General features: G+C 32.7%; 42 protein-coding genes. 21 read left to right on the top strand and 21 right to left on the bottom strand.

Annotation, left to right across the window (positions count from 1 at the left end; genetic code table 11):
• Positions 1–69: 69 nt before the first annotated feature.
• The 8 genes from HPY79_00210 (at position 70) to rimO (ending at position 5993) form a co-directional block, all read left to right on the top strand.
• Complete coding sequence (locus HPY79_00210; protein NSW44242.1) at positions 70–1131, top strand: bifunctional 3-deoxy-7-phosphoheptulonate synthase/chorismate mutase type II; 1062 nt, start codon at positions 70–72, stop codon at positions 1129–1131.
• Between the two features lie 184 nt (positions 1132–1315).
• Positions 1316–1939, top strand: a complete 624-nt coding sequence (locus tag HPY79_00205; GenBank protein ID NSW44241.1) for a riboflavin synthase — start codon at positions 1316–1318, stop codon at positions 1937–1939.
• A complete protein-coding gene (locus HPY79_00200; protein ID NSW44240.1) occupies positions 1936–2811 on the top strand; it encodes an FKBP-type peptidyl-prolyl cis-trans isomerase in 876 nt (291 codons plus the stop codon). The genes HPY79_00205 and HPY79_00200 overlap by 4 nt, the downstream gene beginning before the upstream one ends.
• A gap of 250 nt (positions 2812–3061) precedes the next feature.
• Positions 3062–3304, top strand: coding sequence for a 50S ribosomal protein L28 (locus HPY79_00195; GenBank protein NSW44239.1), 243 nt, complete (start codon positions 3062–3064; stop codon positions 3302–3304).
• Between the two features lie 13 nt (positions 3305–3317).
• Positions 3318–3506: a 50S ribosomal protein L33 gene (gene rpmG, locus HPY79_00190; protein NSW44238.1), complete on the top strand. Its 189-nt coding sequence runs from the start codon at positions 3318–3320 to the stop codon at positions 3504–3506.
• An 11-nt stretch (positions 3507–3517) separates the two neighbouring features.
• Complete coding sequence (locus HPY79_00185; GenBank protein NSW44237.1) at positions 3518–3676, top strand: DUF4295 domain-containing protein; 159 nt, start codon at positions 3518–3520, stop codon at positions 3674–3676.
• Between the two features lie 77 nt (positions 3677–3753).
• Positions 3754–4698, top strand: a complete 945-nt coding sequence (ftsY, locus tag HPY79_00180; GenBank protein NSW44236.1) for a signal recognition particle-docking protein FtsY — start codon at positions 3754–3756, stop codon at positions 4696–4698.
• Positions 4699–4703: 5 nt separating this feature from the next.
• Positions 4704–5993 (top strand): 30S ribosomal protein S12 methylthiotransferase RimO, encoded by a 1290-nt coding sequence (rimO, locus tag HPY79_00175; GenBank protein ID NSW44235.1) that lies wholly within the window; start codon positions 4704–4706, stop codon positions 5991–5993.
• Positions 5994–6004: 11 nt separating this feature from the next.
• Here rimO and HPY79_00170 read toward each other — a convergent pair whose 3' ends face one another.
• Positions 6005–8488: a PAS domain S-box protein gene (locus tag HPY79_00170; GenBank protein ID NSW44234.1), complete on the bottom strand. Its 2484-nt coding sequence runs from the start codon at positions 8486–8488 to the stop codon at positions 6005–6007.
• A 115-nt stretch (positions 8489–8603) separates the two neighbouring features.
• Here HPY79_00170 and HPY79_00165 point away from each other — a divergent pair, with 115 nt between their 5' ends.
• The 8 genes from HPY79_00165 (at position 8604) to HPY79_00130 (ending at position 20907) form a co-directional block, all read left to right on the top strand.
• Positions 8604–9875: a replication-associated recombination protein A gene (locus HPY79_00165; GenBank protein ID NSW44233.1), complete on the top strand. Its 1272-nt coding sequence runs from the start codon at positions 8604–8606 to the stop codon at positions 9873–9875.
• 165 nt (positions 9876–10040) lie between these two features.
• The gene (locus HPY79_00160) at positions 10041–12737 is read left to right on the top strand and encodes a hypothetical protein (GenBank protein ID NSW44232.1); all 2697 of its coding nucleotides are present in this window, start codon (positions 10041–10043) and stop codon (positions 12735–12737) included.
• A gap of 242 nt (positions 12738–12979) precedes the next feature.
• The gene (locus tag HPY79_00155; protein NSW44231.1) at positions 12980–15400 is read left to right on the top strand and encodes a sodium-translocating pyrophosphatase; all 2421 of its coding nucleotides are present in this window, start codon (positions 12980–12982) and stop codon (positions 15398–15400) included.
• Positions 15401–15643: 243 nt separating this feature from the next.
• Positions 15644–15985: a hypothetical protein gene (locus tag HPY79_00150; GenBank protein ID NSW44230.1), complete on the top strand. Its 342-nt coding sequence runs from the start codon at positions 15644–15646 to the stop codon at positions 15983–15985.
• 64 nt (positions 15986–16049) lie between these two features.
• Positions 16050–16931: a GTPase Era gene (era, locus tag HPY79_00145; protein ID NSW44229.1), complete on the top strand. Its 882-nt coding sequence runs from the start codon at positions 16050–16052 to the stop codon at positions 16929–16931.
• Positions 16932–16943: 12 nt separating this feature from the next.
• Positions 16944–18251: a ribosome biogenesis GTPase Der gene (gene der / locus HPY79_00140; protein ID NSW44228.1), complete on the top strand. Its 1308-nt coding sequence runs from the start codon at positions 16944–16946 to the stop codon at positions 18249–18251.
• A 1-nt stretch (position 18252) separates the two neighbouring features.
• Positions 18253–18759, top strand: coding sequence for a hypothetical protein (locus HPY79_00135; protein ID NSW44227.1), 507 nt, complete (start codon positions 18253–18255; stop codon positions 18757–18759).
• Positions 18760–18765: 6 nt separating this feature from the next.
• Complete coding sequence (locus tag HPY79_00130; protein NSW44226.1) at positions 18766–20907, top strand: ComEC/Rec2 family competence protein; 2142 nt, start codon at positions 18766–18768, stop codon at positions 20905–20907.
• A 125-nt stretch (positions 20908–21032) separates the two neighbouring features.
• Here HPY79_00130 and HPY79_00125 read toward each other — a convergent pair whose 3' ends face one another.
• Genes HPY79_00125 through nuoE form a run of 3 tightly spaced genes read right to left on the bottom strand, consistent with a single transcriptional unit; the run spans position 21033 to position 24505 of the window.
• Positions 21033–22823 (bottom strand): iron hydrogenase small subunit, encoded by a 1791-nt coding sequence (locus HPY79_00125; protein ID NSW44225.1) that lies wholly within the window; start codon positions 22821–22823, stop codon positions 21033–21035.
• 24 nt (positions 22824–22847) lie between these two features.
• Positions 22848–24014 (bottom strand): NADH-quinone oxidoreductase subunit E, encoded by a 1167-nt coding sequence (locus HPY79_00120; protein NSW44224.1) that lies wholly within the window; start codon positions 24012–24014, stop codon positions 22848–22850.
• Between the two features lie 26 nt (positions 24015–24040).
• Positions 24041–24505, bottom strand: coding sequence for an NADH-quinone oxidoreductase subunit NuoE (gene nuoE, locus HPY79_00115; GenBank protein ID NSW44223.1), 465 nt, complete (start codon positions 24503–24505; stop codon positions 24041–24043).
• A gap of 313 nt (positions 24506–24818) precedes the next feature.
• Here nuoE and HPY79_00110 point away from each other — a divergent pair, with 313 nt between their 5' ends.
• From HPY79_00110 to HPY79_00090, 5 genes are all read left to right on the top strand, one after another.
• Entirely contained in the window at positions 24819–26006 is a 1188-nt protein-coding gene (locus tag HPY79_00110; GenBank protein NSW44222.1) for a site-specific DNA-methyltransferase, read from the top strand.
• On the top strand, positions 25987–26850 hold the full coding sequence (locus tag HPY79_00105; GenBank protein NSW44221.1) for a restriction endonuclease: 864 nt from the start codon (positions 25987–25989) through the stop codon (positions 26848–26850). The genes HPY79_00110 and HPY79_00105 overlap by 20 nt, the downstream gene beginning before the upstream one ends.
• Positions 26851–27204: 354 nt before the next feature.
• Positions 27205–28179, top strand: coding sequence for a 4Fe-4S binding protein (locus tag HPY79_00100; GenBank protein NSW44220.1), 975 nt, complete (start codon positions 27205–27207; stop codon positions 28177–28179).
• Between the two features lie 40 nt (positions 28180–28219).
• On the top strand, positions 28220–28684 hold the full coding sequence (locus HPY79_00095; GenBank protein ID NSW44219.1) for a GatB/YqeY domain-containing protein: 465 nt from the start codon (positions 28220–28222) through the stop codon (positions 28682–28684).
• 11 nt (positions 28685–28695) lie between these two features.
• Positions 28696–29823, top strand: coding sequence for a pyridoxal phosphate-dependent aminotransferase (locus tag HPY79_00090; protein NSW44218.1), 1128 nt, complete (start codon positions 28696–28698; stop codon positions 29821–29823).
• A gap of 152 nt (positions 29824–29975) precedes the next feature.
• Here the strand turns inward: HPY79_00090 and HPY79_00085 are convergent, their stop codons facing one another.
• The 17 genes from HPY79_00085 to HPY79_00005 all read right to left on the bottom strand — a co-directional run bounded on the left by HPY79_00085 (position 29976) and on the right by HPY79_00005 (position 57499).
• Positions 29976–30185: a hypothetical protein gene (locus HPY79_00085; protein ID NSW44217.1), complete on the bottom strand. Its 210-nt coding sequence runs from the start codon at positions 30183–30185 to the stop codon at positions 29976–29978.
• 6 nt (positions 30186–30191) lie between these two features.
• Positions 30192–34670: a gliding motility-associated C-terminal domain-containing protein gene (locus HPY79_00080; protein NSW44216.1), complete on the bottom strand. Its 4479-nt coding sequence runs from the start codon at positions 34668–34670 to the stop codon at positions 30192–30194.
• Between the two features lie 19 nt (positions 34671–34689).
• Positions 34690–35607 (bottom strand): type IX secretion system membrane protein PorP/SprF, encoded by a 918-nt coding sequence (locus tag HPY79_00075; GenBank protein ID NSW44215.1) that lies wholly within the window; start codon positions 35605–35607, stop codon positions 34690–34692.
• Between the two features lie 53 nt (positions 35608–35660).
• Positions 35661–40373 carry a gliding motility-associated C-terminal domain-containing protein gene (locus tag HPY79_00070; protein ID NSW44214.1) on the bottom strand — a complete coding sequence of 1571 codons (4713 nt, stop codon included), beginning with the start codon at positions 40371–40373 and terminating at the stop codon, positions 35661–35663.
• Between the two features lie 19 nt (positions 40374–40392).
• Positions 40393–40722: a hypothetical protein gene (locus HPY79_00065; GenBank protein NSW44213.1), complete on the bottom strand. Its 330-nt coding sequence runs from the start codon at positions 40720–40722 to the stop codon at positions 40393–40395.
• Between the two features lie 100 nt (positions 40723–40822).
• The gene (locus HPY79_00060) at positions 40823–41716 is read right to left on the bottom strand and encodes a hypothetical protein (protein NSW44212.1); all 894 of its coding nucleotides are present in this window, start codon (positions 41714–41716) and stop codon (positions 40823–40825) included.
• Positions 41717–41822: 106 nt separating this feature from the next.
• Positions 41823–42701 (bottom strand): serine acetyltransferase, encoded by an 879-nt coding sequence (locus HPY79_00055; GenBank protein ID NSW44211.1) that lies wholly within the window; start codon positions 42699–42701, stop codon positions 41823–41825.
• Entirely contained in the window at positions 42691–42957 is a 267-nt protein-coding gene (locus tag HPY79_00050; GenBank protein ID NSW44210.1) for a DNA-binding protein, read from the bottom strand. Before HPY79_00050 ends, HPY79_00055 begins: the two co-directional genes overlap by 11 nt.
• 69 nt (positions 42958–43026) lie before the next feature.
• Positions 43027–44775 (bottom strand): two pore domain potassium channel family protein, encoded by a 1749-nt coding sequence (locus HPY79_00045; protein ID NSW44209.1) that lies wholly within the window; start codon positions 44773–44775, stop codon positions 43027–43029.
• Positions 44776–44778: 3 nt separating this feature from the next.
• Positions 44779–47634 carry a PD-(D/E)XK nuclease family protein gene (locus HPY79_00040; GenBank protein NSW44208.1) on the bottom strand — a complete coding sequence of 952 codons (2856 nt, stop codon included), beginning with the start codon at positions 47632–47634 and terminating at the stop codon, positions 44779–44781.
• Positions 47631–49061: a carbon starvation protein A gene (locus HPY79_00035; protein ID NSW44207.1), complete on the bottom strand. Its 1431-nt coding sequence runs from the start codon at positions 49059–49061 to the stop codon at positions 47631–47633. Before HPY79_00035 ends, HPY79_00040 begins: the two co-directional genes overlap by 4 nt.
• A gap of 13 nt (positions 49062–49074) precedes the next feature.
• Entirely contained in the window at positions 49075–52251 is a 3177-nt protein-coding gene (locus HPY79_00030; protein ID NSW44206.1) for a UvrD-helicase domain-containing protein, read from the bottom strand.
• A 99-nt stretch (positions 52252–52350) separates the two neighbouring features.
• Positions 52351–53019: a hypothetical protein gene (locus tag HPY79_00025; protein NSW44205.1), complete on the bottom strand. Its 669-nt coding sequence runs from the start codon at positions 53017–53019 to the stop codon at positions 52351–52353.
• Positions 53020–53078: 59 nt separating this feature from the next.
• Positions 53079–53741 carry a hypothetical protein gene (locus HPY79_00020; protein ID NSW44204.1) on the bottom strand — a complete coding sequence of 221 codons (663 nt, stop codon included), beginning with the start codon at positions 53739–53741 and terminating at the stop codon, positions 53079–53081.
• Complete coding sequence (locus tag HPY79_00015; protein ID NSW44203.1) at positions 53738–54685, bottom strand: isoaspartyl peptidase/L-asparaginase; 948 nt, start codon at positions 54683–54685, stop codon at positions 53738–53740. Before HPY79_00015 ends, HPY79_00020 begins: the two co-directional genes overlap by 4 nt.
• A gap of 2 nt (positions 54686–54687) precedes the next feature.
• Complete coding sequence (locus tag HPY79_00010) at positions 54688–55179, bottom strand: PAS domain-containing protein (protein ID NSW44202.1); 492 nt, start codon at positions 55177–55179, stop codon at positions 54688–54690.
• Positions 55160–57499 carry a PAS domain S-box protein gene (locus tag HPY79_00005; protein ID NSW44201.1) on the bottom strand — a complete coding sequence of 780 codons (2340 nt, stop codon included), beginning with the start codon at positions 57497–57499 and terminating at the stop codon, positions 55160–55162. Before HPY79_00005 ends, HPY79_00010 begins: the two co-directional genes overlap by 20 nt.
• Between the last annotated feature and the right edge of the window lie 172 nt (positions 57500–57671).

Raw genomic sequence — 57671 nt, 5'->3', positions numbered from 1 at the left:
AAAAAATAATGCCAATAACCAGATTAAGGTATAATATCATATCTTTGTAGCGTGAAAAAATCGTTTAACATAGTTCCAATAACCCAATGGTTTGATGGCGATGTACCTTTTCCGATAATCATTGCAGGACCATGTAGTGCCGAAAACCGCAATCAGGTTTACCAAACAGCACAAGCATTAAAAAACGACCCTCGCATACGCATTTTCAGAGCTGGTGTTTGGAAACCTCGCACAAGTCCCAACGATTTTGAAGGCATGGGCGAACCTGCATTTGAATGGTTGCAAGAAATTAAACGCGATTTCGGTTTGAAGCTGGCCGTAGAGGTAATGAGCCCCTCTCATGTTGAATTGTGTTTAAAAAATAATATTGACGTTGTTTGGCTTGGCACTCGAACTGTTTCAAACCCTTATTCTGTCCAACAAATTGCCAGTTCACTCAAAGGCACTTCCAGTATTGTGCTTATTAAAAATCCGATGAATCCCGACCTAAAACTTTGGTTAGGTGCGATAGAACGTATCTACAAAAGTGGAATAAAAAAAATAGCCGCCGTTCATCGAGGTTTTTATCCATTTGAATACACACATCTTCGCAATATTCCCAAATGGGAGCTAGTAATCGATTTAAAAACTCAATATCCCGAAATTCCCATCCTTGCCGACCCCAGTCATATTGCCGGGAACACCAAATACATTTACAAAATTGCTCAAAAAGCCTTAGACCTCTGCTACGATGGTTTAATGCTCGAAACTCATATCAATCCATCAGAAGCTCTGAGCGATGCCCAACAACAACTCCCCCCCGCTAAACTTATACAATTACTCGATAAATTAAACTTTTGCAACGTCAAAAACGAAATTGAGCATTTAGAACTTATTCGACTTCGCGAAAAAATCGACTCTATCGATAATCAACTTATAGAATTATTATCGCAACGAATGGAGGTCGTTCGACAAATGGCTCAATATAAAAAAGACCATCAAATCTCCATTTTACAATTAAAACGTTGGCGTGAAATTATTGAAAGCCGACTACAAAAAGCCGATGATCTTGGACTTAACAAAGAATTCATTAAATTAATGCTCGAAGCTATTCACCTCGAAGCTATTAGAATACAATCTGAAAATAAATAGCCATTTATTTTGATATCCACGAATATAATATATTTTTTATTGATCATAATTGCTTTGTTCATTTACTTACTAAACAAAGAGAAAATAAAATTACCAACCTTTAAAGCTTTTAAACATAACTTTATGATTTTTTTAAGTGTCGATTTATAATTTTATCACTACTTTTGTAAAAAAATAATAAAATATGTTTTCAGGTATTGTCGAAGAAGCTGCTCCAGTCGTAAAACTCGAAAAAGATGGAGGCAATTTGCATATAACAATGCAATGTTCGTTTGTAAAAGACTTAAAAATAGACCAAAGTATAGCTCATAATGGAGTTTGTTTAACCGTCGTAAAAAAAACAGAAGAAACATATACCGTAACTGCTATCCAAGAGACACTCGACAAAACCAATTTAGGTTTGTTAAAAGTGGGCGATAAAGTGAACCTCGAACGTAGCATGACGATGGATAAACTCCTTGATGGTCATTTAGTACAAGGACATGTTGATCAAACAGCTATTTGTACAGATATAAAAGAAGTTGATGGTAGTTGGTATTTTACTTTCGAATACGACCCTAGTACTGGCAATATCAATGTCGAAAAGGGATCCATTGCCGTCAATGGAGTAAGCCTTACAGTAGTAAACGCTCAAACGGGTAAATTTAGCGTTGCTATAATTCCTTTCACATATCAAGTTACTAATTTTCATCAAATAAAAGTAGGCACCGTTGTAAACTTAGAATTTGATATAATAGGTAAATATATACGACGCATCTTACAAGCTCAGATCGAAAATTGGAAGAGTCAAATAATGGACTTAAAATGATTCGTTATTATATTTCGATCATCGTAACACTACTTTTTTTTATAAGTTGTAACGAATCGAAAATCACTGGTTACAAATTAACCGACAAAGGTATTTACTTTAAATTATTAGGTATAGGCGAAGCCAACAAGTATGTTCAAGAAGGCAATTATGTAACTTTTCATATTCAATACGCTACTGCCGACGATTCTATTTTTTTCGATGCCATACGTACAGCCAAAATAGAAAAACCCCTTTATGAAGGTGCTATCGAAGACTGCTTTTATATGCTAAGTGAAGGCGATAGTGCTGCTTTTTTTATCAAAGCCGATCCTTTTTTTGAAAAGACACTCGAAAGTCCACTACCTTTATTTATTCCACCCGAAAGTTATCTTAAAATTATTTTAAAAATTGAAACAGTAAAAACAGCCGAAGAATTTAAAAAAGATAAAGAAGAATTTTTAGCTTGGGTCGAAGATTTTGGAGAATACGAAAAAAAAGTTCTAAAAAATTATCTTGAAAAACGAAACATAAACTACATGCCCAACGATACCGTCATTTATAAAATTCCCATCAATAAAGGTAATTCCAAAACAGTAAACTATGGCGATACCATAACTGTCCATTTTGAAGGTTATTTTTTAAATGGAAAACTTTTTGATAGCACACGCAAACGAAATGAACCTTTTAGTTTTGTTTATGGCTCCGAATGGCAAGTAATAAAAGGCCTCGAAAAAGCCATAGGGATGATGCATGAAGGCGAAAAATCCATTTTCGTTATCCCCTCTTTTATGGCTTTTGGTAAAGAAGGCTCTTCTACAGGTATTATTCCACCATATAGTTCCGTTGTATTCGAAATAGAATTATTAAAAATAGGTAAAAAAAACGAATAATCACGCTCGTCATTTTTTCCTTTTATCGAAAAATATCATTTCATATTTTTACTAGCTCAATCATAAATTGAGTCTAATTTAGCAATAATTGTTCATAAAAAGAAAATCCTATTCTACTATTCTAATAAAAATCAAAATATTATTAACCACTTTGTGTTCAGAAAAAAATCTTATAAATATTTGTTTATTTAAATAAAAATTAGTTACTTTGCAGTCCAAAAAAAAGGGAAATTAGGTTAAACATAAGCGTATGTCAAGAGTTTGTCAAATTACAGGAAAAAAAGCGATGACAGGAAACAATGTTTCTCATGCCAACAATCGCACTAAACGTAAGTTCAACCCAAACTTACAAACCAAAAAATTTTATTTAGAAGACGAAGGTCGTTGGATTGAATTAAAAGTATCTGCACATGGTCTTCGTATTATTTCCAAAAAAGGTTTAAAAAAAGCTTTAGAAGAAGCAATTGATAAAGGTTATATTAAAAACTATTAAGATTCGATAGGTTATGGCAAAAGCAAAAAAAGGTAATCGAGTTCAAGTAATTCTCGAATGTACCGAACAAAAAGCAAGCGGCGTTCCAGGTATGTCACGCTATATCACAACCAAAAACAAAAAAAACACACCCGAACGTCTCGAATTAAAAAAATACAATCCTTATTTAAAAAAAGTAACTGTTCATAAAGAAATTAAATAAAATTATAGACTATGGCAAAGAAAGCTGTTGCATCGTTTAAGTCAGGCGGACAAAATAAAAATTTTGTAAAAGTTATTCGCATGGTAAAATCTGAAAAAACCGGAGCATACGAATTTAAAGAAGAAATGGTAGGCACTGAATTTGTTAAAGATTACCTAGCTAAAAAGTAAAACAAAAATAAAATTATGCATAAGGCTTTCTTCTGTTTAAGGAGAAAGCTTTTTGTGTTTAATAAATATATAACTCAATGGCATTTTTTGGACTATTTTCTAAAGAAAAAAAAGAAAACCTCGATAAAGGTTTAGAAAAAACCAAAGAAGGATTTTTTAAGCGTATTACACGCATGATTGTTGGTAAAACAACCATTGATAATGATACCCTCGACCAACTCGAAGAAATTTTAATTAGTGCCGACGTAGGCGTTGATACTACCATTACCATTATTAAAAAAATTGAAGAACGAGCATCCAAACAAAAATTTATCAGTAGCAACGAGCTCAACGAAGCTATTAAAGAAGAAATTGCAAAACTAATGAAAGATGCCGGCGAAGTTCAAGATTTTAATTTTGTAGATGCTAAAAAGCCTTATGTCATTATGGTTGTGGGCGTTAATGGAGTTGGCAAAACCACTACCATTGCCAAGTTAGCCCATCAAATGAAAAAAGCTGGTAAAAATGTTTACCTTGGAGCTGCTGATACTTTTCGTGCTGCCGCTGTTGAACAACTTACTATCTGGGCAGAACGTATTGGAGTCCCAATTATCAAACAACAAATGGGAGCCGACCCAGCATCGGTAGCTTTTGACACACTCTCTTCTGCCGTTAAAAACAACGCCGATGTAGTTATTATCGATACTGCCGGTCGTTTGCACAATAAAATCAACTTAATGAACGAACTCTCAAAAATTAAAAGAGTCATGCAAAAGGTGATTCCCGATGCCCCTCACGAAATTTTACTTATTCTCGATGCCACTACCGGGCAAAATGCTTTCGAACAAGCGAAACAATTTACCAAAGCTACTGACGTTAATGCAATTTGCGTTACCAAACTCGATGGCACTGCCAAAGGCGGAGTTGTTATAGGTATTTCACACGAATTCAATGTTCCCATTAAATACATCGGCATTGGCGAAAAAATGGACGATTTACAACTCTTTAATAAATATGCTTTTGTAGAATCACTCTTTAGTTAAGACTCATGCATCGTAAAGTTAAAATCATTACCCTTGGTTGTGCAAAAAATACCGTTGATTCAGAAAAAATTGCTGCTAATATACAAAACCTACATATACCGGTTCAGTTTTGCGATAGTCCTCAAGAAGCCGATACGCTTATTATTAATACGTGTGGCTTTATTTTAGATGCTAAACAAGAATCGATCGATACCATACTCGAAGCCATTGAACTTAAGAAAAAACAGCTTATCAAAAATATCTTTGTTACCGGTTGCCTTTCAACACGTTATTTTAACGAACTTCGTAAAGAAATACCCGAAGTTGACGCATATTTTACCGTCCATAACTTTTCAACCATCATAGAAAAATTTAAAAAAAACTATGCTTTTGATTTTAACCAACAAGCTCGAATGATATCTACTCCCCCACACTATGCCTATTTAAAGATTGCCGAAGGCTGCAACCGAAAATGTTCGTTTTGCGCTATACCTGCCATTCGCGGCAAATACCAATCAGAAACCATCGAGCACTTGGTTAGCGAAGCTACCAACTTAGCAAAATCAGGAGTAAAAGAGCTTATACTCATTGCTCAAGATTTAACTTATTATGGAAAAGATATTTATAAAAAAAGTAGCTTAGCTACTTTAATCAACGAATTAAGCAACATCGAAGGCATCGAATGGATTCGTCTTCATTATACCTACCCACAATTTTTTACTCAGGAACTGATTGAAACCATTGCCCACAATCCAAAAGTATGCAAATATATTGATATTCCTATTCAGCATATCAGCGATAATATGCTTAAGCTTATGCAACGAAACACCACCGCAACCCAACTAAAGCAATTATTATATAAATTGCGAAAACAAGTACCAGGCATTCATCTACGCACAACAGTTTTAGTTGGTCATCCGGGTGAAACAAAAAAAGATTTTGACGAGCTTATTGCATTTATAAAAGATTTTCGCTTTGAAAAATTAGGTGCATTTGCATACTCTCACGAAGAAAATACCTATGCTGATAAACATTACAAAAATTCTATAACCAGCAAAATTAAGCAACAACGCTTATCTACCATAATGCAAATTCAGCAAGAAATTACAAGCAATATCAATAGCAGTTTTGTTGGTACATACCAAAAGGTTATCATAGACAGAAAAGAAAACGGTTATATGATTGGTCGTACACAATACGATTCGCCTGAAATTGACAACGAAGTGCTTATTAAAGATACGAATAAATATCGAATTGGAAGATTTTACAATGTTAAAATAACCGATTCATATGAATTTGATTTGATTGGAGAATAAATATACAAAAACTAACTATGGTTTAAATATTTCTCTAAAATAGATAAAAGCTGTATAGCATTCACGGGTTTAGTTAAGTAAGTTTCCATTCCACATTTATTCATTTTTTCATATTCTTGTTCGTTGGCATAAGCGGTTAAACCTATTATAGGCACTTTATCAGATAATATTTTTTTTATTTCTTCGCAAGCTTGATAACCATCCATCCTAGGCATTTTAATATCCATTAGAATAAGAGCGATGTCTGGGTTTTCTTTCAATTTTTGAATGGCTTCAATACCATCCATTGCAATAATCAACGAAACCGGAAAAGGAGCAAGGATTTCTTTTATCAAATCAATGTTAGTCTGCGTATCTTCGGCAAGAAGGATTTTTTTATTTGGGAGATTAAAAATTTTGTTGTTTATTATTTGTTCTTCTTTATTGTCAATAGGTAAGTAAGGTAAAACTATATTAAATTCACTTCCAACTCCAACTTTAGAATTGAGCGAAATGGTTCCACCCATGATCGTCACATACGACTTTACAAGCGATAAGCCTAAGCCCATACCACTGTGCGGATGTTTTTTGGCAATCTCTTCCACTTGCATAAAACGTTCAAATATATAAGGTTGTAGCGACTCATCAATGCCTATTCCAGTATCTTTTACATTTAAAATAAGTTGTTGATCTTGTTGCTTTACTTTTATATGAATATACCCTTCTTCGGTAAATTTAATAGCATTAGTTAACAAATTAGATACTATTTGCTGAAGCTTAGTTTCGTCGGTTAAAATCCACTTTTTATCATCTGGCAACCATTCCGTTAACTGAATATTGATTTTTTTATTTGTAATTAATGGACTTAAAGATTGAATAATATGTTGAATAAGTTGGTTAATATTAGTTTTTTGGTAATATATTTTTTCTTCGCCGGCTTCTATTGTTGCAACGTTAATAATGTTGGTAATAACATTTAATAAATGATTTCCACTGGCTTTGATAATACTTAAATATTGAGCTGATTTTTCGGCACTTACATTTCTTTTACTTAATAAATCCGTGAAACCTAAAATAGCATTAAGTGGAGTTCGAATTTCGTGTGAGATATTATTTAAAAAAGAAGTTTTTAAGCGATCGCTTGCTTCTGCTTTGTTTTTAGCTTTTATAAGTTCTTCATTTAGTTTTAAAATATGTTGATTGTTTTGACTTAGCTCTTCGTTGAGCGATTGGTATTCTTCGTTTTGTTGCTTTAATAAACGTTCTCCTTCTTCGAGTTGAGCTATCGTTTCTTGTAACTTGCTTTGAATATCGATTAAATCGGTAATATCTATAGCTGTTCCTATTGCTGCAGGTTTGCCTTTATAGTTGGTCAAATATCCTGCACTAAATTTTATCCATCGTTCTTCGCCGTTTTTACGAACAATTTTAAAATCGTAGTTAGGCGGTTGTGGTATGCCCTTTAACCGCATTCTTCCTCTTTCTTTAACCAATTCTTTGTAATCAGGATGAACAACATCCCAAAAATTGATATTTAATAATTCTTCGGTAGTATATCCGGTTAAATCAGATGTAGCTGGGTTACAATATATAAACTTGTCATTTTGATATATAAAAATGGAAGCTGTAGTTGAATCAGAGAGCGCTTTAAATTTTTCTTCGCTTTCCTGAAGGGCATTAAATATTATATTTTTATCGGTAATATCGGTAATAAAGCCTTCTAAAAACAAAAGGTTACCTTTTTCGTCGAAAACTCCTTGTCCACGCTCCCAAACCCATCGGCGTTCACCCGATTTTTTAACTATTTCGTACTCACCTTCAAAATATTCTCTTTGGGCTAATTTTTTTTGCCACCTTTCCCACAAAAAATCCCTATATTCTTCGGCTATTACGTCATTAAACGATAACGTTTTATTGTTTATAAAATCATCTGATGTATAGCCAGTTATTGCATAACAACCTTCGCTTATATAAGCCATGGTCCAATCTTTATCGTTAGCACATCGGTAAACAAATCCTGGTAAATTATTTACGAGTGTCTCAAATTTGCGTTTTTCTTCTTCCATTTCAATTTTTAATTTATTTAAATGGGTAATATCTTTAATAATATGAACAAATCGTGATATTTTATTGTGGTTAAAAATAGGGTCAACAGAAACCAAATAAACTTTGTTTTTTATTTTTAACTCCGTTTCTTCCCTTTGGTGTGATTTTTTAGAACGAACTAACGGGCAACCTTCAATGTGATCTTTTGTATGATGCATTAACTCAAAACAATAATGACCAACTATTTCATTTTGAAAATTAGATTTAAAAACTTCCATTGCTTTATTAGCTTGCAAAATCTTACCATCAATATCTAATATTGCAATAGGGTCGCTAATGGCATCAAAGGTTTCTTGCCAATTTTGTAATTCTTGTTTTGGACATTTTCTTTTTTTATAGTAGTAAAATATAATACCAGCACCCAATAATAATCCTATAATAAATGAAAGAACGAGAAAAAAGTAGTTCATAATCATATTATTATTAATATTCAAAGATACACTTTTTTTTAAATACAAATATCATATAATGCAAGTAATTTTAATTAATTAATGTAACGTATATTTGTAAATTAAAAAAATTACAATGGAACCTTTAGCAGAACGTATGCGTCCAAAGAATTTTGACGATTTTATTGGGCAAGAACATTTAGTTGGAAAGAACGGAGTAATCCGAAAAATGGTCGAAAACAATAACCTACAGTCTATCATTCTTTGGGGACCTCCAGGTGTTGGAAAAACTACACTTGCTCTTATAATTGCTCAATTATTGCAACGACCTTTTTTTCATTTAAGTGCCACGCATTCCACAGTTAAAGATGTACGTGAGGTAATTGATAAAATCGAGAAAAGTCCCCTTTTTCATCAGCAAACTCCTATTGTTTTTTTAGACGAAATTCATCGTTTTTCAAAATCACAACAAGATTCTTTGCTTCATGCAGTTGAGAAAGGCTTGTTTATTTTAATAGGTGCTACAACCGAAAATCCTTCGTTTGAAGTAATTACTCCTTTGTTATCACGATGCCAGGTTTATATATTAAAATCACTGACAGAAAACGATTTAAAAAAATTGGTCAATAGGGCTATCGAAAACGATAAAGAACTTAAACGAAAAAAAATTGAAGTCAAAGAATACGAAGCCCTTATTCATTTTAGCGGAGGCGATGCTCGCAAGTTACTCAATATTATTGAATTATTATTTACATCAGAAAACACAGACACTCTAGTCATTACTAACAATTACGTTCAACTTATTTTGCAAGAAAAACTTGCCATTTACGACAAAAATGGCGAAATGCACTACGATGTTATTTCAGCCTTTATAAAATCGATTCGTGGGAGCGACCCGAATGCGGCTATTTACTATCTGGCTCGCATGCTGGCTGGTGGCGAGGATGTAAAATTTATTGCCCGTCGCATGGTTATACTAGCTGCCGAAGATATTGGTTTAGCTAATCCTAACGCATTATTGTTAGCAACTTCTACCTTCGATGCCGTACATCAAATCGGTATGCCCGAAGCTCGCATTGTTTTAGCTGAGACCGCTATTTATTTAGCCTCGTCGCCTAAGAGTAATTCGGCATATATGGCTATCGAAAAAGCGTTTGAAGAAGTTCGTAAGTCAGGCGATTTGTCGGTTCCTCTGCATTTACGCAATGCTCCCACCAAGTTGATGAAAGAGGTAGGCTACGGTAAAAATTATCAATACGCTCATAGTTTTGACGGGCATTTTGTAAATCAAGAATTTTTACCAGAAAAAATTGTAGGTACTATTTTTTATACCCCATCTAATAACCCCCGTGAAAATGAATTGAAAAAATATTTATCGAAATGCTGGAAAGGTAAATATGGATACTAAAATTTTACTTTTACACTTCAAGCACTATGTACACTGATTTTGTTTACGAGATAAAATAAAAAAAACTAAAAAGGCTGTTGATATATAGATAAAAAAAATTAACATTCTCATAATGAAATAAAAAAAAGTTTCTTATATTTGTATAAAATATAAACTATTCATGCTATGAAAAAAATTTTTATTCTTTTTACATTTTTATTATCGTTGGGCACCATTCATGCTCAATTTTCAATTACCTACGAAACAATTGATCCAACTTGTTATGGTCAATGTAACGGTAAAATAAAAATTACCAGTGCAACAGGTGGTGTTGCACCCTATACATTAAATTTAGTAGGTTACTCGATGACAATAAACAATTATAATGGAACCGATACGGTTTATTTTCAAGATTTATGCTCAGGAACCTACACAGTTCAAATTACGGATGCCAATGCACAAACCATATCTTATCAAAACAATATTATCATAAACGACCCTCAACCAATAACATTTAATGTTACAACTACTGATGTAACATGTCCTGGATTATGCAACGGCACTGCACAAGTAACTATTTTAAATGGAACTCCACCATATCAAATAGAATATAATGGTCAATACTACAACAATGGTTTATTTTCTGATTTATGTAGCGGTAATTATTATTTATACATCAACGATGCCAATGGATGTCAATTAACAGATGTTTCATTTGAAATATACGAACCTCAACCTATAAATGTATTTTTCGACTCAATAATACATCCTAGCAATTGTACTTCATTAGATGGACAATTATATGCAAACGTTACTGGAGGCACTTCTCCTTATACCTTCAACTGGTCAACAGGTAACACTTCACAAACTATAATAGAAATTGGTACAGGCATTTATCATTTAACAGTAACAGATGCTAACGGTTGCTCCAAGATTGCTCATTATGCATTAAATGAAACAACATCAAATCTGAATTTAATGGGCTTTAATCCGACATGCTATGGTTATAGTAATGGTAAAATTTATATGTATCACCCCATGCTTTCAACTACTTATCCGGCTTATATTACCTGGAGCAATGGTTCTACCAATATTTTATTAGATACATTATATAACACAAATTCAATCGCTGATACGTTGTTTAATCTTACTGCAGGGCATTATTTTGTTACTATTACCGATGGATCATGTTCCAATTATGGTTATTATGAACTTACTCATCCCGATTCCATTAAAATCGAAACTTATGTTAATGATGTATCATGCTATGGGCAGAACTCTGGTAGTATAAATTTATATGTATCGGGCGGTAATGGTCAAAATGGATACATTTTTAATTGGAGTAATGGTTCAACAGCCGCATATTACATGTACAATTTAGCAGCTGGTAATTATTCGGTAACCGTATCGGATATGATCGGTTGTTCCAATACTCAAAATTTTACTATTCATCAACCCGATTCATTTATAGTAAATATTATACCTGTAAACGTAAGTTGTAATGGTGCTAACGACGCTTATATTATAATTCATCCTCAAGGTGGAACACAACCATATTTTTATACATTAGATAGTGCCAATAGTTATTCTTACATTGAATTAACCGATACTATTATTTGGTTAGATTATGCGGGCAATTATCAATTGCATATTAAAGATGCAAATTATTGCGACACCATTAGTTTTACAAATATACTCATAACAGAGCCTAGTAAACTTTTAATAGATACCATTCAGTTAACTCCCCCCACCTGCTTAAATAACGATGGTACCATATACTTTGAAGGAATGGGTGGTACAGGCACTTATACATACTGGATTAACGGTGTAAATTATGCTAATAACATTGTATATAATTTAAGCGAAGGTAATTATTTACTTGCCATCGAAGATCAAAATGGCTGTTATGTAGATTCTTCGATATACGTTACTAAACAAAGTGAACTACCTGTTATTAAAGGCTATGTAAGCTATAATCAAAATCCTATCGATAGTGCTAAGGTATTGTTGTTACAAGTAGGTCAATTTGGTGCTGCTATTATGGATACCATACGTGTACAAGGTCCAAATTTTGATTTTTACGACATATACCCTGGCAGTTATTATTTAAAAGCCAATTATACAGGTACAAATTTAAATGTTTGGAATACTTACTATCAGCACTCTCCCTATTGGACCGATGCCACAATGCTACAAGTTTCTTGTAACGATACCCTTCAACTTAATATTGAACTCATTCAAGCTCCAAGTATAACCAATGGATTATGCAGTATGTCAGGCTATGTTCATTTTTTAAATAGTAAAAACGGTAAAGCAGCAAGTGAACCCGTACCAGGTGCCGAAATTACAGTTGAACAAGTTCCTGGTCCAACTATCATAAAAATGGCTTTAACTGACACTACCGGATTTTATAATCTGAATAACTTACCTGACCTTTCCAACTGTAATTTACGCGTTGATATTCCCGGACTTCCACTTTTGAGCACTTATACCGGATTATCAGTTAGCAGTAACGGTAATGCCAACCTTACTAATTTAAATTTTATTGTCGATACTACTACCAATGGCGGTATTATGAAAGATTCATCACTATGGGCAAACATTCAATATTCCGATATTGCTTCTATTCAAATAGTTCCTAACCCTGTCATCAATCAAGCAAATGCGGAAATAACTATTCAGTCCAATCAAGAAATTAATATTTATATAATGAACTCAAAGGGTCAATTGATTGATAATTTAGGTAAATTTAAACTAAAAATCGGTAATAATCCAATTGCCATTTCTACACATTTACTTACAGGTAATGAAACCTATTATTTAGTTGCACAATCGGATCATAACACTTATATTAAAAAGTTCATTAAACTATCACAAAAATAAACTTTCAAGCCTATAAAATCTTTAATATAAAGCCGTCTAAAACAAAATAGACGGCTTTTATTGATATAAATGATTATATAGAACATACTTTTTAAATTTAGAGTTATTAATTACTTAGAGTAAAAATATTTTTTAGAATATTGAATTTATATTCAAAAAAGTATTACTTTTGCCAAAAATTATGTTTTACAACATATTTTTGAACAATTTTGTAAATTATTCAATTTAAAACTAAATAATCTATGAAACGAAAACTGTTAGTATTAGGAGCTTTGTTAAGTCCTTTTTTCATGTCTGGAAGCGAAGCTGATTTAAAAATTCCCGAATTAGCAGAACGTCAGAACAGCCTGCTATATTATGGTCTTATAGTTACTGTGTTAGGTATGCTATTTGGGCTTTATCAATTTATGAAAGTTAAAAAGATTAAAGCACACAAATCGATGTTAGATGTTGCCCATATTATTTTCCAAACATGTCGAACATATTTATTCCAACAAGGTAAATTTTTAGCTGTACTTTTCCTTATCGTTGCAGCTATTATTACTTTCTATTTTGGTTATTTACAACATAGTTCCTTTGGTGGTGTTTTACTTATTTTATTCTGGACCATCATCGGTATTTTAGGCTCTTATGGTGTAGCTTGGTTTGGTATTCGCATGAACACCCTTGCTAACAGCCGTATGGCTTTTGCTTCGTTAGAACGTAAACCACTTAAATTATTAAATATCCCCCTCGATGCAGGTATGAGTATTGGTGTTATGCTCATTTCAGTTGAATTAATTATGATGTTGATTATTTTATTGTTTGTACCTCGCGAATTAGCCGGTGCTAGTTTTGTAGGATTTGCTATTGGCGAATCGCTCGGTGCAAGTGCTTTGCGTATAGCCGGTGGTATTTTTACAAAAATTGCCGATATTGGTAGCGACTTAATGAAAATCGTTTTCAACATTAAAGAAGACGACCCACGTAATCCTGGTGTTATTGCCGATTGTACCGGCGATAATGCAGGCGACAGTGTAGGACCAACCGCCGATGGTTTTGAAACCTATGGTGTAACCGGCGTTGCTTTAATATCGTTCATTGTTTTAGCTATAACCAATGTTGACTATCAAACTGAGTTATTAACATGGATATTTGTAATGCGTATTTTAATGGTTATAACCTCAGTATTTTCATTTTATATTAACCGTTTCATATCTCAAGCACGTTACAGCAAAACCGATGATTTAGATTTTGAAGTTCCCTTAACCAATTTAGTTTGGATAACCTCCATTTTTTCTATTTTAGTAACCTTTTTAGCAAGCTATTTCTTAATAGGACCCGGCACTTTATTAGGTGCTGTATCTGAAAATTTATGGGTCATTCTATCTGTTATTATTAGTGCAGGTACTTTAGGTGCAGCATTAATTCCTGAATTTACAAAAATTTTTACCAGTCCAAAATCAAAACATGTAAACGAAGTAGTACGTGCATCAAAAGAAGGTGGCTCCTCGTTAAATATCCTTTCGGGCTTTGTAGCCGGCAATTTTAGTGCCTTTTGGCAAGGTATGGTATTTATTCTTTTAATGTCAATTGCTTATGTAGCAAGCAACACAGGATTAGAAAACGTAATACCCGCTTATCCTACTATTTTCGCGTTTGGCTTAGTTGCATTTGGTTTTTTAGGTATGGGACCTGTAACTATTGCTGTTGACAGTTACGGACCTGTTACCGATAACGCACAATCTATTTATGAACTTTCGCTAATTGAATCGAAAGAAGGTATAAGCGAAGAAATTGAAAGAGATTTTGGATTTAAACCCGATTTTGAAAAAGCTAAGCATTACCTCGAAGCAAACGACGGCGCTGGAAATACGTTTAAAGCAACAGCTAAACCTGTACTTATCGGAACAGCTGTAGTGGGTGCTACAACCATGATTTTCTCTTTAATATTAGTAATTAAAAATGTTTTAAACATTGAACCTGAACAAATCTTAAACATTTTAAACCCATGGACTATTTTAGGTTTTATAGCAGGTGGTTCAGTTGTATATTGGTTTACTGGTGCTTCGACACAAGCTGTTACAACAGGTGCTTATCGTGCTGTTGAATATATCAAAAAGCACATTAACCTTGACCCTAACGCCAGCCTTAGTGCTTCGACCGAAAACTCAAAAGAAGTAGTAAAAATCTGTACTCAATACGCTCAAAAAGGTATGATTAACATTTTTATTGCTATTTTCTCTTTTGCCTTAGCATTTGCATTTATTTCAGCCCCATCGGGTACTGGCGATGCACATTCTACAGCAGCAGCATCGTTTTTTGTAAGCTATTTAATTTCTATAGCAATTTTTGGCCTTTTCCAAGCTGTATTTATGGCCAATGCGGGTGGTGCATGGGACAATGCCAAAAAAGTGGTTGAAGTTGATTTAAAAGAAAAGGGAACCGATTTGCATGCTGCAACCGTTGTTGGCGACACTGTTGGCGATCCATTTAAAGACACATCAAGTGTTTCGCTTAATCCCATTATTAAATTTACAACTTTATTTGGACTTTTAGCCATGGAGATTGCTATATCACCCGATTTTAGAACAATTGCTCCTTATGTAGGTTATGTACTTTTGGCCATTGCATTATACTTTGTATGGCGATCATTTTATAAAATGCGTATTCCTGAAAAATAACTCACTTTGTTTAATAATAAAAAAGAGAGGCTGCCTTTGGGTAGCCTCTTATTATATACTAAACAACATAAATTTATATAAATATCAAGAATTTCATTTAACTAAACATTATAATTGCTTATTTTTATCGATTAATAAAAAGTGAATCATCAAACAAAAAGTCTAAAACCTTTTAGTTTTTTTAAGAAAAATTTGCATTTTAAAATTTTATGTCATATATTTGAAAAATCAAAAAGGTTGCTTATGAAATATTTTTATTTAATCGCCTTTATATGTATCGTATGGAGTTGTAATAATACTCAAAAAAACGAAAAACAAATGACTAACGACACATTAGCAGTTAACGAAAATATTAAACCCAATCATAAACAGATATTATATTACGAAGGAGGTCAAATAAAATTTGTACAAGAATATTTCAACGGAATTAAACATGGTGCCTATAAGAATTGGTACGAAGATGGCACCATCAGAACACTGGGTTCATATTATCTAGGCTTTAGAAAAGGTATTTGGAGTTGGTATAACGAAAAAGGTAAAATAGAATTTCAAGTAAATTACGATAAACAAGTAGCAAGCTTATAAAACTCATTTTTTAAACTTTTATTTTTATAGCTTTTTATTACCTTTGTTTCTTTATTATTAATACATGTACAAAGCTGGTTTTGTTAATATTATTGGTAAGCCCAATGTAGGTAAGTCATCGTTAATGAACAATATCATTGGCGAAAAACTAAGTATTATTAGCCCTAAAGTTCAAACTACCCGACATCGAATAAAAGCTTTTTACAATGATAATAATGTACAAATAATTTTTTCAGACACTCCTGGATTGCTTTCGCCTAAATATAAGCTTCAGGAATGCATGATGGATGTTATAAACGAAGCAATAGAAGATGCCGATATTTTATTATACTTAACTACAATTGAAGAAAATCCAAACGAACACACCATTCCTAGCCTATTATCAGAAATTAAAGTTCCTTTGATAATAGGAATCAATAAAATTGACTTAGCAAAAACTCAGCAACAAGTTGAAACACTTATTCAACAATGGAAACATTTTTTTCCTAATGCCATTGTCATACCACTTTCATCGTTACATCATTTTAATACACAAAAATTATTAGACACCATTATTGAGTATTTACCCGAACACGAACCATATTTTGATAACGAATCACTCTCCGATCGTAATATTCGTTTTTTTGTAAGTGAATTTATTCGCGAAAAAATATTTCTGTTATATGAACAAGAAATCCCTTATTCATGCGAAGTTGTAATTGATTCATTTATTGAAGAAGAAACACATACCAAGATATATGCAACCATATATGTTGCTCGCGAAAGCCAAAAAGCAATTCTTATAGGACAAAAAGGCAAAGCCATTAAACAACTTGGAACCGAAGCCCGTATCGCTATTGAAGATTTTTTAGATACACGCATATATCTCGATTTAAGTGTAAAAGTATTAAAGAACTGGCGCAACGATCCTAAATGGTTAAAACGACTGGGATATATCTATAAATAAAACACATTCGATATGGCAGGAATAGTAGCAATTATTGGGAGACCTAATGTAGGAAAATCAACCTTTTTTAATAGACTTACCGAAAGTCGTCAAGCTATTGTACACGAAACGCCAGGCGTAACACGTGATCGTCATTATGGAACTTGCGAATGGAATGGAAAAACATTTACACTTATAGATACAGGCGGTTACATAATAAATTCCGACGATGTTTTTGAAAAAGAAATACGCAAACAAGTCCATATTGCCCTAAACGAAGCCGATGTTGTTTTATTTTTAGTAGATGGCACCAATGATATTACCGATTTAGATTGGGCTGTGGCAGAAATACTTCGTAAATCGAATAAAAAAATATTATTAGTTGCAAATAAAATAGATACTTACGATAAAATATACGACACTCACGTCTATTATAGCTTAGGTTTAGGCGAAGTTTATCCTGTTTCGGCTATTACAGGCAGTGGTACCGGCGATTTATTAGATAAAGTAATGGAACTTCTACCTCAAGATCATAACGAATCGATAGTAGAAGACTTACCTAAAATTGCTATTGTTGGCAGACCCAATGTTGGCAAATCTTCGCTATTAAATGTATTGATGGGCGAAGAAAGACACATCGTTACACCTATTGCCGGAACTACTCGCGATGCTATTTACACAAAGTACAATAAGTATGGTATGAACTTTTATCTTATTGACACTGCAGGATTAAGAAAAAAACAAAAGGTAACCGATAATCTCGAATTTTATTCCGTTATGCGTACCATTAGAACAATTGAATATTCTGATGTATGCATATTACTTATCGATGCCCAAGAAGGAATTCAAGCTCAAGACATGAACATTTTTAGTCTTATCGAACGAAATCATAAAGGTATTGTCTTAGTTGTAAATAAATGGGACTTAATAGAAAAAAATAATCATACCCATAAAGAATTTACCGACCATATTCTTAAACGTATAGCCCCATTTACCAATGTTCCAATTATTTTTACTTCTGTAATAGAGAAACAACGTATTCACCAAATTCTTGAAAAAGCGATCGAAGTATACGAAAACCGTAAACGTAAAATTAGTACTCACCAACTCAACGAATTTATTTTAGAATTAGTAGAAAAAACTCCACCACCTGCTTATAAAGGTAAATATATAAAAATTAAATATGTAACCCAACTACCCACCCCCTACCCATCTATATCACTTTATTGTAACTTACCTCAATATATTCGTGAACCCTATAAACGTTTTATTGAAAATAGTATTCGAGAAAAATTTAACTTTGAAGGTTGTCCAATGGAAATTTATTTTAGAAAAAAATAATATGATTATCAGAATTTTAACAATATTATTTTCGGTATTTTTTTTAATCACTGCTTGCCGTAAACCAGAAAAAGTTTCTGAAATTCCACAAATAAAATTTATTGATGTTCCTATAAAAGACACATTAGATGAACTTGGGAACCAAATTCGTAGAGCTACGCTCATTTTTACACTCATTGATGGCGATGGTGACATTGGTTTTCAAGCATCTGATACACTAGCTCCCTTTAATCCCGGTTCAAAATATTATTACAATATTTACATTGATTTATATAAACGAGTTCAAAATCAGCAAGTTTTAATTCCCCTTCAAACTCCATTTTACTTTAGAACTAAATATATACAACCTCAAGGAATAAATAAAGTTCTGCAATGTACATTAAAAGTTAATATGGACTTTAATTTGCCTACTAATATTGATAGCTGCGAATTTGTATTTTATATGTACGATAGAGCCCAACATCAATCAAATATTGAACGAAGTGGCTATAGAAAATTAGCACCATAATGATCTATGTTTTTAAAAAAAAATTATCCCTTTGCCGAGTATCCCTTTATTCGCCTTATCGTTCCATTTATTATTGGAATATTTGCATTTCGAATTTTTCCATTTTATTTAAATATTCAAATTTTAGAAATTCTTTTAATTACCTTATTTTGTGGAATTATTATACTTCATTTCATTAACAGTAAAACCTATAAACAATTCAATAATATTCTTTGGGGATTTTTACTTTATATATTTTTAATTATAAGCTCATATACTTTATCCAGCATACAATACCCTCAATATCAATTTAAAGAAAATAAATCTAAAAATAGCATTGCTATTGGTGTTATTAAAAATACTCCCGAGAAAAAAGCAAATTTTTTAAAACTTAATATTGACATTCAAGGTATAAAAATTCAAAATCAATGGAAACCATCAAAAGGAAATTGTATTTTATATATCAATATCGATAGCAATGCTAATAAATTATATATTGGCGACATTATAGCATTTAAACCTAATTTAGATTCTATTAAAAACAAAGGTAATCCGAACGAATTTGATTATCAATCATATTTAGCCTTTCATTTTATTGCTCAATCCGCTTTTTTAAAATCAAACGATTGGATAAAAATTTCATCGGAACATAATTTTTCTATAATAAGATTTGCAGAACATATCCGAAATAAAGTATTAGCAATTTTTAACGACTTAAATTTACCAAATCAAGTAAGTGCTATTGCTTCGGCCATCACTCTTGGGTATAAAAACGAAATTGATAGTGAAATTAAACAATCGTATGTAGCTGCCGGAGCTACTCACATATTAGCGGTTAGTGGCTTACATGTTGGTGTTATTTACTTAATTATTCAATACATATTATTTTTTCTAAAAAAAAATTCATGGCAAAAATGGGTTAAATTATTTCTTATTATTATTTTCTTATGGTTTTATGCCTTTATTACAGGATTATCACCATCCGTTGTTAGAGCAACAACTATGTTTAGTTTTGTTGCAATAGGAAAACAATTGAATCGACACACAAATATTTACAATATTTTAGCAGCTTCTGCCTTTTTTATATTATGCATAAATCCGTTTTTATTATTCGATTTAGGATTTCAATTATCATATATTGCAGTAATTGGGATTGTTTATTTTCAACCTAAAATTCGAGCTTGGTTTCATTCCGAAAATCAAATAATTCAATTTATTTGGGATTTAATAAGTGTTACCATAGCCGCACAAATTGTTACAACTCCTTTATCCCTTTATTATTTTCATCAATTCCCTACATATTTTCTTTTGTCGGGTATAGTACTCGTTCCTATAACATCGTTTGTAATATACTTAACTATACTAAATTTAATATTTTACAATATACCATTTATTTCAATAATCTTTAATGTTTGCTTGAAATACCTCATTCTTTTTATGAATGGATTCACACAATTTATTGAAAAATTACCGATAGCTACAATTACAAACATTTATGTTAACGAAATTCAGCTTATTCTCTTATATTTAATTCTCTTATTTCTAACGGTTTATTTAATTCAAAAAAAAATTCATTATTTAAAATATTTATTATTTACCATTTTCATTTTTTCATTAATAGCTTTCTATAATAAATTCATTCAACTGCAGCAAAAAAATATTTATGTATATAATATCAATCAGGTTTCTACACTAAATTTTATCAATGGGACCAAAAATGTATTATTTGCCGAATTATATAAAGAAAAAAATATACATATTTTTCTCCAAAATCACTGGATAAGCATGGGATTAGAGCAAGAAAAAATATTGCCATTTCATCAACTAACACCCACTTTTTTATTTACTAATCTAACAACAATCGATAATCCGAATATTTTCACAAAAAAGCATTTTTTTAATTTTTATGGATATAAAATTTTAGTTATCAATGACGATTTCTTTTTTAAAAATAAATTTAATTCAACCATAAAGGTTGATGCTATTATACTACAAAAAGAAGCTAAAGTAGACATTCAAAAACTATTAAAATATGTTTATACCAAGCAAATTATTATTGATAGTTCTTGTTCTCAAAAGAAAATAAACTTTTGGAAAAAAAAGTTAAAAGACACGAATATTTCCATTTACATTGTTAAAGAAAAAGGTGCATGGAGTTATCAAATATAAATCATAAAACACCCAAATAATATTATAAATCAATTTGTTATATATAATAGACCTAACACTCTTATTGATAAAATAAAAAAAGCTGCCCATTTATATGAGCAGCCCTTTTTATAAAAATACTAATTTTAGTAACGTTTTCTGGGTTTGTAATGAGTATGCAACAAATCGTGCGATTTATGTCCGAGTGGTTTACCTAAGAAGTCTTGATAAATAAGTTGAACTTCTGGGTTTTCATGTGATTTACGTAATGGCATACCTTCGTCTTCGGCATAAATAGCTTCTGCACGTTTTTGACGTATTTCTTTATTGGTAGGTATAGGCTGTCCACCACCACCTAAGCATCCACCAGGACAAGCCATTACTTCAATAAAGTGATACGAAACAGTACCATCGCTAACAGCTTTCATCAATTTCTTTGCATTTGCCAATCCGTGAGCAATAGCTACTTTTAAAACAGCACCTTCTAAGAAACTCCATTCGGGCACACAACCTTCTATCTTAATAGATGCTTCGCGAACACCTTCCATACCACGAACTGGGGTAATATTTAAATTTTGGAATGGTACAGGACGTCCTGTTACAATTTCGTATGCAGTACGAAGCGCTGCTTCCATTACACCACCCGTAGCACCAAAAATTACAGCAGCACCAGTTGATTCACCCATAATGCTATCGTAATGACTATCGGGTAAACGCATAAAATCGATACCAGCTTGTTTAATCATCATTCCCAATTCGCGGGTAGTTAAAACGTAATCAACATCTTGGAAACCACTTGAACGCATTTCGGGACGACCTGCTTCAAATTTCTTAGCTGTACAAGGCATTATAGAAACAGAAACCACATCCTTACCATTTAATCCTTTCTTTTGAGCATAATAGGTTTTTGCTAATGCACCAAACATTTGTTGTGGCGATTTGCAAGTTGAAAGGTTATCCAATAAATTGGGGAATAAATGTTCCTGGAATTTTATCCAACCGGGTGAGCAAGATGTCATCATGGGTAATGCAACTTGTTCTTTGTCAACCAATGCTTTTTTCAAACGGGTTAACAATTCGGTACCTTCTTCCATAATGGTTAAGTCAGCTGTAAAGTCGGTATCGAGAACAGAATCGAAACCTAACAATTTTAAAGCAGTAACCATTTTACCGGTAACACGTTCGCCGGGTTCATAACCCAATATTTCACCTAAACCGATACGAACTGCAGGAGCTGTTTGAACTACAACATGTTTTGTAGGATCGTTAATAGCATCCCAAACTTCATCGATATATGTTTTTTCGATTAAAGCACCGGTCGGACAGCGGTTGATACATTGACCGCAATTGGTACAAACAACTTCAAACATAGGATGTTCGAAGAAAGTAGAAATTTTTTGATGATCGCCTTTATATGCAACGGCTAAAGCAGAAACACCTTGCAATTCTTCGCAGGTACGAACACAACGTTGGCAACGAATGCAACGGCTGTCGTCTTTAATGATGGAAGGTGAACTACGATCGATGGTGTAGTTTTTCTTACGATTCAAATCAATGAACATGTGTTGATTAACGCCATATTCATGTGCTAAATCTTGTAATTCGCAATTACCATTTTTGTAGCATTCTGTACAATCAGCACGGTGTTCAGAAAGCAATAATTCAATAACATGCTTACGTGCCTGACGTACTTTGTTGCTATTGGTTAAAATTTCCATACCTTCAGCAACCGGAGCGGCACAAGCTGCTTGCAATAAACGAGCGCCCTGTTGTTCAACAACGCAAACGCGACAGTTACCTGCAACGCTTAAGTCTTCGTGGTAGCATAAAGTAGGAATTCTAAAATTTAATTTCTTGGCGGCTTCCAAGATGGTTGTTCCTTCTGGAACAGATACCGGAATGTTGTTTATTTTAAGGTTAACCATGTAGTTACTCATGACTTTCTCTCCTATTATTTTTAATTAGTAAATAATTTCTTCTTTAAAATTGTCGATGATAGAAATGAAAGGATTAGCCACCGATTGACCCAAACCGCATTTTGCTGCAACTTTCATGCTGAGTGCTAATTTTTTCAATTCTTCAAGGTATGAAGCAGGGCGTTCGCCGCGTTTTACAGCTTCGATGCCTTTTAAAAGTTGTTGACAACCAACTCTGCAAGGTGTACATTGACCACATGATTCTTCTGTAAAGAATTCCAGATAATCTTTTAATACATTGTACATAGAACGGCTGCTGTTGAATAACATCATTGAACCGCCGGTAGGAATTCCTTCAAAACCGATAATGGTATCGTTGAATTTTTTGCGAGGAACACAATGTCCCGAAGCACCACCTACTTGTACAGCTTTGGTATCACCATCGCCAAATTCTTTAACAAATTCGTCCACCGACATACCTAACTCAAGTTCGTAGATACCTGCTTTAGGAGTGTCACCGGAAATTGAGAATACTTTTGAACCACGTGAATCGGTTGTACCTAATTCTTTAAATTTTGCAACACCGAAATGATTAATCATTGCAGTATAAACAAATGTTTCTACATTATTAATAACGGTTGGTTTGCCCATAAAGCCCGCAACAGTTGGATAAGGAGGTTTATTGCGGGGTTCACCGCGTTTACCTTCTAGGCTTTCGAATAAAGCGCTTTCTTCACCACAAATATAAGCACCGCTACCACTGCGTAATTGAATGTGAAAATCAAGACCGGCAGCTTTAATTTTAGCATTGAACTCATCTAATGATGCATTTAACTTTTTCAACAAGAAGTTGTATTCACCACGAAGATACATGTAACCTTCTTTAGCACCGATGCAGTAACCGCAAATAGCCATACCTGCAAATACTTTGGTAGCTACTGTATCGAGAATTTCTCTATCTTTAAATGTTCCGGGTTCGCCTTCATCAGCATTACATACAACATATTTTACTGCTGAATCTTGATTTTTGGTAAATTTCCATTTTAAACCTGTTGGGAAACCAGCGCCACCACGTCCTTTTAATCCAGAATCGATTAAATCGTTGATGATTTCATCCGGATGACGGGTAATAGCTTTTTTAACAACTTCAATGTCGTCTTGACAAGTTTTGCAGAAAATTAAATCTACTTTCTTTAAAAGTTTATTTTCCATTGTTCATAATTTTTTAGTTACACCATTTATTTTTGCTGATAAGACTGAATAATTTCAATAGCCTTTTGAACGGTTAACTCAGGATATACTTCGTCATTGACGAGCATAACAGGTCCTTTATGGCACCATCCTAAGCAATTAGCTGTTAAAAGACTAAACTTCTTATCAACAGTTGTTTCGCCAACTTTAATTTTCAACATATTTTGTAAAGCCTCAATAATTTCGTCTTTACCTGACATATGACAAGCAATAGTTTTACACACGCGAATAACGTACTTACCACGAGGTACCGTATCTAAAAAGGTGTAAAATGTTGCTGTACCATAAACTTCAGCAGCTGATAAATCGAATGTTTTAGCTACTTCAACGATGTCTTCGTCAGAAAGATAACGTTTTTCGCTTACAATCGCCTGTAAAGCCGGCATTAAAGCTGTACGCTCTTTTCCGTACTTGGCTGTTACTTTTTCAAGAATTCCTTGAACTTCTGTCATTGTTTTTACCTCCTATTTTTTTTTGTTAGTAAATTAACACTGTTATTTATTTAACACTAATTTTTGTTTTTTAATTTTTTGATTATGATAAAAGTAAGGAGGTCAAAAAGGCTCAAATATGATATTTATCAGTTCGAACTTTGTTTTACAGCATAAAATAATTTTATTGATTCTAAAAACTTATTCTTTTTTTAATAATAATAAAAACATCATTTTTGTGGTATATATAAATAAGGTATGACTATTAAAAAGAAATTTAAACGTGTTAATAAATTGTAAAAAATTTACTAAATTTGAAAAAAAAAAAAATAAAATGACAAAACTTGGCACATTAGACATCAATAAAATCCATCAGGGGGACTGCATTGAGTTGCTAAAAAAAATACCTGACAATTCAATAGATTTGATTTTTGCTGATCCCCCATATAATTTACAGTTGAATGGTGAACTTTTTCGTCCCAATCAAACAAAAGTTGATGCTGTAAATGATGCATGGGATAAATTTGAATCAAAAGAAGAGTATGACAAATTTACTAACCTATGGCTAAAAGAATGCCACCGTGTTTTAAAAAAATCAGGTAGCATTTGGGTTATCGGAACTTATCATAATATTTTTAGAGTAGGTACAATTCTTCAAAATATTGGTTTTTGGATACTCAATGATATTATCTGGATTAAGACTAATCCAATGCCTAACTTTAAAGGTACAAGATTTAATAATGCACACGAAACGTTAATTTGGGCAACAAAATCAAAGGAATCTAATTACACTTTTCATTATCATTCTATGAAAGTAATCAATGATGATTTGCAAATGCGTAGCGACTGGTTGATTCCGATTTGTCAAGGAGATGAGAGAATCAAAGTAAATGGGCAAAAAGCCCATTCTACTCAAAAACCTGCTGAGCTACTTTTCCGAATAATACTTTCTACTTCTAACCCAGGTGATATTGTATTAGACCCTTTTTCAGGTAGTGGAACTACTGCTGCCGTGGCTAAACGATTAGGTAGGAATTTTATAGCTTTTGACCGTGAAGAATTTTATGTCAAAATTGGAACAGAAAGAGTTGAAAAAATTATACCACTAAGCATACCTTTGCTTGAGTACAGAATCGAAAAAAGAAAGCCTAAGGTCCCTTTTGGAAATCTAATTGAAAAAGGATACATAAAAATTGGAGAGTATTTATATTCGAAAGATGAGAAATATAGAGCACAAGTCCAAGCAGACGCGTCCATTCTATTAGATGGAGAAATCGTTGGTTCTATTCATAAAATCAGCGCAAAAATTTTAAAGAAAGAAAATCATAATGGTTGGACATTTTGGTATATAAAAAGAGGGAACCAATTTATAAGCATTGACCAACTTCGTCACGATTATGAAAATAAATTTCTAAAATCAAGTTCGTCCGGTTATAATGAAATCCCATTTGAAAATAATATAGTTCACAAGACTGAAGAAAATTTTTTAATTTATGGCAATAATGAGATACAATCAGTTTAAACAAATTTTTAATGAAACAATTTTTGAGAAATCAAAAGCGGATTTGCTAGAAAAAATTGCAAGTTCACCTTCACGATATATTGGTTTATTTAGACCTACTAAACCTAAAGCAAAAATTTTACAAAACCTTTTACAATCTCACGAGATCCGTTTTGGTGATGCGTTTGAACGCGTCATTGAAGAATATTTACGATTAAAAGGTTGCGAAATTTTACCAAAAAGATTTACTAATAGCGAAGGTGATGTTCTCAATATTGATCAATGTTTTTGCAAGGACAGAAAAATTTATTTCATTGAACAAAAAGTAAGAGACGACCACGACTCAACCAAAAAGCGTGGTCAAATTTTAAACTTTGAAAAGAAGCTAGATATAATGCTTTTAAATTATTCAGAAGAAGAATTAATCGGAATTTTTTATTTCATTGACCCCAATTTGGTGAAAAACAAAAATTTTTATGAAACTGAATTAGAAAAAATGACAAAGGACTACAATGTAGAAACTCAAATCTTTTATGGTAAAACTCTTTTTGAATATTTGGGTTATGCAGACGTTTGGGAAGAAATTTTAGAGTATCTTGTGAAGTGGAAAAAAGAAATTCCTGAGTTGCCAGAAATAAATTTTGATTTAGACGCTCAAAAAACCTTTGAAGAAATTAAAGATTTAAAACCACTTGTGTTTAGAAAACTTTTAAACAATGATAAAATTTTCAATGAAATAATCTTAACATTATTTCCAGAGAAGAAAACCTTAAAATTACTATATGAATATTATTCTTCCTTCTCTGACCCAATTTCAATATATAAAATACTTGCAGAAAAACTATCACAAAGAATTTCTAGTTAAAGAAATAAATATATGAATTTTACATTTTTTCATAACCTATTTCCAAAAAGAAAACAGCACATAACAGCGGTTTGGCGTAATAGCGGGTGCATTGGTTTGTATGACAGTTTTGTGTAGTTTCAAGTGCAGTTCTTCGATTGCATCCCGAAGTATCGGGATGCTAAAAATCCGTCACAACACCAAGTCACAAACCGATATAAACAATACATGATGAGGCTGTCTCAAAAGTAAGAATTTTGAATGGTTTTCGATATTCTCAAAATTACAACAATCTAATTATCAATAAATAATATTATTAATATTTAAACAGAAATGCAAAACAATAATCTTTTGAGACAGCCTCAAATTTTATATATGAAATCTTTTTTAAACCATAAAACCTTTGTAGTATCTTTTTTTATTTTAGCTTTTCTAATACCTATTTATAAATACGTAACTATAAAAGGTCAATCGCTTTTATTGATAGAACGTTTTTTTCCTATGAGTGGGTGGATTGAAATTTTTATTTTAGCTATTTATGGAGGATTTCTATTCAATCAGATGATAAAGCAACAAACTAAATTCAGAACTTTAGCATGGTCTGTTTTTTCTATCGTCTTTTTTGCACAATTGTTTTTGGGCATATTAATTGACCAGCGTTTTTTAATGACAGGAAAACTTCATCTTCCAGTACCGGCCATTATTATTGGTGGACCTGTTCTAAGGGGTGAAATAGGTTTTATGCCTATTTTATTTTTATCAACTGTTTTAATAAGTGGTCCAGCTTGGTGTTCACAATTGTGCTATTTTGGAGCTATCGATAATTTTATGGCGCACGGAAAAAGAAAAAATAATATTCAACTTATTTGGAATCTTAAATTTTCATTTTTTGTTCTTTTTATTTTAGCTGTAATCATATTACGTCTATTAAAAGTCTCTAATTTAATGGCTACCATATTGGGCATTGCTTTTGGCTTAATAGGACTTATTATTTCTTTTTACTTCTCTTCAAAAAAGAAAACTATGATGCACTGTAGCTATTGGTGCCCTATTAATTATTTAGTAAATACTTTTTCGTTCATTTATCCTATTAAAATTAGAATCAATAATAGCTGCGATAAATGCATGGTTTGTACTAATCATTGTAAATATTTAGCTTTAACACAAAAGTCTATCTTTAAACACAAGACTACTATAAGTTGTACCTTATGTGGAGAGTGTTTAACCAGTTGTCATAAATCTGCACTAGAATATAGATTTTTTAAATACAAGGGCGAAAAAGTTAGAATATTTTGGATTGGGTTAACAGTTGTTATACATGTTATTTTTTTAACCTTGGCAAGAATATAATTGAAAACGATTTTATAATTTTACAAAAAAAATATACACTATGGGAAAATATTCTGAAATTATCAATGAAGACATAAAAAAAGCCATGTTGGCTAAAGAACGTGATAAACTAGAAGCACTTCGTGCTTTAAAATCGGCTTTTCTTTTAGCAAAAACTGAAAATAGCGAACATGAACTTACAGATGAAAAAGAAATTCAAATTATTCAAAAACAATACAAACAACGCATTGATTCTGCCGAAATGTATAAAGCTAATAATCGGATGGAATTAGCCGAAAAAGAGCTCAACGAAGCTAAATACATTGCATTGTATATGCCTCAAGCTCTAAGCAATGTAGAATTAGAAAATGAAATTAAAACAATAATGGCTGAAGTTGGCGCTCAAAACCTTGCAGATTTAGGTAAGGTAATGAGCATTGCTTCTAAAAAACTTGCTGGAAAAGCCAACAATAAAGATATTGCCGATAAAGCGAAACAATTATTAGGTAATCAATCATTAGGTTAAAGCATTAGATAATGAAATACGTATTACCCGAAGGATCGCTTATTAGCTTTTTTAGTAATAAGGTTAAGCAATTTGGTGGTATCAATTTAGCTCAAGGAATTCCGGGTTTTGCTCCACCTCAGCAACTAATGGAAAGCCTTAGCAATGTAGCATTAAACCCTAAGATTCATCAATATGCCCCAGGAGTGGGTAATTTCCAACTACTCGATAAACTGTGCGAACATTATCAGTCGTATGCGGTTCAACGTGAACATTTATTAATTGTACAAGGGGCAACCGAAGCCATTACACTTATTTATTTATATTTGAAACAAAAAATCGGGACTCTAAATGTACTTGGGTTCGATCCTGTTTACGAATCGTACAATAATTTACCGCGATATTTTAACGACCACTTTTTCCCGTATAACCTTCATGATAATAAGATTGATTTTAAGCAATTTGAACAGGATATTGTTCAACATCGCATTCATTTAGTTTTTGTAAACACACCCGGCAACCCATACGGAAAGATATTCAGCAAAAGTGATATTGAAACGATTATTGCCTTGTCGCAAAAATATCAATTTTATATTATTATCGATGCTGTTTATCGCGAACTTTATTTCAACGAGCCACCTTATATCCCTATTGACACAAATAATCCATGGATATTTTATGTTAATAGCTTCTCAAAACTGTTTTCCATTACAGGATGGCGTGTAGGTTATTTTATTTGCAACGCCAAACACATGAAGCATATTCGTTCCTTGCATGATTATACAGGTCTTTGCGTTGCCAACCCAATGCAAACAGCTTTAATCGAATATATACTAAAAGCTGGCATTGTTAATAATTATGTAGTAGAATTAAGAGAAAAACTTAAAACTTCATTTGATAAACTTCATCAAGCCCTTAAAGAATTAGGATTTGAAATTCCGCCTATTGATGGAGGGTATTTTATTTGGGCAAAACTCCCCTCTCCGTATGATGATGGATTTAGATTTGCCATAGACCTCTACGAACAACAAAAAGTTGCTATTATTCCAGGAATCCATTTCTCACCCAATGGAAAAAATTTTGTCCGTTTTAATGCTGCAAGAGAATTAAATGAAATTGAAGCTGGTATTGATGGTTTGAAAAAGTTTATCCAAAATTAATCAAGAGGAGGCGAATTACGAGCCGAACTACTTGATTTAGTTGTGATAACCCCGATTTAGTGATTGTTTCAATTCCAATTTTTGGAATTGATTACAAGCACTTTATCGATTACTTTTTTTTTTAATGCATAATCTGGGTTTCTTCTCAAATATTAGCAACAATGCCCAATGTTTTGCATGGGTGGACACTTAACAGTACCATAAGAGCAAAATACACAACAATCGCCTTCTTTCGGTTTGATTATTTTATTACAATGGGTGCATTGATAAAAAAATTGACATGAATCTTCGGGCATGCTTTCTTCTTTTTGAAAGCCACAATAGGGACAAGTAATAACAGATTGTAATTGAATTGCTTTCATTATTTTTTAACGTACTATTGAAACAGTTCCAGTATAAGGCTCTTCGCCATTAAAAACATTAATAATGTATAAATAAGTACCCATTGGTAAATCTTTACCTTTATATGTACCGTCCCATTGTTTACTTGCATCTAAATAATCGATACCATTACCTTCAAATTCAAATAACTTATCGCTCCAACGATTATATATTTCAATTTTAACTTGCGAAAAAGCCTCTATGCCCTTTATCTCGAAACGGTCGTTTTTATTGTCGTTATTAGGTGTAAACAATGAAGGTATGATAAAATCAGCATTGATATCACTTTCGGCAATAGCTGTACATCCCGCTAAATCAGTAACAGTTACACTGTAATGCCCCGACTGCGTTATGTGCAATAAACTATCTGTGCTATTATTTGACCACACATAACTATATGGTGCAACTCCTCCATCTATCTGAACATTAGCCATGTGGGTTGTTGGATTATATAAAATATTAACTGCAGCAAAAGCACTTGAAACAATAGCAAATGTATCAATAACGCTACACAAATTAGCATCTGTAATGGTTACTACATAGTTTCCACCCGATAAATGACCTTGTGTCGGTGCATTGGCAGCTCCATTGCTCCAAAAATAAGAATAAGCGGGTGTTCCACCTGTAACTGTTAAATTGATATATCCGTCATGATTATAATTACATAAATAGTGAGTATAATCAGCCGATACAGATAATGCTGCAGGTTCTATAATGGTATATGATTGCACAATGGAACAACTATTATCGTCGGTAATGGTAACAGCATACATGCCTTGCGACAAATTGTAAATATTTTGCGATTGGCTTTGATTGCTCCATTCGTAATGATAAGGCTGTGTGCCTCCAGTAATATTTATTTCGATGCTACCATTTTGCTGACCATAACAGCTAATATGCGTAATTTGATAGTTTGCCATTAAGGCCTGGGGTTCACTCACCGTAGCACTTTGAACATTGCTACACGAATTTGCATCTGTTACTGTTACTTCATAAACTCCACCAGGTAAATTTTCCAAAGGATTGCTAGAAGAGCCATTGTTCCATATAATAGAATAAGGACTCACACCTCCTTGAATATTGGCAATAACAGAACCATTATTAGCACCATTGCACGAAATGGAATTAGAACTTAGGGTTACAATGAGCGGCAAAGGTTCTGAAATTGCTTCGCTTGCGACAGCCGTACAACCATGATCGTCGGTAATTGTAACTTCGTAATTACCTGCTGATGATGCCATTAAATTTGCATTAGTATTACCATTACTCCACAAATACGTATATGGCGATGTACCACCAGAAACAGAAGTTAAAATACTGCCATCGTTATATCCAGCACAAGAAACAGGAAACGATTGAATTTGTACGTCCAATGGCTGAGGCTGAGTGAGTGTAACTGAAGCACCTGCATTGCAACCATTAGCATCTGTTAAGTTCAACACATAAGTTCCTGCTGCAAGGTTGGTTAAAGTGGCGGCATTGCTTCCGTTACTCCATTGATAATTATATGGAGCAGTACCTCCTGTAACTTGAGTTTGTATAACGCCATCATTTGTTCCAAAGCAAGATATTTCAACCGTTGTAGCATTAATAACCAAACTATCGGGCTGCGTTATGGTAATATTTTGAATAGCTGTACATTGATGCGAATCAGTAACAGTTACGGTATAAGTTCCAGCTGCTAACATTGTTTGTATAGCTTGTGTAGAGCCATGAGCCCACGAATAGCTATAGTTAGGCGTACCTCCTGTAACTTGCATCGTAATAGAACCGTTAGTTAATCCATAGCACGTAACATTTACAGCATTGTAAAGAGGATTGAGCACAGCAGGTTCGGTTACTGTAACTGAGCTAACAGTTTGGCAATTATTTTGGTCGGTAACCGTAATAAAATAAGTGCCTGCACTAAGCGTATCAATAATAGATACTACATTATTGGTTCCACTGCCACTTACACCATTCGACCAGCTATAATTTAAGTTTCCTGTTCCAGTAGCAGTAAATGCAGCTTTACCATTATGTAAACCATTGCAAGAAACGTTATTTATAACATTAGCAGTTACCGAAGGAGCTCCAATATTACTTATGGTAGTAGATAAAACTTGCGTGCATCCAAAATTATCGGTAATAGTAACCGTATAGCTTCCTGCGGATAAATTATTTATAGTAGTAGTGGTTTGTCCATTGTTCCATTGAACCTGATAAGGTGTTATACCTCCGGAAATATTTACGGTTGCACTACCATTATTATTACCACAAGCAGCATCGGTTTTAGTTATACTTGCAGTTATGGCAGTTGGGAAAGTAATGGTTTGAGTGGTAGTTGAAGAGGTGCAACCATTTGCCGAAACCTGCAAACTTATAGTATAGGTTTGACCTGCTGTTCCGGTTATGGTGTGAGGACCTTCGCCCGTGCCGGGAATTGCAGTAGCTCCTCCAAAATTCCATGTATAATTTGACCCGCTAATAGGTGTTGCGTTGTATGAAACGGTTCCGCTATTGCCATTACATACAGGATTAGATACTAAGAAATTCGATGATGGAATATCATTTACATTTACAGTAGCTTCGTAACGATGCCCTGTACACTGGGGATTGAAAAAAGCCACATAATAGGTCGTGGTATCATATAAGGTAGGTGTTGTATATGAAGTTCCGGTATTGAACGAAGTTCCTCCCGATGAGGTGTTGTACCAATAAAAATTACCATATCCTGTTGGAGAAGTAATGTTTATGGTAGCCGCATTGCCATCGCAAATAGTTGGATTAGTAGCCATAGGAACAGGTTCACCAAGTATATATGCATATGGAGCATAAGTAGCGGGTAAGGTAGCAGTTATAGTTCCACTACTTGCTGGTGTAGTTGTAGTAAGCACATAATTCCACGAAGGGTTAGGCGGAATAGTTCCTCTTATAACCGAAATCATACATTCTTGCATTCCACTTTGAAAATCCTGACTCAAATTATAATTAAACTGAACTGAACCTGTTGGATTACCTGCATCGGGCTGAATTTTTGTCCAATACGAAGCATAATAAGTACCGCTATTGGCAATACTATCTTCATTTACTAATATCCAAGTGGTTCCTGTAGCATTGGTTAAATTCAGCGTCAAAGGGCGATATTTTTTGAGAATACTATTTGAAACACCTACCGGGAAAACATAATTAGCATTTGAAACAGCTCTCTTTAAAGTTCCTGCTATGTAACTAGTTGCCGAATATGCCGTAAGCGACGTAGCAATATCGTTATTCGACAAATATAATTCATAACTATTACTACCATTTCGTGTATATAAAATTCCATTAGATAGATTCAGTTCATATGTTAATGTTACATTTGAACCCAATTTCACTCCTGCTCCCGAATTGTCGATAGTAAGCTTATAAAGCGAATTATTACCGGGGCTTAATAATTGAGGTGTAGTAACATTGCTACCATTCATAAGAACCCTACCGGTGCTTGCTATAAAAATTCCTGTACCGCTACACGTAAAATCTTTGGCTACATATAAACGATGAGCTCCATTTACATCGTAAGTTCCATTATTAACAGAAAAATTATTCAATACATAAATATTCCCATTGGGGTTATTAGTTCCGTCTAATTGCAACACTTTACCCGAAGTTTTATCGCAGGTTAAGTTCCAAAATGGATTGGTAGATGGATTAGCGACAAATATGGTTTGATTGTTAGGCTGGCATGAGCTATAGGTATCATATTTAATAATAATAGAACTATTATTACAAACAAAATTTCCATTTGATGTCCAATTACCATATAAATAAACAGTCTTATATCCACCGTAAACAGTAGCACCCGCATTAATTACTACATGGTTAAGATAAAAACTATAAGATCCTTTTAAACTATCAATTCCATCAAACGTAACAGTAGCACTTGGGAAGCTCTGCGAATTACGGTTAAAAACACCATCGGCAATAAAATTTCCTTTTATGGTAGTATTCGTCTGATGCAGGCTAACACCTTTTCCGACTGTATTATTTGTATTGGTTGAACGTAAATGATAAAAAGTGGGTGCGTTTCCCAGCATTCGCTGAGCATCGTTTCCATTAAAAACAACTGTACTGGTAGCATAGTTAAATGTGCCGGAAAGAGTAAAGTCACCTGTCAATTGAATGATGCCGGAATTTCCGTTTAGCGTTCCATATATTTCTAAATTTCCACCTAACCCACCATTACCATTTAACGTTAATGTAAAGGAAGAAAGACTTAACGTCCCTCCGGTGTTTATTTTCAGTTTGTAAACGGTTGCATTGACATTTAGTGTAATAGTAGCACCGTTTACAATAACAACCGAGTCGCTCGATGAAGGGACAACTCCCCCTACCCATGTAGATGCAGAATTCCAATTCCCTGTTACGGCATTACTTGTTACGGTAGCAGCAGTTAAATGGATTGAAATAAACATCAACCCCACTAAAATGGCGGACAAAATTTTCATAATAATTTTCTTTAAAAGATTAAAGCAAGCTTGAGCCTTTATTTTTACCTTCGAACACATTAAATCCTATAAGAATTTCATGACTTCCGTTGCTATAGTTTTTAATACTGGTAAAAGTATAATCAAAAGCATATCCGATATAAAACTTCTTAACTTTAAGGCCTAACATCGCAACCAAATCCTTACTTGAACGGTACGACAGGCCAAACCAATACATACTTCTGTAAATAGCTTTTGCATTAATATCCACCTGCCATGGACTTTGGAAGGTTCCTTTAAAAAGCAAAGAAGGTTCAAGTTCAAAATCTTCGCTTAACGAAAAACGATAACCGGCTAAAGAATAATAGTGGCGAATAATTTTGTTTTTATCAACCGCATTGCTATCGCCTAAATCAATTTTAAACTGAATAAGTTGTGTGGCAGATACACCTACATAGTATTTATCGTTGTATAAATATGCACCAAAATCAGCATCGGGGACAAACTTTGTGATTTTCCCATGACTTACAGCCATATCGTTTTCATCAATGGTAACCAGGTCGCTTTCGTCAAATTTAAATTGAAATGCTTTAAATGCTAAACCCAAGCCTAATTTAGAATTGATTCCTTCTAATGGTAAATGATAGGAACCGGAAACTTGAATACCGGTTTCGCTTAATGGTCCAAATTTATCATTAAAAATAAAACCGCCTATTCCTAATTTTTGAGCTTCCATTAAATAATGAGCACTTATTGCTTGGGTAGAAGGAGCACCTTTAATACCAGCCCATTGTTGACGAGCCGTGATTCGAATAGGAAAATAATCAACACTACCTGCAATACCTGGATTTAGCAAAAAGCTATTAAACATATATTGTGAATATAAAGGCAATTGCTGAGCATTCGAAGCTAGTGCCATTATCATCATTAAAGATAAAAAAACAAAGTACTTTTTCATAGTTTTAAAATTTATGCAAATTTAACATTATTTTTTAAACATTACCAAATATTTTATCGAATTATTGATACCGTTCCTGTAATAGGTTCTTTATCGTTATGCAAATCAATAATATACATATATGCTCCCATCGGCAAGTCTTTACCATTATATTGTCCTTTCCAACGTTTATCGGGTGATGCATATTCTAAGCCGGTTCCATCAAACGAGTAAAGTAAATTTCCCCAACGATTATATATTTTTATGGTTAGTTTTGGATAAGCTGCAATGTTGGTAATTTCAAAATCATCGTTTACTTTATCGCCATTGGGAGTAATACAAGTAGGAATTTTCAAAGGAACATCGTGGTTGTAACTTGCAATAGCCGTACAACCAATGGCATCGGTTATGGTTACACCATATAAACCTGTTTCTGTAAGAGTAATAATGGTATCTGTTATTCCATTACTCCATAAATAAGTATAGGGCGAAGTGCCACCCATAACATTAACTTCAGCTTGCTGTGTAGTAGCATCAAAAGTTATAGTAGGCACAATAGCAGAACTACCTAAGATAGTAACAGTTTGTGTTTGTGAACACTGATGGGCATCTTTTATAGTATAAGTATAGGTTCCGGCACCGATATTTTGAATATTGGCTGTTGTTGCTCCATTTGACCATAAATACGAATAAGGAGTAGTTCCACCTGTTATACTTAAGTTGATGTAACCGGTAGTTGCACCATTACATAATACACCTGATTGGTTATGAGTTACAACAAGCTCAGATGGTTCAGTAACAGTATAAGCATAAACCCCATTACATAAATTTTGGTCGGTTATGGTTACAGTATAAGTTCCTGCATTGAGATTGGTAATAACCGAAGTTGTTTGACCACTACTCCAATTATATGCATAAGGAGCAGAGCCACCTGTTACATTCAACGATATACTTCCGTTTTGCAACCCATAACAGGTAATATGATTGATGCTTGGCTCTACATTCAATGCCGAAGGTGTATTTAATGTTGTAGAGGCAGTTTTGGTACAACCATTAGAATCGGTGATGGTAAGTGTATAAGTACCTCCAGGGATATTCGTCAAGAAAGGACTCGAAGAACCGTTGCTCCAACTATAAGCATAATTGGGGGTTCCACCTGAAACCGTTGATTGAATGCTTCCATTGGTTGTATTAAAGCAAGTTGGGTCTGTAGTAGTTAAGCTTATTATAATCATAGTTGGCTGACTAATAGAATCGATTAATACTTTTGAGCAATTATGTGCATCCGATACGGTTACAATATAAATACCTGCAGCCAAATTATTAACATTTGCGGTATTCGCACCATTACTCCAATTGTAACTATATGGTGAAGTTCCACCCTGAACGGTTAAAGCTATTGAACCATTTTGCTCACCAAAACATTGAATATTTTGTTTAAAATCATTTACAATAATATCAGATGGTTGCGTAAGTGTAACTTGCGAAGTTGCCTGACAATTTCCATTATCTAATACTAAAATATTATAAGTTCCGGGCGCTAAGTTTGTAAACACACTGTCGGTTGTTTGGCTTCCGCCATTTAGAACATAATAATTTGCACCCGTAGCATGAACAATAATTTGTCCATTCGTTTGTCCATAACATAAAGGATCCATTGCATCAATAGATAAAATCTGTGGTCCTTGTGTATTTTGAATAGTAACAGTTTGGCTAGCAGTACATCCTGCTGCATTTCTAACTACCACATTGTAAATACCTGCATTTAATCCTGAATAACTATTGTTTGAAGAGAAATTAGTTCCGTTGTTAATCGAATACTCTATCGGAGTAAGCGAACTACTTGCCGTAATAGTAATAGTTCCATTAGGAGCATTACAATCAGTTACAGGTGTTGTCTGAATATTATTGATAATTGGTAATGGATGAATGGTTAATAACAAACTATCTTTTGCAATAGTACATGGACCATTTGCATCTGGATCATTCGTTGTAACAATTAAATACACATAACCCGAAGCGATATCGTTAGCTGATGGGATATAAAAAGTATTTGGAATAGTTGCATTGGTAAATGTTCCTGAGCCGCTAGTGGTCCATAAGACCGTAGAAGCTGTTCCACCCAATGAAGCTGAAATATTAACTTGTTCTCCAGCGCAGCCTTCTATATCATTACCTGCATTTACCGTTGCTTTTCTATTAATTTGAATGTAAACAGAATCTTTTGCAACACTACAAGGACCTGCTCCATCGGGATCGTTCCCATTTAAATATAACCATACAAAACCATTTTGTATATCATTATTCGAAGGAATGTAATTTGTAACAAGACTGGATGTATTAGCAAAAGTTCCATTTCCAGACGAAGTCCATAAAACAGAAGTAGTACCACCTGACATAGTACCATTTATATTAACTATGCTACCTTCGCAAATAATTTGGTCGTTTCCAGCATTAACAATTGAAGCTTGATTTATATAAATAATCATCTGATCACTAACTGAAGGACAAGTATTCGGTGGATCGTTGGTAGTAGCAGTAAGTATTACAGAGCCATTAGCAGCATCGGATGCACTTGGAATATAGGTTGGTGTCAAAGTACCTGCGTTGATAAGCGAACCCGTTCCATTTGAAGTCCAAGTAATCGATGAGGCGCTTCCCCCTATACTTGCTCCTGTAATTTGATAATTTTGATTAGAACAAATAGTGGCATCGCTTCCGGCATTGACCGTAGCAGCTTGATCAATAGTAACAGAGTTTGAATATGAAGCAGACGCACAACCACCTGAAGCGGCTATTGTATTGGTTATTGTGTAAGTTCCTGGTGCACTAAGAGCCAAATTTATCTCGCCTGTGTTAGCATTAGCAAATACTAAGCCAGACGGACTTGCAGTATATGTTCCATCGCTACCTGTAGTATGCGATGGCAAAGGATTAGATCCCGATTGACAATAAGGACCAGTATAACTAAACTGTGCATCAAATCCATTGGTAATAGTAATCGATGCCGAAGAGCTATTTGGACAAACACCTCCAATAGAATAAGTTACCGTATATGTACCAACGGTACTCGATGCCAAATCGATGGTTCCTGTCGAAGAATTTATACTTAAACCAGCGGGTGATGATGTAAATGTGCCTCCTGGTGTATTGACGGTTGGAGTAGGATTAGTTCCTGTTTTGCAAAATGAACCCGAGCCATACGAGAAGTTTGCATTGGGCAATGCATTAATGGTTAAGTGCATTACATCCGAAGCTGCTGCACAAGGACCTGTTGTTGTAATAGTAAGATTAACACCACCGGCTGAAATATCGGCTGCACTTGGTGTATAAGTTGGTGATGTTGTATTGGCATTACTAAATGAACCACTACCGCTAGTTGTCCATGTACACCCGGTAGCACTCCCACCATAGCTTGCTCCTCCTACTGTATAGGTTTGACCTGCACAAACTGATGCATCTGAACCTGCATTTGCAGTAGCTAGTGGAATAACATTTATTGTTTGCGATTGTGAAGCATAGCATACACTACTATTCCCAACCGTATATGTAACGTTAACATTACCCGACAAGCCACTTGGGTTAAAATTATTTCCGCTTACACCCGTACCCGAAAATGTGCCACCTGTATTTCCGGTTATATATCCATTAAGAGCAATTGTTCCATTCGAAGCGCAAATAGTACCCGGACTATTCCACGAAGCATTCCAAGGATTGGTAACTGTAATTACCGTAGATGCAGAACCTGAACAATGATAAGAGCCTGAACCTTGGTTGTCCCAGTTGTAAGTTATAGTATAAGTGCCAGGTCCCGATTCATCGGCCCAAAAGCCCGCCAATCCCCATGAAGCATAATATAACCCAGATGCAGAAGGAGAAATGGTCCAAGAAAGTATCCCAGCAGGGTGCCAGGTTCCATAATTGGTACAACCGGTAGGTGTTGTACCTGAAGCATAGGTAGTTCCATTGCCATCGTAAACGACCCAAGGCATAGGAGCAGTTCCATCTTGATTGCAAACTTGAATGGTATAATTTGCATTAGGATCTGCACCCGGACCAGGGAAATAAACCGTTAATTCGGTATTGGGGTCCATTAAGCCATAACCAGCTTGATAAATAACCTGACCATTTTCGTATATAGTAACGGCATTTTTAGCACCATTAGCACCGGTATTAAATTGAAAATATAGCGAAGGATAAATAGCCCCACCAGCAACAGCAGAGTCGTTTGGCAAAATATAAACGCTATCGCGGCATGTCATGGTAGTTACTCCTGCAGGGCTGGTATGAATACCCACAGTTGGACATGGAGGTGCAACAAAGGTAATAGACCAATTGTTAATAGTTCCGGCATCACCTGAAGCCAAATCGACTACATGCAAACGCCAAGTACCATTCGGATTTACACCTCTTGGCAATGTTTCTTCAGGGATAAAAGCTCCTGTAAAAGGCGCTGAACCCAGTGATATGCTTGTACTGGCAGAGTTTCTAAAAACCGTATTGGTAAAATTATCGCCACTACCTCCTCGTTGATTACATAACAAATGTTCATTATTTAATGGATCAACAATATAAATCACCAAATCAGCATCCCATGTATGCGTAATGTTTAACGTTACGTTTTCCAATATTGCCGTTGGTGAAATTCCAGACACATTAATATCAACATATACTCCACTGGTATTATTATCTGGAATAGCTGTTGCTGTTGTATTTGAAAATGTTTGTGCCCACAACGACGAATAGCAAAATATTATAACGAACCCTAGTATAATTTTTGTTTTCATATGCGTATCATTTTTAGGGTTATAAATTCAAATGTTTTATTTTTTCGAATTCTTTTGGATGTTTTTTTATCCATGCTTGTTTTTCATCGTGATAGCGTGCACCGTCCAATTTTGGATTACCAGTATCTTTGTATCGAGGAAAATCTTCGGGAACATTATGGGCTTTTAAATATGCTTCGGTTGGGTAGTTAGGCTGAATAACAGTTTTTTTCTCATTTACCTTCACCTTTTTTACGATTACTTTTTGCGTTGGATTTTTTGTGTTAAACTTATGGTTATCTTGCTGTACATTTTGTCCCATAATAAAAATAGGAATATACAGCAAAAAAAATACTAAAATTTTTTTCATAACACTCTCAATTTGGTTTATACAAATATATATCAATTTCAAATAAAAACAAAAAACCCCGCAAAAATTTGCGGGTTTTTTTTAAATAAGATTTAAAATATTATTGTTGTACTTTCACATCAATAGTAATGGTACCTTCTGAATTAGTGCCGTTAATTTGTGTAATAGCAGTTACTTTAACAAATCCAATTTTACCAGCAGCTGTTTTGAAAGCAACCACATCACCTACAGATAATTGATTAGCTTTAAGGTCAGTACCAAATGTAACACCTGAAATATCTGTTGTAGTAGATATATTAGCAAAATCAACACTAGGATTTTTTACAAATAATGTATTATTTCTAGTTTGCCAGTTAGCTATAGTTGAAAAATTAGCTACCGATGTAATTTGAGGATCAGCAGGAGCTGATAAGGTAGCTAAATTTGTGGAACCATAGTAATATGCAAAATCTACTGAAGCAGAATTAGCAGCAGCTTGTGATAATGTATAAACATGATTACCAACTGAAGCATAGAAACTACCTGTTGTTGCATTGTTTTGACCACCCATTAGTACGGCAGTATAGCTATTAAATGCACCAAATGGAGTACCTGTTTGACCCTGTACTTTGCTTACTGTAACAGTAATAGAAGCTTCTTGACCTTCTTTATCAACTACTTTAAATGTAAAAGAAATAGGATAGGTATCCGTAGGATGGAAAACTTCTTGGAAATTGTAGGTGTATGATGTTTGACCAGCAAAACCAGAAGGATTACCATAAGAAGTAGTTGTGGAACCTACGGTTTTTTTAATAGTAAATTGGTCAATTTCAGCTTCTGCTGTAACGGTTACGTTAAATGTAATAGTTGTGTCTGCAGTAGCAGTAACCGTATAAGCAGTTTTGTTGTTGGTTACTGTAATTTCAGGAGCTGGTTTTGTTTCATCTTTCTTACAACTTGTAAACATAGCAGCACCTGCTAAAACGATTAAAGAAATTGCAAATAATTTTTTCATAAATAAATAATTTTGGTTAAACTGATAGCAAAGGTAAAACATTTTTTCTAAAAAAATCAATATATAAAAATAAAATTATTACAAAAAAATGTTAATAAACAATATTTCAATGATTTAAAGTTGTTTTTGTGTAAGGTGGTAAGTCAGATGTTATCCATTGATTAGCTCCAACTATGGAATGATGCCCTATCGTAACTCGTCCTAATATAGTGGCTTCGGCATAAATAACTACATAATCTTCGACTATCGGATGGCGAGGTATTCCCTTTATAGGATTACCTTGTTCGTCTAATGGAAAAGACTTTGCTCCAAGTGTTACACCTTGATAAATTTTTACATGATTACCAATAATACATGTTTCACCTATTACAATACCTGTTCCATGGTCGATAGCAAAATATTCGCCTATTTGTGCGCCGGGATGAATATCAATTCCGGTTTCGGAATGTGCAAACTCGGTAATTATTCTCGGAATAACTGGAATATTTAATTTATATAACTCATGTGCAATTCGATAATTGGTAATAGCTCTAATACCCGGATAGCATTGAATAACTTCACTTGTACTTTTAGAAGCAGGATCACCTTCATAAATAGCAACCACATCTTTGGCTAATAAAGCTTGAATATAAGGTAAGCGACTCAAAAAAATGGCAGCTAACTCATGCGCATTAACTTTACATTCCTGACATTGATTTTTATTCAAATTCTTACAATCTAAACACAGTCCTGCATATATCTGCTCAATAAGTGAGTCATGAATAGAATCGAGTATATTTTCAATTTTAGACTTCCACGATGTATGCTTTGGTGGATCGCTATAATAACCCGGAAATAAACATTGACGAAGTAATGTAATAATTTCAGATAAGATATTTCGGTTTGGTAAAGGATGTTTTAAAGGATGTTGATATAACAAAGATTGCGTTAGTTCTGATTCTGCTAATTGTAAAGCAATTTCTTCGAGGCTCTTTTTAGTGTCCATTTTTTTCAACTGATGACTCTTCAATAATTTTAAGTGCCAAATCTAATATAGTGGTATCGTCAATACAAACAATCCCCCCATCGGGTCCTTGTTCGGTATGAATCCCTGTTGTAGATTGATTATTGTAAGAAGTTCCTCCAAAATAATTTCGTATTGTTTCTTCGGGTAAGTTTAATTTTTCGGCAATTTTTTTTAAGCTTCCCTCCGGCAGGGAATCTTTAATTTTTCTTAATTCGTTAAAAGTTAAAGTTTTCACAAAAAATATTTTGAACAAACATAAGTATTAATTTAATAACCAACAATGATGTTCATCAAAAAATAATTATTAACGCAATACTTTTCTTACAAATGCAACCGTAAAATATGACATCATAAACACACCGACAAAACCCTCTATTGAAGATAAAATACGACTTAAACCCTGGGGAAAAACATCGCCATAACCTATGGTAAAAAATGTAATGGCACTATGATAAAAGGATTGAGCAAAAATAGAAATATGATCGGGATTACCTACCGAAGACCATGTTTTTCCAACTCCAACATAATGCAAAAATGAAAACAATAATCCAAAAAAGAACCACAAAATTATAATACTATAAAAAACGCGTAAAGGCGAAGTTGCATATAAACCCATTTTATCGAATACTAAGTTCTGAAAACTTAATAAAAATTGTTTTGTTAAGCGTTTATACCATTTTTCGAACTGTATTTGTTCTTTTTTTAGAGCAAGTTCTTCACGTTTAAAGGCTACATATGCTAAATCTTCATCATCGTATTGACCAATGGTGTTAAAATTTTGTTTCAAAAGATTATACTGCCACGCTTTTTCGTATTTATTTTCGGTACTCTTATGGATCATTTCTTGAACCCCATTATTTTTCCATGATAAAAAAATCCGACCCATTAAACGCGTACCAAAAACATACAATGAATCGATACTTTTAGGATTTTCTTCGAGCGAAATATCGACTATATCTCGAATAAAAGCTCCCGATAAATTTAAAAAATTGCAGTGTAAAAGTCGCAAATCGCAATAACTATTTAGCTGACAAGCCTCAAACGATAAAACACTAAGCGATGACTTATAAAATGAAATATTTACCTGCTTAAAAATCGAGCGATTAAAGAAAATTTGAGCTTTTTTTAATTCGGCCTCGTCAAAATGAATACTCCCTTCTTCCATGTAAACTTGCTTAAATAGCCATTTACCTTCAATCATCTGAATTTCATCAAAATTCAACTCTGCTTTACCAATGATAGCTTTGTTAAAGTTTACCTTTGCTTTTCCAAATTCCGTTTTACTAAAGTCTATTAAGCCATCGCCCAACTCTGTCCGTTCAAAATTTAAATTTCCATCGCCAAATACGGCAAAACGAAAATCGATATTGCCTTTACCAAAAGAACATACCTTAAACGACAACTCACCATCGCCAAATGAACAATTTACAAAAGAAATATTTCCATCTTTAAATAAACTATTGCTAAATAGTATATCACCATTGCCCCAATAGGTGTATTGAAAATTTTTGTTACCAATTCCCCAAGTTGTATTTTTAAAATTTATAGTTCCTTTTAAAAAATTAGTATTATAAAAACTTACATTTCCATTAAAAAAAATAGCAGAATTAAAATTAACATTGCCTTCTTCGAACATTACATTATCAAAGCTCGTAATTCCTTTTATAAATAAAGCGTTTTCGAATGTAACGGGCTTCTCCTTAAAAATAATACCATTAAATATTGTAGCATTGTTTGCATAAAAAACTGCTGACTTAGCAGAAAAATTAAATATTTCAACTGATTCTTCGTCGTTTATTTGATATTTATTTTTATAATCAAGAATAGAGAAATTTTCGACATAAACATAATCTAAACACAATGCTTCATGATTATAAATTTTCTTATATATCTCATCAATGGCAATATACCCCAACTCACAATAGGCTATTTCCTGACCATATTCATTAAAAAAGCTTATAGACGCTGTTTGTATATACTCATTACCATCGAGAGTCTTAAAAGGCTTATCTTTTAACCTAACCTTAAAAGTATAAAAATTGTTAGGATACATAGTTTAATTTTTTCTACAAATTAAATTAAAATTACAATACTCACAATTTTGAATATCGGTAGTTTGAATAAAAGGATAATTTTCGTTAAATAATTCATTTATTTTATTTATCATATATTTTTCAAATTCAGTTACAATATTTTTATTAAAATTTAATGGCATAAAAACAGGTTTCTTTTTTCCTTTGACATCTTGTATAAGTTCTAATTTTGATAAAACTTTTTTAAAAGGCGAATCATATTTTTTTATATATATATTTTCAAGATACAATGGTTTTTCAAAATTTTTATCCATACTATATAAATAGCCATAAAATGCCAACTGAAAAGCATAAACCATTTTTGCATTCTGATTAAATAAATCTTCAATATGATTAAATCGTACATCTTTTTCGCCACCGGTTTTAAAATCAATAATATACAGCGCATCATCTCTTTCTATTATAAAATCAGCTCTTCCGAATAGTAAAATTTTTTTCTCTGACAATTGAACATTGAAGTTTAAATCTTTTTCAAAGCCTAAAATTTTTGCAGGGAAATGCGAATTTTCACCTTTTTCAACGTCAATAAATTTATAAAGCCAATTTTTTAATTGCTCTTTCATTAACAATACCTGCATCCATGTTAAATCAAAATTTTTTAAAACAAGTTCATCTACTACCAACGGTATTTTTTGCTGAATTTGATCTAAGTCTTTTATTTCAATAAAATCGTAACTTTCGAATAATTTTCTCAAGGCTTCGTGAAAAATATCCCCCATTTTTTTATCAAGATTATCGTCGGGGAACAATTGTGCATCGCTTAAATGTTTTATTCTTTCAAAATAATATTTTAGCGGACACTGAATGTAAGTTGCTAATGCTGCTTGTGATAATTGAATGTAATCATTGCTGTTTAAAAACGTATGCCATTCTTCTTCAATATCTTTTTTATTGACAATTATTGGTTCTACAATATCAGATTTTGCAATTGCATCGTGAATAAAAAACTCCTCTACACTAATATTGGTATTAAATAATAATTGTCTAACATATGGGCTTTTGTCTGCCTCGTCATTACCAATAAATTGAGAATAAAACAATAACGACTCTTTGCTTCGTTGTAATAATCGGTAAAAATGATATGCATCTATTGCTTCACGTCTTTCGGGAGTAGTCATTCCAAAGAATAATCGCAATGAATGTAAAATAAAAGTAGGCATAAATTTTTCGCCAGGAATAACCGATTCATTGAGCGACAATACTAAGACTTTTTCAAAATCGATTAAACGACTCTCCATAAGCCCCATTATTTGCAACCCCTCTAATGGTTCACCAAATAAATCAATCTTTTGGCGTTGTATTATTTGTTGAATAAGACGTAATAATAGCCTTTTATCGTTAATTTCAATTTCATTTTGTTGAAGAAGTTCATAAAACTTACCTAAGCTGTTGTATACTTTACGTAAAGCCTGAATCTCCAACTCTTCATTAATAGATAATTTTTCTTTTTGAAGCCATTTTTGTTCTAAAAATTGTAATAATTCTAAAAGTTGTCTAATAAAAGTAAGATGATCAATGTTTTTAAAAAAAGCATACAATAGTTGTTCAATTGCCGAATTAGATTGAAATATTGAACTATTTTTAAAGCTTAAATAAGCTTGATAATTAGAATTTTTATTAAGCAAACTATCTAACTGATGTCGTAACTCTTTGTACTCTGCCAGAAATGGGTGATAAAGTAATTCCATCCATGTAACACGAGATATCCATATATCATCATGCACAAAACGTATTTGTTGAATTAACCGAAACAATTGCCTAATAAAAGAATATGTAGTCGAATATTTTACCGAAAATCCCATTGTAACATTTACCTTTGTTACATTTTCGGGCAATGAAGCCAAAACCACAGGCAATAAGCTTTCGTCGGCTAAGATGAGTCCAGTAGTTGCTTCATTAGAACTTAAACATTGACAAGCATATTTGGCTTGTACAACTTCGTTAGGTAATGCATGAATTTTAATTTGCTGTTTTCGAAAATTGTCAAATGAACCAACAAAATCTTTAGGTGGAGGAAAACTTTTTAATAAGTTTCTTAAATATTCGCCAGCATGAAATTGCTCATTTTTTATATAATATTCATCGTAATCCCATAAAAATTGTACTTCTGTTTGATGATTTAATAATTCAAATATTTTCTTTTCTGCTTTGTTAACTGCATTAAACCCAACTACAAAAAAGATATTGTCTTTAAAATGGTTTAATTTTGACCACTCATTTTCAACAAAGTAACGAGTTAATAAACCATCGTAGGCTATCTTACTTAATATCAATTCTTTTTTAAATTGTTCGTAAAGTGTATAAAATCCTTGCCAAAGTTTTAAATATTCATCGAGCCCATATTCATCTTTAGACTTATTTTGCTTTTCCAACAATTGAACATATCCTTTTAATATATTAAAAAAATCGTCATCAAAAGGAAAACGTTCGCTAATTTCTTTAATATCAGCAAGATTAGTAAATAACTTTTCGGCATCGACTAATTCTGCATCTAAATCATTAAAATCATTCAATAAAATTTGCCCGGTAAAATAAAACTCATCAAAAGTAATAGTTTTGTTTGTATAATTATTTTTAAACACCTTAAACAAATGTGAAATTAGCAATAACTCATCAGCTGTTTGTAATGATGAATGCTGATTAACCCAATCGTTAAGCGAAATTATTTGCGGCAACCAACTGGTATGATTTAATAAATTGCAAAGTTCTTTTTCGAGATACAAACAAGAACGCCTATTCGGCATTAAAACTACAACATTTGCAAATTGTGTATTATATTTATAAATATAATGAGCGACTTCTGATAAAAAAGTTGTCATAATTTTTCAGTATGTAGTTTTAAAAATTTTAGTTTGTAAAAAAATAAAAATGTGAAAAATAACGTTATAATAAGCCCAAGTATATAACTCCACTGCTGCGACAATTGAAATCCTTCTGGCGCAATAAATATATATGTGCTTACAACAGCTGTCATAAATATAGCAGGAATTAAAGTTATCCAATATATTTTACCATTACGAACCAGATATACTGTTATAGCCCATAGTACTAAAGTTGCTAAAGTTTGATTTGACCATGCCATATAACGCCAAATAATATCAAACTTAACAAGGGTCAACAAAAATCCTCCTAAAAAGAGGAAAAACGAAATAATTAGGCGATTTTTAATAGGTTTCTGATCGAGTTTTAAAAAATCGGCTACGATTAAACGTGCACTTCTAAAAGCAGTATCTCCACTGGTAATGGGCGCAGCAACAACACCCAGAATGGCTAAAATAGCACCAACTTTACCAAGTAAACCCAACGAAATTTCGTTTACTGCCCAAGCTGCATTACCTTGTTGAGCAATCATTATTGTATTTAACTCTTTTACTCCACCCCAAAAGCTCATGCCTACAGCTGCCCAAATTAGAGCGACTAGACCTTCGGCCACCATAGCACCATAAAACACTCGACGACCATACTTTTCGTTGGTTATACATCGTGCCATAAGAGGCGACTGCGTTGAATGAAAGCCTGAAATAGCTCCACAAGCTATAGATACAAATAAAAGTGGATATATAGGATACTGTTCGGGTTGGCTATGCATATTGGTCAAAGACACTTCTGGAATTGGTAATCCTTTATAAATCATCATAAACGAAATGGCTACAGCCATAAACAACAAAGCTAAACCAAATAATGGGTATATTCTGCCAATAATTTTATCGATTGGCAACAATGTGGCCAATATGTAATAAATAAAAATAATGGTTGCCCAAAAAGTAAGCCCCATTGTGCCGATTGTCATACCATCTAATATCTTAGCTGGTCCTACGACAAAAACAGCTCCAACCATAATCATCATTATTACAACAAATGCACGCATCAATTGCTTAACGGTAACCCCTAAATAAGCACCAATAATTTCTGGAATACTTTCGCCCCCTCTTCGAACCGATATCATACCGGAGAAAAAATCGTGAACAGCCCCTCCCAAAATGTTACCCAATACTATCCAAAAAAAAGCTACAGGTCCCCACATAGCACCTGCCACTGCACCAAAGATAGGACCTAAACCCGCTATATTTAGAAACTGGATTAAAAAAATTTTAGACCAAGATAATGGAACAAAATCTACTCCATCAGTCTTTGTGATAGCAGGTGTAAGACGTTCTTTATCTACACCAAAAACTTTTTCTATAAAACGAGCATATAAAAAATAGCCCAAAAACAATAAAACGATAGAACTAAAAAAACTAATCATAAGTCATCACTTTTTATTCAACATAAATTAATTTTTGTTTTTCAATTTGAACAATATAAGCATCAACTTGAGTATAGTTCATTTCGTGAAGCATCTTTTTATAAGCATATAATTGAGGAAAATAATGTTCTACCAACGTATCACCTGTTTTAAAATCGACCAAAATAATATGATTTTTTAAATAAAAAATTTTATCGGGTCGAAATAACTGTTTTCTATAAAATATTTTTCGTTCGCTCCATATTTGTGTTGCCTGCGAATACCATGTTGCCAATTCGGGAATATTTTTCCATAACTTTTCAATGGTTGCAAGTATTTCATTTTGCTCATCTTCGCAAATATTATTCATTATCATTATTTTAAGGGCTTTTTCTCTCCAATCATTTAAGCTATTTATTTGTTCCATTATTGAATGAATTAAAATTCCGCGAGCAATCTGCTTATTCGACGATAATTCATTGTTATTTTTTACAACAAATTGTAATTTATTTTGAGTTTCTACAGATTTTATTTGATACGAATTTGATTGTTTTTCTGGGTATATTTCATTATTAGCAGTCCATTGTCCAAATTCATAAATACGTATTTTTTCATTCTCTTTGACGATATATGATTCTAAGGTACGTTCTTCGCCCAATAGTTTTATGTGTGTAGTTTTATCTAAAAGATTGATAAATTCTTTTCCAATTTGCCTGTTTAAAATATTTACAATTAAAACTTTCTTTGCTCTTGTAAATGCTACATATAATAAATTTAGGTCATCTATTTTATTTTTATCGCATTCTAATTGATAAGCAGAAGCAAATGAGCTTGTCAATAATTCTTTATTTTCTTTTACGAGTAATGCTGGCACATTTGTTTGTTTGTTTAACCAATGGGGCATATTTAACCATATGTAATTTGAATTAGACTTTTTAGTCCAATTTACAAAAGGTATAATAACCGCATCGTATTCTAAACCCTTTGATTTATGGATAGTAACAATATGAACACCAATATTTTCGCCACTTATTTTTATTGATTCATTAAGACCATTTTTAAGAAACCAATGTATAAAAACAGCTTCGTTAGAGGGGGTTAATTCAATATATTTTTTTAATAATTGTAAAAAATGTAAACAAAATACTTTTTCACGAGCAGAAATATGACTATATATAAGGTTTACCAAAAATTCTGCTTTTGAGTAAAGGTTTTTACTAAAATAATCGAGATTATTGGTATATTTTTCCTGCCATTCGTAATACGGTTCGTTTATATTAAGCTTAGCAAAAAAATATTGAACAAAATATTCTGCTAGGCTAGCATGTGTTTGCTGACTATGTAAAAAAAAGATAATAAACAATACAGCATTCGAATTAGAATAAGTAATGCTTTCTTTTGAAATTATCTTAAATTCGGGGTCGTCTATTTTCAATTCATTCATTAAAAATGAAAATATTTTTGACGCCTCTTTATTATTACGAACTAATATTCCAATATTTTTGTAGCCATACTGCCACAAATTATTTACTTCGTTTAAAAGCCATTGATCTATATTTTTTTCTGTATCATCATTTTCTATATTTTCATCGTCATTATCGGTCTCATCTTTTTTCATTTCTTTTGTTAAATATAACCTCACAAAGCCTTTAAAATCACTTTCTAATTTTGTGTATGATATTTCTTGATAAGCATCGCTATAAATACTATTACTCAAATTCAATATCGAGCTATTATCAATATCTTTTGATTTAAATAATTCAGGAAAATGGACCAATAGGTCAAAAATAGCATTGTTAAAAGAAACTACATAAGGATAGGATCGCCAGTTAGTTTTTAATGATTTTTTTTCAACTCTATGGTTAAAATCTTTTAATATCGTTTCTTGCATTAAAGTCCAATCGCCATTACGCCATCTATATATAGCTTGTTTTACATCGCCAACTATTAAAACGCTATCGCTTTCTTTATCGGCTATACTATTTTCAATCAAAGGTTTTAAAACATTATACTGTACATTCGATGTATCTTGAAACTCATCTATCAAAAAATATTCGTACCGCACACCTAATTTTTCGTATATAAACCAATAATTCTTTTTAACAAATTGCTGCAAAAGCTTACCAATATCCGATAAAAAAACAATATTATTTGTTTTTTTGTATTCGCGTAAATGATGTAAAACCTGATTTAGCAAAGTTATATTATGAAGTTGTTTCGTAATAATTCGGGCATCTTCATATTCTTTGCCCTCATTTTTTATCAATTGAATAAATGTTTCAAGTAATAACTGAAATTTATCGGCATAAGGTAAAAACTGAGCTAATAAGTCTTTATTTATCCATTTTTTATTTTCTAAAGCCTCTTTTAAATAAGTGCTTTTTATATTAAATACAGCAAGCGTTGATTTTCGACTAATAAATGAACTCAATTTGCTTCCTAAAAAACCTGCAGGTCCTTTATTTTTTTGATAAAAATCTTCCTCTTTTAATTTTGCTTGATTACAAAGAGCAATAAACTGCTTATGAATGTTACTACATTGCTGTATAAAATGTTCTTGTTTTTGTGTTAGTATATGCTTAAGTGATTCAAAATCGGATGATTCTAAAGAGGTAAACAATTCTTCGTATGGGTAAAAAAACTCTTTGTTTATCTCATTCGAAAGTTGCGTAAGTTGTGTTCGGGTATCAAAGGTCGTATTATCGTTTACAAATTGTTGAATAAAATGCTTTAGCCAGTCGAATATTTTTGATTGTTCATCCAAATTGGCAATAAAGTCGTCGATTGCCTGTTCAATTACATCGTTATTATTAACAACTAATTCGTAATTTGAACGTATTCCGATTTCGTATAAAGCACCTTTAAATAAACGTTGCAAAAAGCTATCGATAGTCGAAACCGAAAAATGGTAATAGTCATGAATCATGCGATTAAGTACATCACTTGCACGATTTATTATATCATTATTAGTTAATGTGTTTGGAGAAATATCGGCAAATACTCTAAATTCGTCCACACCCTTTCCATTGGCTAAATCGAATAAGCGATTTAAAATTCGATTTTTCATTTCATTTACAGCCGCGTTGGTAAAAGTGATGGCCAGTATTTTTTGATAATTATCTGGCTTTTCCATCGCAAGCTTTATGTAAAATAGCGACAGATTATAGGTTTTACCGCTTCCTGCAGAGGCCGATAAGACTTTTATAGGCATTTTTTTTTCAAAATTACAGCTTATTTTGAAAATATATGCTTGTGTTCAAAAATTTATAATTCTTTTGTTAATAGATTTTTTTATATAGGAGAATAAACTTCAAAAAAGCTCTCCGCCTACCGACATACGATTAAATTGTAATTTTTCCCCATTAACGATTAAAATCAAAAAATTATTCTTAAAATAATAATTTACAGTAGTTTCTTTATTGCCCGATTTTAAAACAATTTTATCATCCAATACTCTATAGGTACCTTTTTCATATAAATTAAAAAATCTATTTTTATCTATCCTATATGTTTTATCTTTGTTAAATACATAATAAATCTTTGATGTATCATTATTCACATCGTAGTAAACGTCGTTTTTTGCTATTATATTCCAATTTCCTATTATCTTTTCATATTCTTGAACAAGTCTCATACAAATAATATGTTTTGTACTTTTCCACACCATAGAATCGTTAGAAATAAATTCAATTTTAAATTTATAAAACTTTGAAAATTCATTGGGTAACAACTCAAGAAAAATAGAATCGCCCATAATTTTATATTCGTATGCACTCATACCATTCAAATTATACAAAATGCGATTATCTTTAACTTTTATTAATGAATATTTCCCATAATCGCTTGTATCTGGATAGACATACCAAATTTTATTTTTAATCAACATATCGGCTGACGAAACATTAGATATAAGTTCTTTTTCGTTCTTACATGCCATTAAAGTAATTAAAACTAATAATAAAAAAAATTTTGTTTTCATATTTTAATTATTTAATATGTTTAATATATATAAAACGGTAATACTATAAAAATAGTATATTATTCTTTAACTAAACATTTATTTTTAATAGCCTTAATATCTGACGATTGCCAAAATTTTGTAAAGGTATCTTTATTATGTTTAAAATTTTCGACTGTATATTCATCGTAAAAATAAAGTTGAGCTAAGCCTTCAAATTGGTGTTGCTTAAAAACAGAATATGCTATGCACCAACTTTGTAATGAATCGCAATGTTCTATATGCCGGATAATTTTTGAAATATCGTTCAAATACATTAAAACCGTCTTAACATTTGGTTTTGAAAAGTTGATTTGACAGATAGATGGATTATCTTTTACATAAGTCAATTGATATTCCTGACCGGGGAAAATGGGTATATCGAGGTCGCTAATAACATAACGATGATTGGTGGTTTGCATGGTATAGCCAAAATAGGTAGAATCATTAATCCTATAAGTAAACTCAATGTTATTATTTTCGAATTCATCGCGAATGCCCGATAAACTAATGCGTGTAACTTTTGCCCACGTATTAACACCATTGTATTTTAACTTATAATCGATATAGTAATCGTAACCTTTATAAATAAATAAAATAAGCAAAATAGGGCTTAAAAATAGTAACTTATGCCATCCTTTTAAAACGTTTTGTTGTTTGAGTTTAGGATTAAAGGCTGATTTTTTATTTGGTAATTGCTTCATTTAGAAAAAAATTCAATGGTTTTCTTACCAGAAGTATCCATAGAAGCTCGAAACATACCGGGAGTATTAAAATACCAAGCCCAATTCCCTTTTCGGTCAAGTGCGATGATTCCCCCCGTGCCACCTTGTGGCGTCAGTACAGAATCGACCACATATTGCAGCGACTGCATAAGCGTTAACTTTTTATAAAGCATGAGTGCATGTACATGAAAAGCAACGGCATTGCGAATAAAGTATTCGCCATGTCCGGTACACGAAACGGCACAAGTCTGATTGTTGGCATAAGTACCTGCACCAATAATAGGCGAATCGCCTACTCTGCCATACTTTTTGAGCATCATACCACCGGTTGAGGTCGCTGCTGCTAAATTTCCGAACATATCTAAAGCAACACAACCAACCGTACCATGTTTATCCAATGCTTTTGCTTTTTTGTACCTTTCTTTGGTTTCGGGTGTAATAAAATATTCGTTTGGCACAATTTCTATTTGCTGTTCTTTGGCAAAAGCCGAGGCACCATTACCTATTAACATTACATGAGGAGTTTTCTCCATTACTTTACGAGCCGCCGATATTGGGTTTTTAATATTTGTAACTCCTGCCACAGCACCTGCTAATCCAGTTTTCCCATCCATAATGGATGCATCGAGTTCGGCTTTACCTTCTTGTGTTAAAACAGCTCCTTTACCAGCATTAAATAATGGATTATCTTCGAAATAACGTACAACTTGTTCTACAGCATCGACACTATTGCCCCCTTTTTTCAAAATAGTAACACCAATATTTAATGCTGAATCCAACGCATCGGCATATTTTTTTTGATTTTTAAGGTTAGTAGGAGTAATATTGCCCGCCCCACCATGAATTACAATAGCATATTTTTGAGCATAACCCATGTATATCGAAAAAAATAAAATAAAACTTAAACATTTATTACAAAGCATGGTTATAAATTAAGTTTTTTTACTTCTTGCCAATTCTTAACAAAAGGTCTTAAATCGGTTATAACGCCAAAAATACATATTAATTTGCCTTCATCGCTTAAAAGAGGCGATGCCGAAATCTGAACCGGTATTTTTGTGTCGTTGTTATCAATCAAAATACTTTCATAAAGGCTTGCAATGCCCTTTTTCCGCAATTCTGTATTAACCTGATACGTAGAAAACTCTTCACGGTCGGTAAATTTACGAAGGTTTTTACCATTAACTTCTTCTTTGGTAACATTCAATAATTTACAAAAAGCTTCGTTGGCATAAATAATATTCTCATGCTCATCACTTAAAAGAATAGGACTCAAGCTTCGTTCTGCAAATTTTGAATAGATTTCAATCAATGCGCGTTTTTCGTATCCTGGTAAACTTATGTATTTACGCAACCGCTCAATTTCTTCTTTTAATCGTTTATTTTCGTAAATCAGATCATTGATTTGGTTTTCCATATTCTAAATATTTTGATAGCATTGCAAATAATTCATTTTGAAAATTTTCTGAATTTAAAATTATTCCTTCATACGAAAAATCTGCTTTTTGGTTACCTTTTAAAATACCTAAAATAGGAACATTGGGCAAAAAACGTTGGATTATACTTCTATAATCAATCAAAGGATTTTCAAATAGTTCATCATCAATAAGTACAATATCTGCAATGACATTTTGCATTAAAAAAGAGATGAACTTTGAATCAGTAGGAGCTTTTAAAATATGAATTTCTGTCGGTATCAATAAACTTTCAATTAGTTGCATTAGATAAAGATCGCTTGTAATAATCATTAAGTTAAAAGACGACCATATTTTGGTTGTATAGGTATTATTTTGTAGCGACGTTTGAGATATTTTATTTTTTTGTTCTTCGGAATAAGACTTAAATGGCAAAAGCAGTTCAATTTTTTGGTCATCAACGTTTAACGTACCGCCCATAAAGCTTAGCAATTTTAAAACCACTTGATAACAAAGTGTTTTATCGTTAAAATAAGCGAATTTAATTAATTCATCGTTGTTTTTTTTCAGAGCTTGAATAGTTAATAATAAATGGAATTGCGAAATTTTTGCTTCGAATAATAAATAATTTGCAGCATGCTTTATTACAATATTATTGATGGTAAAATCGAGTGCCTTAAGCAACGAATCGGTATCAAAAAGTATGGTATCTTTTATCGTAATCGGATGAAAATCAAAACTAAAAGGTGTATAAATCGTTTGAGCTTTTTGCTTCAACCATTCACTCACTTGCTGGTTAAATTGCTCAAATGTAATGGGCTTATTGCGTATTTTAAAATTTGACTTCTCACACTGATGTAAAATTTCTATTTGCTTAAAAGTATTTTGCAAGATAAATAAATATCGGTCTAAACTCTTTTTTAGTTCATTTTGTTGTTCTACATTAAGATTCTGATTAAAAAGGAGATGAGTTACCTCAGGTAATAAAGGAACCGACATTTTTAAATGATTAATAATAGCTTGCAGTTGGGCTTGTTTTTCTTTTATTACAGTTTCATTTTTTAGTGTTAATTCAGAAATTTGTTTTAGCAAAAAGTTTTGATAAGTCATATCTACTATGATTCCCAATGTCCCGATAACTTTATTTTCTGAATCTTTTAGTGGAGATGCATTAATTAATACGTGCACCATACTTCCATTCCGATGAATGAGCATTGCTTCGTAAACACTCGATTTGCCTTTTTTACGAATTTCGGTTTGCTTTTGGAACATAACCATTTGTCGGGGCGTAGTATAGTTTGATAATTTTGTGTTTATCATCTCATCTACTGTATAACCCAATATATGGGCAAACGCAGGATTCACCAATATTAAATTTTCGTCAGTATCGGTTACAATAATGCCCGTCAATGCTGTATTAAATAACGATTCATAGAATTGTTTTTTTTCGGTTAACTCTTTTTCAATATTTTTTTCTTTTGTTAAGTCGAGCGAAACACCAATTGCAAAAGTTTTGTTTTTAAATTTAAAGGGAATACTTTGAGCTTTTGTATAAATAGTTTTTCCCGAAAGAGTAGAAGTATAATAGCCTTCGTATGTAGCATGTTTTAGTTGAAAAATAGATGAGAGCATTGCAAAAGGCTTTTTATCTTTAATTGAGCGGATATCCATGCCAATAAAAGTCTCTCGCTGTATGTCTAATTGTTTTAAAAAAGCTTCGTTGGTATCGGTAATTATTAAGTTTTCGTCGTAAATAAAATAACCAATGGGCGAAAGCTCAAACACTTTTTTGAAAAGTGTTTTCTGAAAATTTAATTCCTCCTCTTTTTCTGTTTGTTTTGTAATATCAAAAACAATAGCAGTTAAAAATTTACCATATTTTGTTTGAATTGCTTTACCTTCGACCAAACTATAAAATGTGCTACCATCTTTTCTTATTTCGATAGATTTAACTTGAAAAACCTCATCAGCTTTAACATCGTTAATAAAGCGGTAAAAATCGCTGTGTATTTGGGGGTGAATAAATGTAGTACCATGCATACCAATAATTTCGTGAAACGAATAGCCATACAATTGACATGTAGTTTTATTTACATGAACAACATAACCCTTATCATTGAAAATGATAATACCAAAATTGGCCGCATGGTTAATGCTATTAAAAAAAGCTTGATAGTCAGTTAAAATATTTAAATACCGGTTGTTTTTAGGGTAAAAATACAAACTGATGCTCTTATCAGATTTTTTTGCTTTAATAATTCCTGCAATATTTTTAAAATTTTTTGAAAGTAAAAGAGCTATAATTTTTTTTGATATAGGCAAATGTTGTTGAAAAGCTAGAAAATATTTGGGAAAAATTATTGCAATGAGACCTTTGCAAAATTATATTATTTTTTTGATATATCAAAAATATTTGCCTAAAATTGAATTTTTAAGGTAATGATTCAAATTGCAGGACGATTTTATTCAAAAAAACATCTTTTTTAAAGCCAAA

The organism is Bacteroidales bacterium, from assembly GCA_013314715.1.
Classification (GTDB): Bacteria; Bacteroidota; Bacteroidia; order Bacteroidales; family GWA2-32-17; genus Ch61.
The sequence above is the reverse complement of the archived record's forward strand: the minus strand, read 5'-3'. Positions and strand labels throughout refer to the sequence as shown.

Coding starts and splice junctions, on each gene's coding strand:
- HPY79_00205 (NSW44241.1), top strand. CDS start 1,316: ATGTTTTCAGGTATTGTCGAAGAAGCTGCTCCAGTCGTAAAACTCGAA.
- HPY79_00200 (NSW44240.1), top strand. CDS start 1,936: ATGATTCGTTATTATATTTCGATCATCGTAACACTACTTTTTTTTATA.
- HPY79_00195 (NSW44239.1), top strand. CDS start 3,062: ATGTCAAGAGTTTGTCAAATTACAGGAAAAAAAGCGATGACAGGAAAC.
- rpmG (NSW44238.1), top strand. CDS start 3,318: ATGGCAAAAGCAAAAAAAGGTAATCGAGTTCAAGTAATTCTCGAATGT.
- HPY79_00185 (NSW44237.1), top strand. CDS start 3,518: ATGGCAAAGAAAGCTGTTGCATCGTTTAAGTCAGGCGGACAAAATAAA.
- ftsY (NSW44236.1), top strand. CDS start 3,754: ATGGCATTTTTTGGACTATTTTCTAAAGAAAAAAAAGAAAACCTCGAT.
- rimO (NSW44235.1), top strand. CDS start 4,704: ATGCATCGTAAAGTTAAAATCATTACCCTTGGTTGTGCAAAAAATACC.
- HPY79_00170 (NSW44234.1), bottom strand. CDS start 8,488: ATGAACTACTTTTTTCTCGTTCTTTCATTTATTATAGGATTATTATTG.
- HPY79_00165 (NSW44233.1), top strand. CDS start 8,604: ATGGAACCTTTAGCAGAACGTATGCGTCCAAAGAATTTTGACGATTTT.
- HPY79_00160 (NSW44232.1), top strand. CDS start 10,041: ATGAAAAAAATTTTTATTCTTTTTACATTTTTATTATCGTTGGGCACC.
- HPY79_00155 (NSW44231.1), top strand. CDS start 12,980: ATGAAACGAAAACTGTTAGTATTAGGAGCTTTGTTAAGTCCTTTTTTC.
- HPY79_00150 (NSW44230.1), top strand. CDS start 15,644: ATGAAATATTTTTATTTAATCGCCTTTATATGTATCGTATGGAGTTGT.
- era (NSW44229.1), top strand. CDS start 16,050: ATGTACAAAGCTGGTTTTGTTAATATTATTGGTAAGCCCAATGTAGGT.
- der (NSW44228.1), top strand. CDS start 16,944: ATGGCAGGAATAGTAGCAATTATTGGGAGACCTAATGTAGGAAAATCA.
- HPY79_00135 (NSW44227.1), top strand. CDS start 18,253: ATGATTATCAGAATTTTAACAATATTATTTTCGGTATTTTTTTTAATC.
- HPY79_00130 (NSW44226.1), top strand. CDS start 18,766: ATGTTTTTAAAAAAAAATTATCCCTTTGCCGAGTATCCCTTTATTCGC.
- HPY79_00125 (NSW44225.1), bottom strand. CDS start 22,823: ATGAGTAACTACATGGTTAACCTTAAAATAAACAACATTCCGGTATCT.
- HPY79_00120 (NSW44224.1), bottom strand. CDS start 24,014: ATGGAAAATAAACTTTTAAAGAAAGTAGATTTAATTTTCTGCAAAACT.
- nuoE (NSW44223.1), bottom strand. CDS start 24,505: ATGACAGAAGTTCAAGGAATTCTTGAAAAAGTAACAGCCAAGTACGGA.
- HPY79_00110 (NSW44222.1), top strand. CDS start 24,819: ATGACAAAACTTGGCACATTAGACATCAATAAAATCCATCAGGGGGAC.
- HPY79_00105 (NSW44221.1), top strand. CDS start 25,987: ATGAGATACAATCAGTTTAAACAAATTTTTAATGAAACAATTTTTGAG.
- HPY79_00100 (NSW44220.1), top strand. CDS start 27,205: ATGAAATCTTTTTTAAACCATAAAACCTTTGTAGTATCTTTTTTTATT.
- HPY79_00095 (NSW44219.1), top strand. CDS start 28,220: ATGGGAAAATATTCTGAAATTATCAATGAAGACATAAAAAAAGCCATG.
- HPY79_00090 (NSW44218.1), top strand. CDS start 28,696: ATGAAATACGTATTACCCGAAGGATCGCTTATTAGCTTTTTTAGTAAT.
- HPY79_00085 (NSW44217.1), bottom strand. CDS start 30,185: ATGAAAGCAATTCAATTACAATCTGTTATTACTTGTCCCTATTGTGGC.
- HPY79_00080 (NSW44216.1), bottom strand. CDS start 34,670: ATGAAAATTTTGTCCGCCATTTTAGTGGGGTTGATGTTTATTTCAATC.
- HPY79_00075 (NSW44215.1), bottom strand. CDS start 35,607: ATGAAAAAGTACTTTGTTTTTTTATCTTTAATGATGATAATGGCACTA.
- HPY79_00070 (NSW44214.1), bottom strand. CDS start 40,373: ATGAAAACAAAAATTATACTAGGGTTCGTTATAATATTTTGCTATTCG.
- HPY79_00065 (NSW44213.1), bottom strand. CDS start 40,722: ATGAAAAAAATTTTAGTATTTTTTTTGCTGTATATTCCTATTTTTATT.
- HPY79_00060 (NSW44212.1), bottom strand. CDS start 41,716: ATGAAAAAATTATTTGCAATTTCTTTAATCGTTTTAGCAGGTGCTGCT.
- HPY79_00055 (NSW44211.1), bottom strand. CDS start 42,701: ATGGACACTAAAAAGAGCCTCGAAGAAATTGCTTTACAATTAGCAGAA.
- HPY79_00045 (NSW44209.1), bottom strand. CDS start 44,775: ATGTATCCTAACAATTTTTATACTTTTAAGGTTAGGTTAAAAGATAAG.
- HPY79_00040 (NSW44208.1), bottom strand. CDS start 47,634: ATGACAACTTTTTTATCAGAAGTCGCTCATTATATTTATAAATATAAT.
- HPY79_00035 (NSW44207.1), bottom strand. CDS start 49,061: ATGATTAGTTTTTTTAGTTCTATCGTTTTATTGTTTTTGGGCTATTTT.
- HPY79_00030 (NSW44206.1), bottom strand. CDS start 52,251: ATGCCTATAAAAGTCTTATCGGCCTCTGCAGGAAGCGGTAAAACCTAT.
- HPY79_00025 (NSW44205.1), bottom strand. CDS start 53,019: ATGAAAACAAAATTTTTTTTATTATTAGTTTTAATTACTTTAATGGCA.
- HPY79_00020 (NSW44204.1), bottom strand. CDS start 53,741: ATGAAGCAATTACCAAATAAAAAATCAGCCTTTAATCCTAAACTCAAA.
- HPY79_00015 (NSW44203.1), bottom strand. CDS start 54,685: ATGCTTTGTAATAAATGTTTAAGTTTTATTTTATTTTTTTCGATATAC.
- HPY79_00010 (NSW44202.1), bottom strand. CDS start 55,179: ATGGAAAACCAAATCAATGATCTGATTTACGAAAATAAACGATTAAAA.